Origin of the sequence: Leyella stercorea (assembly GCF_019052365.1) — a bacterium.
Taxonomy (GTDB): domain Bacteria; phylum Bacteroidota; class Bacteroidia; order Bacteroidales; family Bacteroidaceae; genus Prevotella.
On record NZ_JAHQUY010000026.1, the window covers coordinates 1 to 40,490 of the forward strand.

Below are 40,490 nucleotides of genomic sequence, written 5' to 3' on the forward strand. Positions count from 1 at the left end.
AATTTTTGTGCTTTCTTTTGTCTGTTACATTTTTTTTTGGTTACTTTGCATAAAATATAAGTAACTAAAAAACTTAATTTATGATAAACACAACCGAAATAGAAAATATCTGCGGTCTGAAAAGAAGCGATTTTCAGGCTACAGTAGGCGGTAAAGAAACCGACCTTTTTATCTTGAAAAACAATCAGGGCAATGAAGTCGCTATAACAAATTATGGTGGAGCACTCGTTGCTATCATGGTTCCAGATAAGAATGGCAATAGAGCTAACGTGATTCAGGGTCATGATAACATTCAAGACGTTATAAACTCACCAGAACCTTATTTGTCTACACTCGTAGGACGCTACGGCAACCGTATCTGCAAGGGACGTTTCCAACTTCATGGCAAGGAGTATCAGTTGCCTATCAACAACGGTCCGAATTGTCTGCATGGCGGATTGAAGGGCTTCAACGCAAAGGTTTGGGAGGCTCTCCAGATGAACGAACACACTCTCGTACTCAAGTATGTAAGTCCTTATGGCGAAGAGGGCTTCTCTGGCGAGATGAAAGTAACTGTTGAATATTCGTTCACAGATGACAACGAGCTTGTTATCGAATATATGGCTACTACAAACAAGAAGACCGTTGTGAACCTCACAAGCCATGGTTTCTTCTCACTCGCAGGCATTGCTAACCCTACTCCTTCTATCGAGAATCTTGAGTGCGAAATAAATGCTGACTACTATCTGCCGATTGACGAGACATCAATTCCTACCGGAGAAGTACGTTTCGTAAAGGGTACACCGTTCGACTTCCGCACACCGAAGACTGTAGGTCAGGATATTGATGCCGACCATGAACAGATCAAGAACGGTGCAGGCTATGACCATTGCTTTGTGCTCAACAAGAAGGAAGAGGGCGAACTCAGCTTTGCAGCACGTATCAAGGAGCCGGTAAGTGGACGTACAATGGAGGTTTACACAACAGAACCTGGTGTTCAGGTTTACAGCGACAACTGGGCTGATGGTTATAAGGGACAGAACGGCGCAACATTCCCACGTCGCAGTGCTATCTGCTTTGAGGCACAGCACTTCCCCGATTCTCCTAACCATCCTTACTTCCCATCGGTGGTTCTTAATCCCGGTGGACAGTACACACAGAAGACAGTGTATAAGTTTGGAGTAGAAAAGTAAACAGACTTTATAGCGGGGGCATGCGGCCTCCGCTATTATGCATAAAACCAATGCGGAAGCTAACCCTTCCGCTACTTTATTGAATGTACTAATCAATAAAAATAACTAAAACAACAAACAAAACAATGGGAAATTCCACAACAAAAAAAGGTAATTTCGTTGCTATTCTCGCAATGATTTTCCTCTTTGCTATGATTGCCTTTGTGACAAACCTTTGCTCACCAATGGCTGTCATTTTGAAAAACAACTTCAGCGTTTCTGATACCCTTGCACAGGTAGGTAACTACGGCAACTTTGGCGCTTACTTCCTTATGGGTATTCCTGCTGGTCTTCTTATCCAGAAGTTTGGTTATAAGAAAACAGCACTTCTCGCTTTAATCGTAGGTATTATCGGTCTTCTTATCCAGTGGCTCAGTGGTTCTATGGGCTTCGTTGTTTACCTCATCGGTGCTTTCATCTCTGGTCTTTGCATGTGTATGCTCAACACAGTTGTAAACCCGATGCTTAACCTCCTCGGTGGTGGTGGTAACACTGGCAACCAGTTGGTTCAGATTGGTGGTGTGTTCAACTCTGCTGCTGCAGTTTGTGTTTATATTCTCATGGGTGCACTTATCGGCGACGCAAGCACAGCTAAGGTTTCTGCTGCTACTCCAGCATTGATGATCGCTCTTGCTATCTTTGTTTTCGCACTTGTTGTGATTTTCTTCACCAAGATTCAGGAGCCTGAGCAGCCTAAGGTTGACGCTTTGGCTAACGACAAGTATAGCTGCTTCTCTTTCCGTCACTTCAAGCTTGGTATGCTTGCTATTGCAATCTATGGCGCAGTAGAGGTTTGTCCTCCTACTTACATTCTCGCTTACCTTACCTCTGCAAAGGATGCTGCAAATCCGGGTCTTGCTATGGACGCAGGCTATGTTGGTACTCTTAGTGCTGTATACTTCATCTTCATGCTTATCGGCCGTTTCGTAGGTGGTATGATTGGCGGTAAGGTTTCTGCAAAGGCCATGATCGCTACTGTTAGCTTTGTTGCAATGGTTCTCGTTGCATTAGGTATTATGCTTCCTGTTGAGCAGACCATTAGCTTCCCTGGCATCGACTACACAACTCTCAGCTTGAAGTGGGGAGAGATTCCTGTTGGTATCTTTGCTATCATGCTTGTAGGTTTCTGTGCATCTGTAATGTGGGGTGGTATCTTCAATCTTGCTACAGAGGGTCTTGGCAAGTATACAGCAAAGGCTTCTGGTGCTTTCATGATGATGGTTGCAGGTTTCGCTGTGATGATTGGTATTCAGGGTCTTGTTATCGACCTCACACATAACTATATGGCAAGTTTCATCGTTGTACTCCTTGCTGCAGCATACATCTTCTACTACGCTCTTTGGGGTTCAAAGAACGTCAACACAGACATTCCTGTAGAATAATTGAATATATAAAGGCTTGCTCTTGCGGGCAAGCCTTTTTTCACAAATAAAACATTTATAACTAAAACCTTATTAATTATGGATATCGAATTTGTAAGAAGCCGCTTCATTAAGCACTTCGATGGTAAGACAGGCAATATTTATCAGTCACCAGGTCGTATTAACCTCATTGGTGAGCATACCGACTATAACGGAGGTTTCGTTTTCCCAGGTGCAGTAGATAAGGGCATCATGGCTGAACTTCGTCCGAATGGCACAAATACTGTTATGTGCTACTCAATTGACCTTAAAGACCGTGTAGAGTTCAAGGTTGACGATCCGCAGGGACCACGCGCAAGCTGGGCACGCTACATCTATGGCGTTATTCAAGAGATGCGTAAGCTCGGTGTTGACGTGAAAGGTTTCAATACTGCGTTTGCAGGTGACGTGCCTCTCGGTGCTGGTATGTCTTCTTCAGCTGCTCTTGAGAGCTGCTTCGCTTTTGCTATCAACGATCTCTTCGGCGATAACAAGGTAAGTAAGTGGGATATGGCTCTCGCTGGTCAGGCTACAGAGCACAACTACTGTGGTGTAAACTGCGGTATCATGGACCAGTTCGCAAGTGTATTCGGTAAGGAGGGTTGCCTCATGCGTCTCGACTGCCGCAGCCGCGAGTTCGAATATTTCCCCTTCAAGCCTGTTGGCTACAAACTGGTGCTCCTCAACTCTTGCGTGAAGCATGAGCTTGCCGGCTCTCCTTACAACGACCGCCGCAACTCTTGCGAGAATGTTGTTAAGCATATCGCTGCTAAGCATCCGGAGGCTCACTTCGAGACTCTGCGCGACTGCACATGGGAACAGCTTGAGGAGGTTAAGGCTGAAGTAGGTGAGGAAGACTACAAGCGCGCTCACTTCGTACTCGGCGAAAAAGACCGTGTTCTTGCTGTTTGTGATGCTCTTAATGCAGGCGACTACGAGACTGTTGGCAAGAAGATGTACGAAACTCATGAAGGTCTCAGCAAGGAGTATGAGGTTTCTTGTGAAGAACTCGACTTCCTCAACGACATCGCCAAGGAGAATGGCGTTACTGGTAGCCGTATCATGGGTGGCGGTTTCGGTGGCTGCACAATCAACCTCGTAAAGGACGAGCTTTATGATCAGTTCATCGCTGACGCCAAGGCTAAATACTCTGCAAAATATGGCAAGGAGCCGAAGGTAATCGACGTTGTTATCAGCGAAGGTTCACACAAGGTTTCCTAAATTAGCTCCATAACAGTTTCCTAGATTAGCTCTATAATAATATGTGTAAGGGCAATTCAATAGCGATATTGAATTGCCCTTTTATTGTGTCTATATGTATTCTCGCCGTTCGCGTACGGAATCTGATCGGGCGGCGTACGGAATCTGATCGGGCGGCGTACGGAATCTGATCGGACAGCGTACGGAATCTGATCGGGTCGCGTACGGAATCAGCATAGACAACGAACGCGAACGATGACTAAAGCCTGCATACGGCGTGTCATTCTCTTAGAATGAAATTCTCATGAATACTATCAATATTCAGCAAAAGGCAGTTGTGGTTCCTCTTGTTTGGATTTTGTTAATAATTTATTTTTGGGTTTATCGTCGCCCAAACTTACACCAAGCCCCATTAACCTTATAGGATGAGAGGCGTTAATCTCCACTTTTTGTAGTAACTTTTTTGCTAAAGGTAGAATCGTATCTTTAGATGTTAGTGGGGTAGCGCAGGTCAGGCTTCTTGTAACTTGCGTAAAGTCGGCGTATTTCACTTTTAATGTAAGTGTGTGACCAGAAAAACCGCTCTTATCAAGGCGGTTTACCAGTTCCAATGTTATGTGGTATAGTTCGATAATAACATTCGATTTCAACGAAAGGTCTTGAGCGAATGTACTTTCGCAACTAACCGATTTTCTATCATTTCGTGCTTCTACTGGACTATCATCAATACCACGTGCATAGTCATAGAACAATTGCCCACGTTTTCCAAACAAACGTGATAGGGTAGACAGCGATTGATTTCGCAACTGCCGAACTTTAAATATACCCAACGAATGCAATTCGAGTGCAGTTTTATGCCCCACAAGCCACAAGTCCTCTACCTTTAACTTGTCTAAAAACGCGATAGCATTATCAGGATGAATGATACATAAGCCGTCGGGCTTATTATAATCGGAGGCTATCTTGGCAAGCAATTTACAATAAGATACACCGGCCGAAGCCGTTAAGCCAAGTTCATCATGAATTGCAGCCTTTATTTCTTTTGCAATATCTGCAGCTAATTCAATACCTTTTTTATTTTGTGTAACATCCAAAAACGCTTCGTCAAGTGATATCGGTTCTATTAAGTCGGTATATCTTTGAAATATATTATGAATTTTATTGGAAATTTCTTTATACCGCTCAAATCGAGGTTCTATTATCAACAAATTAGGACAAAGTCTTTTTGCCATTCTAATGGATTGCGCAGAATGTACGCCATAACGACGCGCCTCATAACTCGCAGTAGAAACAACACCGCGGTCAGAATCGTGTCCAACAACGATTGCTTTCCCTGCAAGATTATTGTTATCAAGTCGTTCCACAGCAGCATAGAAGCAATCCATGTCTATATGTATTATCTTACGATAGTGTTGCATCATTTATAGTTATGAAGTTATTCATTATTCAAGTTATGCCAATAATTTACTTTGCAAGACCTATTTATCATAAACCTGTGCAAATCACATCAAATTTACAAAATATTATTGAATAATATAGTATCTTCCATGTATAAATTTATAATCTTAAAGGATAACTCTCTATAACGGACATTATGATAAATATGCGTTTTATTTTTATAAAATCATTAATCTTATCAATCCACTTCTCTACTGATAACACATCAAGATATCGATAAATCGTCGACATCTTGATGTATGTTTATTATTCCTTCTTGTTGACGTATTGTTTAGAACGGCATTCCTACGGCGAAGTGCAAAGTCATGTCCTTTAAACGTGGATTTGTTATTGGGAAATGTTGATTGTTTGTATCGTATGCAGGATCAACAGCCTTCATGCCGAAATCCACTCGCATGATAAAGTAATCCAGATTCAAGCGTAATCCTAAACCATATCCTACAGCTATCTGTTTGTAGAATTCGTTGAACTTGAATTGTCCTCCAGGTTGGTCTTTATAGTTTTTCAAAGTCCATATATTTCCTGCATCGACAAAGAATGCACAATTGAATTTCCAAAACAAGAACGTACGCAACTCCATATTCATATCAAGCTTCATATCGCCAGTTTGGTTTATGAAGTCGATACGGCCATCCTTTCCCTTGAATTTACCAGGACCAAGTGCGCGGACGTTCCAACCTCTAACAGAGTTTGCGCCACCTGAGAAATAACGCTTTTCAAATGGAAGAATTGTACTATTTCCATAAGGATAAGCAATACCAAGTCCGAAGTGCAATGCGAGTGTATTCTTTGTATCGATTTTTACGAGACGTGTATAATCAATATCTCCCTTAACATATTGTGCATAAGCAATTTTAAAGAGCGTGTACTGATTTTGGGCGTTGCGTCTAGACTTAAACAGATTTGAGATGCCGTATAGCAAGTTTCCACCTATTTCTACGTTAGAACGCAGAGCGTTTTTGGAATCGCTGAATGAATAATTCAATCCAGTTCGCAGGATAAAGATATCCTCGTAATTATATCTAAGGATGGCATTTCTATTTGAAGCATCATCAAGATATTCCTTTTTAAAAGTTGCAGAAATCCATGGCATGTGTACATAGTTTATGTCCAAGAAATCAAATCTGTATGATGGTTTCTTTCTGCCCATGCTCCAATGATAGCGCCATGCAGCAGTAAGCACTCGACGATGGAACTCCGGTCGATTCTGCATGTTGTAACTAAAGAGCAATTCAGACTTCATACGGTTCTTCTTACGAAATCTTTCGGACAGGAAAGGAGCAATAATACGCGGAAAAGCTAACTTTGTTTCGATATTATATTCCACATAATTCTCGTTCTGATAACCCTCAAGTCCCTTGATTGCCTCGTATGCACCACGCAACTGGACACTGAATGTCTCACTTCCACGGAACAAATTATTGTTTGTATAAGTCAACGAAGCTGCAGCACCAAAATCACCAGCTGTATTTGTACCTTCAGGTTGGAAAGATATGGAATTAGGCTTTCGCGTGCTTATCTGCACGTTACAATCCAAAAGATTTGTATCGGGCAGTTCCTCAAAATGAATGTTTGTATAACGAACAGCCTGCAGACGTGCAAAGTTGTTGTAAGTATTTTGGACATCCTCTGAGCAGAATAAAGCATCAGGTGCAATTACTGTATTGTTATAGAGTACACGCTTGCGTAATGGCAGTTTCTTGCCATCACCAGAACGGAAATAAATATTGTTAATGATATATTTCTTGTGCGGAGTCTCAGGGCTATTATTTGAGCTTCTATACTTTATAAGATGGAGCTCAACGTCTACCCTATTGCTCTTGCCAATAGTGTCAACTACGTAATGAATAAAATCCTTATTGAACTTGTAATAACCATTATTCAGAAGAATCTGTGCAATACGTTTGCGCTCAGCATCAAGAGTTGATGTTGAAAAAGGAATACCTCTCTTTAACAGTTTTCCTTTGAAGGCTTTCTCCTCAAGTAAGGGCAAGAGTGTTTCGTCCTCTATTACATATTTAACTGAATCAACGTAATATAAAACGTTTGGATTTATGGTATATCGAACAGTTGCCTTCTTGTTCTTTTTAGCTACAATATAAGAGGCTTCAGCTTGCAGATATCCCATTGACTTCATTGCCGATACCATGTTGTCGCATGACTTTTTCGTCTTTAACGAATCGAAAACAACAGGGCTCTCCCCTATTCTTCTCAGTGTGCGATTTATCCATTTTGTGCTGTCTCTGCCAGACAAGCTATATATGCCCAAAGGAAGCTTTATTAAAGAGAACCACTTAGAGTTTGGACGCTGCGCATAATAAGGTTCGAGCGATTTCGCATTAAAAGACTTTTCATCGCTGCTTATCGTGCAACTTTTCAAAAGACAATCGTCATCGGCAATGAACTTCGTTGAGGAACAAGAAGAGATAAAGGCTAATATAGCTATCATCCCTAACGTTATTGAAGCAGACTTTATTTTGACCTTAGACAACATCTTTACTAATAGTACTAAATTAATATTCATTATGTTTGAAAAACCATGCAAAGATACAAAAAAAACGATAAATATTGCTACCTTTGCAGAGTCTTTTACTCGAAGTGAAGATTCATAACGTATTTTGATAGTTTTAATTAAGAAGATGATAAGTAAAAACAAAATTAAATATTTACACTCACTCAAAACCAAGAAGTTTCGTGATGCTGAAGGCGTCTTTGTAGCCGAAGGTCCAAAAGTTGTTGGCGATATTTTTTCGCGTTATAAAAGCAATTTGATGTTGCTCGTAGGTACAGCAGAATGGTTGAAAGGTGAAGGACGCGCAATAGCTTCTGTCGCAAATTGCGAAATTATAGAAGTAACGGAAGAAGAGCTTACCAAAGCAAGTTTTCTATGCCATCCGCAGCAGGTGCTTGCCGTATTCAAGAAGCTCGATTCTCATGTTGATACCAATCTGCTTACAAGCAAACTTACCATTGTGCTTGACGGCGTACAGGATCCTGGCAACCTTGGCACAATAATTCGTATAGCCGATTGGTTTGGCATCGAAAACGTAATCTGTAGCGCAGATACAGCTGATGCCTACAACCCGAAAGTTGTGCAGGCAACTATGGGAAGCATAGCTCGTGTGAATGTAACATACATGAATCTTTCTGTACTGTTTGATTCGCTACCCAAAGACTTTCCTATCTACGGTACACTTCTTGAAGGCGACAATATCTACAATCAAGAACTTACAGAGGTAGGTTTGATTGTGATGGGTAATGAGGGTAAAGGCATATCCCCTGCCATTCGCAATGTCGTAAACAGAGCTTTACGAATACCTAATTATCCGGAAGGTCGTGCAACGGCCGACAGCTTGAATGTAGCAATAGCAACAGCTATTGTATGTGCCGAATTCAGAAGACGCTTCTAATATGCATAGAATCATACTGTCAATAGGCACTAATTTCAACCGCGAGTCAAACGCCAAACTCGTAAAAGAAATAATATCCGAGGCGTTTCACAAAGTGCAGTTTTCTGAAGAACTGCTTACAAATCCGGTTGGAGACGTATTAAGCGACAAGAAGTATCTCAATTTTCTTGCTTGTGGCTTTACAGAAGATGAGCCAGAGCAAATCGTTGCAAAGACCAAGCAAATGGAAACGCAATGTGGCAACACCGAGTTTCTGCGTAATGAAGGCAAAATTGCTATAGATATAGACCTCTTGAAATATAACGATCAGCGCTTTCACGAAAGTGATTGGTCAAGAGATTATGTAAAGAAGTTGATTAAACAATTCGAAGAATAAAAAACAGATATAGATTAACATAAAATGAATATGAAGACAATGTTAAGACAATTGATACTACTGCTTTGCCTGTTTGCAATCATGCCAAGCAAAGCTCAAAATAAGGACATTGAATTTGACAAGTTTTTCTGCGACAGCACATTGCGTGTAGACTACATCTTCTCAGGTGATACGCAGTCGCAGCAGATTTCCTTGGACAAGTGTAACCTTATGCCTCATTGGTATGGCAAGAGAAACAATCTTGACATACTGCCGGTTCAAGGAAATGGTCAGATTACGGTGCGCGACCATAACACGAAGCAGGTTATATACACGAACTCGTTCTCAACATTGTTTCAAGAATGGCTGACATACGACGAGGCAAAAATTACGAACAAGTCGTTCGAGAACGTATTTCTTGTACCTATGCCAAAGAATGTTGTAGACATAACTGTCGATTTGCGTGATAACCGTCAGAAAATTGTTACAACGATGACTCATGTCGTCAATCCGAACGATATATTGATCAGACACATCGGATTCAATTACGTTACGCCATACATCACATTGCAAGCGGCAGAAGACACAACGAAGTGTATTCATATTGCATACGTCGCAGAAGGCTACAACAAAGACGAAATGACTACATTCTTGGAGGATGCCCGCATCGCAACAGAGGCACTTTTCGAGCATGAACCATTCAAGTCAAAACGCAACCGCTTTAACATAATTGCTGTGGAGTCAACATCTGAAGACTCCGGTACAAGTGTTCCTTCAAAAGGTGTATGGAAGAATACAGTTTTGGGTAGCCATTTCGATACGTTCTATTCAAATAGATACCTCACAACGCTCAATCTGAAGAACCTGCACGACGCACTTGCCGGCACTCCGTACGAACATATAATCGTATTGGTGAACACTTCCGAATACGGCGGTGGCGGCATATTGAACTCGTACAATCTTAGTATGACACACCATCCGCTTTACAAGCAAGTCGTTGTACATGAATTCGGTCATAGTTTCGCAGGATTGGCTGACGAATATGCCTACGAGCAGGAGGCGTTGCCGATGTATCCACATGATGTAGAGCCTTGGGAGAAGAACATAACAACACTCGTTGATTTCCACGATAAATGGGAGAAACTCATTGCTCCGACAACACCGATACCAACACCGGTTGACTTCTACGGCAAGAAAAACAAGAAGAACAAGAAGAATGCAAAGCTGCAGCATCCGTTAGGTGTATATGAAGGTGCAGGCTACAGTCTTAAAGGTGTCTATCGTCCATCGTTCGACTGCCGTATGCGCAGCAATGCCCACCCCGACTTCTGTCCGGCTTGCCAGAAAGCGCTCAACGAACTGATCGATTTCTATACAGAATAAGCCGCAATATATGAATATATCAAAAAGAACCAGATTGGCTTTATTGGTATGTTTCATCTCTCTTTCATCTACTGTTAATGCACATAGCCGTGCACATATACATATATACGAATCGGCAACCGAGCAGACAGATGCCGAAAAGCTGTCGAGGGCTGTCGATTACTTTCAAAGCGGCAAGTTCCATGAAGCGCTGATATGGTTCTCAAAACTTGACAGCAAGTACAAGTTGAACCCACGTTTTCAGGCTTACATGGGCGTTTGTTGCTATTACGACGGCGAATATGAGCGGGCGGTAGCGACTTTAGAGCCGATACTGACCAAACTGAATGTGTTTGCCCCACACGAATTGGCAGTATATTACTATTGTGTGGCAGAAAGCTATTTTCGGCTAAAGAAGTACATAGACGCTGTGCCGCTGTTCGAAGAGCATACATTGCTATGCTATAACAATGAAAAAGGCGATTCGCTGTTGCGTATCGGTATGTGTTACAAGCACATGCGCGACATCGAAAATGCTCAGGAATACTTCATCGAAGCGCTGGCATACTATCGCCGATACAACAATCAAGACAAGTTAAACTATATAGAAAGAGAGTTAAAACGATTGGCTGACAATTAGTGGCATGTATTTTGCATGTACTATAATGCCTACATGTGCATAGGCAGAAGTTAAATATTTACGAACATAATTCAAGGATAATATATTAAATGACAAATTCGTTTTCACAAAGAGTATCAGAAAACCTATCTTTCAGCAGAGAAGAGGCTTTAAGGCTGTCTTCAGGTGCTATACGTCCCGAACATATTGTGCTTGGAATGTTGAGAGACAAGCAAAGTCCGCTGAAGGCCCTGCTTATGGGCGCCAATATAGATGTCGACAAGGTAAAGTTGCAGCTTGAGAAGAATATTCAAGAGGACAACTCTGCCGCAGCTTCGTCTGACAACGGAAACATCTCGCTCGACGAGCATGCTAACAACATTCTCAAATTATCAATACTTGAAGCCCGACTTCAGCATTCTAAGGAAGTGGACGTTGAGCATATCATACTTGCCATACTGCATGACAAAATGGCAAGTGGTGCCAAAAGCGTACTTCTTGAGAATGGTTTAACATACGAGAAAGCTATGAATTTTCTTATGCAAACAAACTCAAATGTCAAGAACGGCGTAGGATTGTCTGACGATGACGACAATCTGGTGTCGCATGACAATTTTTCTTCACATAACAACAAGAATCAGAGCGCTACTTCTGACACAACGAACAAACCAATGGGCGGCGGAACAGACAAGACACCAGTGCTTGACAAGTTCTCTACCGACCTCACACTTGCTGCAGCCCAGGGTAAACTCGACCTCGTAATCGGACGCGACAAGGAGATACAGCGTGTCACCGAGATACTGTGCCGTCGAAAGAAGAACAACCCTATACTTATCGGCGAACCTGGCGTTGGCAAGAGTGCCATAGCCGAAGGACTTGCCCAGCTTATCGCCCGCCGACGCACCTCTCCGCTGCTGTTCAACAAGCGCATCTTCCGTCTCGATATGACATCTATCGTAGCCGGAACGAAGTATCGCGGACAGTTCGAGGAGCGCATCCAGGCATTGCTGCACGAGTTGGAACAGAATCCTGACATCATTGTATTCATCGACGAAATACATACTATAATAGGTGCAGGCAGCACGCCTGGTTCAATGGATGCTGCTAATATCATGAAGCCGGCGTTGGCTCGCGGTTTGGTACAATGTATCGGTGCCACAACGCTCGACGAGTATCGCAACTCTATCGAGAAGGATGGTGCTCTTGAGCGTCGTTTCCAGCGCGTAATGATAGAGCCCTCTACCGAAGCAGAGACGCTCGACATTCTGAAGAACATCAAGGAGCGCTATGAGGACTATCATCATGTGCGCTATACCGACGAGGCGTTGGAAGCTTGCGTGAAACTGACTGGCAGATACGTCTCAGAGCGTGCGTTCCCCGACAAGGCTATTGACGCAATGGACGAGGTCGGCTCGAAGGTTCATCTGCAACATGCAGTAATTCCACCTTCAATAATTGAGAAGGAGAAGGAATTGGCAAACATCCATCAGTTGAAGATAGCGGCAGCAGACGACCAGAACTTTGAAGTGGCAGCTACTTACCGCGACCGCGAGACACAGCTTGAGAGCGAACTTAAGGTTCTGAACGACGAGTGGGTGGCTTCTGACGATGGACGCCGTGAGACAGTCACAGAGGCAGACGTCGCTAACGTGGTTTCTATCATGTCGGGCATACCCGTACAGCGAATTTCTGAATCGGAGAGTTGCGTGCTGAAGAACCTCGGCGACAGACTCAAGTCGGTTGTGGTTGCTCAGGACGACGCCATCGGCAAGATTGTGCGCAGCATACAGCGCAATCGCCTCGGACTTAAAGACCCTAACCGTCCGATCGGCGTATTCATGTTCCTCGGCTCAACCGGTGTAGGCAAGACATATCTTGCACAGACCTTGGCAGAGCTGATGTTCGGCACGAAGGACGCTCTTATTCGTATTGACATGAGCGAATACTCGGAGAAGTTCAATACCTCGCGTCTTGTAGGTGCGCCTCCGGGATATGTAGGCTACGGCGAAGGTGGACAGCTCACGGAGAAAGTACGCCGCCATCCCTACTCTATTGTTCTTCTTGATGAAGTGGAGAAGGCGCATGGCGATGTGTTCAACCTCTTACTGCAAGTGCTCGACGAGGGTCGCATGACTGACGGTAACGGCAGAATGGTCGACTTCCGCAATACGATCATTATCATGACCTCGAACACCGGCACACGCCAGCTTGTCGATTTCGGCAACGGCATCGGTTTCAACGCCGCGTTGCTTGACAATTCGAGCGAAAAGGCTAAGGAATATGCACGATCTGTGATACAGAAAAGTTTGGCACACCAGTTCGCGCCTGAGTTCCTCAACCGCCTCGACGAGATTATCACGTTCGATCAGCTCGACAATACAGCGATACGCAAGATTGTGGACATCGAGTTGTCTCGTCTGTTCAAGCGCATCAACGATATGGGCTATGCCGTTGAAATCAGCGACGAAGCAAAGACTCTGCTTGCAAACAAGGGCTACAGTCCGCAGTACGGAGCGCGTCCTCTGAAGCGTGCCATACAGACATACATCGAGGATGTGCTTTGCGAATTGCTGCTCTCCGACGACAAGAGAACAAGCAAAACCATTGCGATTGATGTTGATGGAGACGACAAGCTGAAAGTGGAGTTCAAGGAGAGTGCGGCTGAATAAGCTGTAACAGACAGAACAATTAGAAGAAAACGATTATGAGCAATAATAACAATCACCAACTTGGCGAGGCGCCTTGGTTGCACGTCATAATATCTACCGGTTTAGGTGTCGGTTTTTGGCCTTGGGGACCGGGAACACTCGGCGGTTTCGTTGCGCTACTCATCTGGATAGCCCTCTATTTCGCCCTTTCGCCTATGTGGCTTGCCATAGCCACGGTTCTGCTTGTGGTAGGTACGCTATTTGTGGGCGTTTGGACTGACAACGTCATGGAGCGCTACTGGGGTGAAGACCCTCGAACCGTAATCATCGACGAGTATTTCGGAACATGGGTGGCTACGCTTGCGGCCTTGTTCGTTGACGGTCCGTCGTATGTAGCCGTTTCTCTCGCAACGATAGGCTTTGTCTTGTTCCGCGTAATCGACATTACGAAACCGCTTGGCTGCCGTTGGGTAGACCGCCATATACACGGAGGATGGGGCTGCATGCTCGACGATGCGTTGGCTGGCTTCTACGCCATTTGCTTGACTTTGATTATCAGGTACGCAGGTTTGGTAGAATACGTACACGACCTGCTTTCATAAATAGTTATGCTGTTTTTCATAACAATAAAACATAATATAAGTAATACGCGTCGATTGGTACGAATGTTCGTATCAGTCGACGCGTTTAGTCTCTTTTATACCAACGCTTTGCTGGTACAACAAAGTCTTTATTGATTATTATGCGCGCTTTTGGCAGTGTCTTCACACAAAAGACAAGGTTGTCATAGGCATCTTGTACGTAGGTGTGCCCGAAAAGACTATCGCAATATGCGCAACCGAAGGACATGCTGGCTCCATGATGATACTTGCTGTAGCGTGGTTTTATATCGCCGACCTTCAAATTCAATTCAGGATGAGCGTCGATGTATTGCTTTACGCCATCAACTATCTCAGCAGAAAAGCAATCAATGCCACTTTCGATCTCTATTCCTTCTGCCGAAATCAACTTATTAATAAGATATATGTGATTCTTTTCGTGACACTTCCAGCAAATCTTCTGATAGAAACACACCTCAACATACTTCACCTTCATTGTTTCGGCATAACGTATGTTGCCTAAAATCATAGAACGAATGAAATCTTCAATCGGAAGCGAATATTCTTCTTCCCTAATCTTATGAAGAAGGATACTTATTTCGCCGCGTATGTCCTGAATATAAAAGCAAGGCAGCTTGCTTAATACTATTTTCCTGAACGAAGGCATTAGCATCCAGCATCCGCACACGCGTTCCTGACGCATGGCAAGATATACCTCCTCCACATTGCGCGGCAAATTGCACACATTGAAGGCTATCTTGTATGGTCCGCAATCTACCAAGACATCGGCTTTCCATTTCTCCGTCTTCACTTTCGTTGTGAACGGGAAACCGATGTCTTTGCAAATTGATTGTATTGTATCTATAACAAATGCTTTTTCCATAGGTCTGAACTCGCCTTACTGGCACGGCTTGTATTGCGACATCATGCTACGTATCTCGTTGGCTCTCTGTGCTGACAATGCAGGCACACCTTCCAACTTATACTTCTCGCCGAGCTTTTCGTATTTATACGTGCCTAATGTGTGATAAGGCAGAATTTCTATCTTCTCAACACAATCGTAATGCGACACATGCTCACCAAGTTTGCGTAGCCACTCGTCATTGTCGGTCAGGTTTGGAACCACAACATGACGCACCCATGTCTTTATCTTACGTTCCTCAAGAATATCGAGGAAAGCAAGATTGTTGTTCTGCTTTACGCCGGTAAGCGTCGGATATAGCTCCGCGTCCATTGTCTTGATGTCCAACAATACAAGGTCTGTATTGTCCAACACCTTTAAGACCTTATCCGTAATGATAGCACCACTTGTGTCGAGCGCAGTATGCAAGCCTTCGGCGTGACAAAGTCTGAAAAACTCTGCCACAAACTCTGATTGCATCAACGGCTCTCCTCCAGAAACCGTTACGCCACCGCTTTTAATGAACGAACGATACTTAACCACTTCGTCTCTCAACTGCTCTGGAGTGAACTCGTACTGGCATTTTCCGTTAGGATCCCATGTGTCCGGGTTGTGACAGAACTGGCATCTCAACGGACATCCCTGCATAAAAGTCACGAAGCGTACGCCCGGTCCGTCTACCGTGCCAAACGATTCAAAAGAGTGTATTCGTCCTATCATTTAACCCAACAGCTTTTCCAAAAATACATTAAGGTCAGAGTCGAGTCCTTCCATAAGATCCTTGCCGATAATGACAGTATCGTCGTCGGCGATATAAAGCTCGGCAACATTCTCCTTATCCTCGTTCTCAAGCACAAAGCTGTAAGGCTTAAGAATGCCGAGGCTGTCGGCTAATGCAGACTGTGCCGAGAGCGTAGCCATAAGCGTCTGCTCCACACCGGTATAGAAGTCCTCGTCGTTATTGTTTATCCATTGCTCTACAACGCAACGTGTAACCTCGTTGTCGTCGTCGTCGAACGCCAACATCTCGCCGCTGCCTTGAGAGACACGCACATGAATATCCGTAACGACAGAAGCGTCGTCGCGCGGAGGAAATTTCTGAGCAATTTTCTTCAAGAAGCGCTCTATCTGCTGTGTTGTTTGTTCGGTTGCTTTTTCCATTTCGATTTTGTTTAGATTATTATTTATGTAGAGATATTGCAAGTTGGGTGAAATGAAGTAAGTTTCACTTTACGTTGTGCATACTATCATCTGCAAATATACGCCTTTTTATTAACAACGCAAACAAATTGTGGAAAAATATCTGCGTTTTATTTGTCATTACGAATTATAATATTAATTTTGTGGTAAACTAAAGCGATATATGTTCAATATAGACGCTTATAACTAATTTCATTAAGATTGTAATTAATAGTCTATAAAACTTATTTAGTATTATGAAACAAACAATTTTGGTAACTGGCGGTACGGGCTTTATCGGTTCGCATACAACAGTGGAGCTCATTGAAGCAGGTTACAAGGTAGTAATTGTTGACGACCTCTCAAACTCAAAGATCGAGGTTCTTGATGGTATCGAGAAGATTACTGGCGTTCGCCCAGCATTCGAGCAGGTAGACCTTCGCGACAAGGCTGCTACAGAGGCTGTGTTTGCAAAGTATCCTGACATTCAGGGTATCATCCACTTTGCTGCTTCAAAGGCGGTTGGCGAGAGCGTGCAGAAACCATTGCTCTACTATCGCAACAATATCGTGTCGCTCTTAAACTTGCTCGAGCTTATGCCAAAGTATGACGTTAAGGGCATCATCTTCTCTTCAAGCTGCACTGTATATGGTCAGCCGAAGCCAGAAAACCTCCCCGTTACAGAGGATGCTCCTCACCAGAAGGCGACATCTCCTTATGGCAATACAAAGGAAATCAACGAGCAGATTATTGCCGACTATATCCACAGCGGTGCCTCTATCAAGAGCATCGTTCTTAGATACTTCAACCCGATTGGTGCTCACCCGTCTGCAGAAATCGGCGAGTTGCCTAACGGCGTGCCTAACAACCTCATTCCTTTCGTAACACAGACAGCTATCGGCATACGCAAGGAGCTTACTATCTTCGGTAACGACTACAATACTCCTGATGGCACTTGTATCCGCGACTACATTTATGTAGTAGACCTCGCAAAGGCTCACGTTGCAGCAATGGCTCGCGTGCTCGACAAGGAGACCGAACCGATTGAATACTTCAATATCGGCACTGGCAATGGTAACTCTACACTCGAAATCGTTGAGACATTCGAGAAGGCTACTGGCGTGAAGCTCAACTGGAAGTACGGTCCGCGTCGTGAGGGCGATATCGAAAAGATCTGGGGCGACTGTTCAAAGGCAAACAAGGTATTGGGTTGGAAGGCTGAGTCTAACCTTGCAGATGTACTCGCTTCTGCTTGGAAGTGGCAGCTCAAGCTTCGCGAAGACGGCGTAATGTAATAGGCTTTAAGTGGTTGTGGCTTTTTGTCATAACCACTATGACTTATATAAATGAAATAAGGCTACAGCAGAAAAGCTGTAGCCTTTTATTTGTTATTAAAGTAATGCTTAATACTCTGATCCTTCGGACTTTATAACACTTGGCCCGTCAATCACTTCAGGGGTATTGTTTCCACGGTTCACGTCGTCATATACTTTTCGCAAGTCCTCATATCGAATGCTGATGTCGCGGTTTACGGGTCGGTCTTTATCAAGCAGACTATGTGAGAAAAGCCACTCGTAGGTCTTACGCAGATAGAACAAACGAGCCGGTGCACCGTGGTTTGCACCCTGCCACCAATCGTATAGCAAACGCGTATCATTACCGCTTTCCTTCAGTTTCTCGACAACTACCTTCGACTGCTTTATAGGCACCGCACGGTCTGCTGTGCCATGTATTATCCAGAACGGCAACTTGCCCAATCCGCTCACGTCTTTCAAGGACGAACCGCCGCAGAACGCCATTCCTGCTGCTATGCGGTCGGGATACGTTGCACAAACATCCATTGTGCCATATCCGCCCAAACTCATGCCGAGCACATACACACGGGTTGTGTCACAAGCATAGTTGCGCTTCACCCAATCGAGCACATCCATTATCTTCTTAGGGTTCCAAGCGCCGCCAGGGTTTTGCGGAACAATAGTCAGCGCTTCAATCTCGCGACCCTTTACGATAGCGTCAAGCGGTCCGTAGCGACGCACACGATTAAGATTTCTGCCACAAAGGCTCGCTCCGTGGAGGAATATGATCACCGGAGTATGCTCCTGCGAATAGAAGTAGTCGATAGGTGTATACACCCAGAAGTTGTAGCCGTTAGGAATTGAATCTTTAACCGGTCTGAGGAAGTCGTAAGCCGACATGTGCAATGCCGAGAACGCCAAGAATATAGCAAATAGTATCTTTTTCATAAATAATGTTCGTATTTGGAACGATAAATCTGTGGAAGCGAAATTACCATTTATATTTCTAACAGCGAAATTTAACCAATATCTTTACCACAGATTAATAGGCTTTCACCTTTTTTAGTAAGCAAATTATGATAATATACCACGTAATAAATAAATAATATGTACCTTTGCAAAAACAATAACACCGATATGGAAGTAATTAAAACCGATATTGAAGGAGTGGTTATTATTGAACCACGCATTTTCAAGGATGCTCGAGGATATTTCTTCGAGAGTTTTTCACAGCGAGAGTTTGACGAAAAGGTAGGCCACATAGAGTTTTGTCAGGACAATGAGAGCATGTCGTCGTATGGCGTGATGCGTGGTCTTCATTTCCAGCGCCCGCCATTCACACAGAGTAAGCTCGTAAGATGTGTGAAAGGTGCCGTTCTTGATGTTGCTGTAGACATAAGAAAAGGTTCGCCAACATACGGCAAGCATGTAGCTGTAGAGTTGACAGAGGACAACCATCGCCAGTTCTTTATCCCGAAAGGCTTCGCTCACGGTTTTGCAGTGTTGAGCGAAACAGCCGTATTCCAGTATAAATGCGACAATTTCTACCATCCGGAAGCTGATGGTGGCATATCTATTCTCGACGAATCGTTAGGCATCGACTGGCGCATACCTACCGACAAGGCTATCTTGAGCGAGAAAGACACTAAGCATGCACTGTTGAAAGACTTCGATTCTCCGTTTACTTTTTAAATATCTATAACTATGAACATATTAGTAACTGGTGCCAACGGTCAGCTCGGACACGAAATGCAGCGCGTGGCACTTGGTAGCAAACACCATTATATATTTACTGATGTAGCTGAGGGCTACGAACAACTCGACATCACCAATATTGACGCCGTACGTGCGATGGTAAAGGAGCGCAACGTGAATGTTATTGTCAACTGCGCAGCCTACACCAACGTAGACAAAGCAGAAACTGACTACGACTTTGCCAATCTGCTAAACAATACAGCTGCGGGCAATCTTGCTACAGCCATGAAGGAAGTAGACGGCACGCTTATACACGTGAGCACCGACTATGTATTCCAAGGCGATCGTAATGTGCCGTGCCGTGAGGATTGGGAGACAAATCCGCTCGGCGTTTATGGCAAGACAAAGCTCGCAGGCGAGAAGTCGATAGAGGCCACTGGATGCAACCATATCATCATACGTACAGCATGGCTCTATTCGCAGTGGGGCAAGAACTTTGTAAAGACGATGCAGATGCTCACCTCTACAAAAGACTCACTCAAGGTCGTATTCGACCAGGTAGGCACCCCGACATTTGCGGGCGATCTTGCTGACGTTATCTCACATATAATCGAAACAAAACAACTTGACAAGACCGGCATCTATCACTTCTCTAACGAAGGCGTATGCTCATGGTTCGACTTTGCGAAGGTTATATGCGAACTTTCTGGCAACACTTGCGACATCCAGCCTTGCTACAGCGAGGAGTTCCCGAGTCCGGTAAAGCGTCCGCACTTCTCTGTGCTCGACAAGTCGAAACTCAAAGCTACATTCGGTGTAAAGGTTCCCTACTGGACCGATTCACTGAAAGTGTGCATCAAGCAGCTTGCAGAAGCAAACAACAAATAAGCATATCACACACTAAATTAGTAAATAATATGAAGAATATCATCATTACTGGCGGTGCCGGTTTTATCGGCTCACATGTTGTTCGACTTTTTGTCAACAAGTACCCGGAGTATAACATCATAAACCTCGACAAACTCACATATGCTGGCAACCTCGCCAACCTGAAGGACATCGAGGACAAGGAGAACTACACATTCGTTAAAGGCGACATCTGCGACTTCGAGATGGTTCTCGAGCTCATGAAGAAGCACAAGGTTGACGGCATTATCCACCTCGCTGCAGAGAGCCACGTAGACCGCTCTATTAAGGATCCGTTCACCTTCGCACGCACTAACGTGATGGGCACATTGTCGTTGCTTCAGGCTGCGAAGATATATTGGGAGAGCCTTCCAGAGAAGTACGAGGGCAAGCGCTTCTATCACATCTCTACAGATGAAGTTTATGGCGCGCTCGAACTTACAAACCCGGAAGGTATTGAGTCGCCGTTCACAACAAAAGCATCTTCTGCTCACCACCATGCTTACGGCACAGAGTTCTTCCTTGAGACCACCAAGTATACCCCCCACTCGCCCTACTCTGCCGCAAAGGCAAGCAGCGACCACTTTGTACGCGCCTTCCACGACACATACGGAATGCCGACCATCGTGACCAACTGCTCCAACAACTATGGCCCGTACCAGTTCCCGGAGAAGCTCATCCCGCTCTTCATCAACAACATCCGTCATCGCAAGCCGCTGCCGGTATACGGCGAGGGTCTGAACGTACGCGACTGGTTGTACGTAGAAGACCACGCTCGCGCTATCGACCTTATCTTCCATAAGGGCAAGGTGGCTGACACATATAATATCGGCGGTTTCAACGAGTGGAAGAACATCGACATCATCCACGTCCTCATCAACACCGTCGACCGCCTGCTCGGTCGTAAGGAAGGTGAAGACCTCAACCTCATCACTCATGTTACCGACCGTATGGGCCACGATATGCGCTACGCTATCGACTCACGCAAATTGCAGAAGGAACTCGGTTGGGAGCCGAGCCTGCAGTTTGAAGAAGGCATTGAGAAGACTGTGCGCTGGTATCTTGACAATCAGGAGTGGATGGACAACGTGACGTCTGGCGATTATCAGAACTATTACGAGTCAATGTACAAGAATAGATAAGCAATTATGAACATCGGATTTGATAACGAGAAGTATCAGAACATTCAGTCGGAGCACATCAAGGAGAGAATTTCGCAGTTTGATGGGAAATTGTACCTCGAACTTGGTGGCAAACTTTTCGACGACCATCATGCAAGCCGCGTGCTGCCGGGTTTTCAGCCCGACAGCAAGTTGCGCATGTTTCAGAAGATAAGTGACAGCATAGAGATAGTGATTGTCATTAGTGCTGCCGACATTGAGAAGAACAAGAAACGCGCCGACCTTGGCATCACCTACGACGAGGATGTGCTACGTTTGCGCAGCGAGTTCCAGAACCGTGGCTTTATGGTCGGTTCGGTTGTCATCACTCATTACAACGGACAGCCCGCCGCAATCGCCTTCAAGCAGCGTCTTGAGCGCAGCAACATCAAGACCTACTGCCACTACCTCATTGAGGGCTACCCGCATGACGTCAAGCTCATTGCTTCAGACAACGGCTTCGGAAAGAACGACTACGTAAAGACCGAGCGTCCGCTGGTTATCGTGACCGCACCGGGCCCGGGCAGCGGCAAGATGGCTGTATGTCTTAGCCAGCTCTATAACGAGAACAAGCACGGCGTAAGAGCGGGCTATGCGAAGTTTGAGACATTCCCGGTTTGGAACCTTCCGTTGAAGCACCCGGTGAACATCGCATACGAGGCAGCAACGGCAGACCTTAACGACGTCAACATGATTGACCCATTCCATCTTGAGGCTTACAACAAGATTGCGGTGAACTATAACCGCGACATCGAGATTTTCCCCGTATTGAACGCTCTCTTCGAAGGCATCTACGGCGAGAATCCATACAAGTCGCCGACAGACATGGGCGTGAATATGGTAGGCTTCTGCATCAGCGACGACAAGGTTTGCTGCGAGGCATCGAAGAACGAGATTATCCGCCGCTACTATGAGGCTACAAATAAGCTGGCTCTCGGCGCATGCAACGAAGGAGAAATCAGCAAGATACAGATGCTGTTCAACCAGGCGAAGATAACAACCGACTTCCGTCGAACCACCGTTGCAGCACGTGAGTGTCTGGAGCGTACCGGACACACTTCTTCGGCTATCGAGCTTGAGGACGGCACAATCATCACCGGCAATTCAAGTCCGCTGTTGGGCTGTAGCGCCGCCCTTCTGCTAAACGTGACGAAGCATCTTGCCGGAATCGACCATACAACAAAGCTCATTCCGCAGTCGATGATCGAGCCGATACAGTATACCAAGACCAATTATCTTGGCGGTCACAACCCTCGTCTGCATACCGACGAGGTGCTCGTGGCGCTCTCTGTGCTCTCTGAGAACGATGAGAACTGCCGCAAGGCATTGGAACAATTGCCTAAGCTACGTGGCTGTCAGGTTCATTGCACGGTTATGCTGAGCGAAGTGGACAGAAAGATATTCAAGAAGCTGGGCATAGGTCTCACATGCGAACCGGTTTTGAAGACAAAGACACGTTAGTTTCTGCCGTAAACAAGGCAAAAATGCAAACAAAGACATTGTGCTACAAGCATATATAATAATGTGTATACAAAGAAGGGCTGAATTCTGCACAAGGAATTCAGCCCTTCTTTGTATACTCTCCCTCAGTACCTGTGTTTGGTACTTGAGTTCTCCGATACATGTAATAGCATTACCCGACACCGGTAATAAAGTTACCAGATACAGGTAATCGACTTACCAGATACGGGTAACATACTACTTGCGCGGAACAAGTTTCAGTTCGGTAGGTATCTTCACCCATTTGCGGTTTACAACAATCTTGATGCGACTACCACTCTTTTGCTTAAGCACATACGAACCATCTTCAGGGTTGTAGGTAAGAGTGGCGGTGAGATCTTCCGACCCGTAATCGTTGACAATCTCGAGAGTAGCGCTATTCTTGCCGTCAATTTTGGCAGACGTGATTAGCCATTTACGTTGGTCGCGCTTGGCTCCGAAGTAGCCGGGTATCTCTCCGAAAAGCTCTTGATCAGGAACGATTACGTTGTTTTCATACAAATTTATGTCCATATACACCTTAAATTCATCGTTGTAAATGTACGTATGGAACACTTTGTCGCTCTGCGCTGTAAGTTTAACAGACACAAGGAGCACAAACATAAGGACGAATAACTTTTTCATATTGTTAATTTGTTTGTTTTAACATTGTGTAAAAATATGAGATTGTAAGATATGTGCTTAACTCTGCGCAATATGTGCTTAACTCTGCGCAAAAGTATTAAATTTACATCAAGAATACGGCTGTTTTGCAAAACAAGAGAGCCTAAAAATCGTTTTTTTATCTTTAAAATAGTATTTTTGCAAGCGACATTAAACTTTTTTATGAAAAAAGAGAATTTATTTCCAGACTACATTTTTGAATCGAGTTGGGAAGTTTGCAATAAGGTAGGAGGCATTTATACAGTGCTTTCGACAAGAGCCAAGACGCTTGTAGAGCAGCTTGGTGACAAACTCATCTTTATTGGTCCTGACTGTTGGGGTGAAAAAACAAGTCCGTATTTCATCGAAGACGACAAACTCTTCGCTTCGTGGAGAAAGAAGGCAGAGAAAGAAGGCTTGAAAGTAAAGATAGGCAGATGGACGGTGCCGGGCAATCCGGTAGCCATACTCGTCGACTTCAATCAGTATTATGCTGAGAAGGACATGATATACGGTCAGCTTTGGGAGAAGTACCACGTTGACAGCCTTCACGCATACGGCGACTACGACGAGGCTTCGATGTTCTCGTACGCAGCGGGTCTTGTTGTGGAGAGTTTCTATAACAGCGAAATCAGCAAGCCGAAAGCTAAGAAGCAAGCTAAGGTTATTTATCATGCTAACGAGTGGATGACTGGTTTGGGCGCACTCTACATCAACGACCGCGTGCCGCAGATTGCAACCATCTTCACCACACATGCTACAAGTATCGGACGCAGTATTGCCGGCAACAACAAGCCGCTCTACGAATACCTTGAGGCATACAACGGCGACCAGATGGCTGCCGAGCTGAACATGGAGAGCAAACACTCTATTGAGAAGCAGACAGCGCTCCACGTAGACTGCTTCACAACTGTGAGCGATATAACAGCCACAGAATGCAAGGAGCTTATGGATAAGCCGGTGGACGTAGTGCTGCCGAACGGCTTCGAAGACGACTTCGTGCCGCAGGGCAAGACTTTCGACAAGAAGCGTGCCGCAGCCCGCAAGCGTCTGCTCGACATAGCACGTGCTCTCTCTGGCGACGAGATTGAAGACGACGCAATCATCATCTCTACAAGCGGACGCTACGAATGGCGCAACAAAGGTATTGATGTCTTCATCGATGCTATGAATCGTCTGCGCACCAATGCAGAGAACCTTAAGAAGGACATAGTTGCCTTCATCGAAGTGCCGGCATGGGTAAACTGCGCTCGCGAAGACTTGGCAGAGCGTTTGGCTGCTATGGAGAAAGGTGAGAAATTCGACACTCCGCTCCCTACCCCAGTCATCACCCATTGGCTGAACGAGCAACAGAACGACCGTGCATTGGGCATGATGAACTGGCTCGGCATGCACAACGCCAAGGGCGAACGCGTAAAGCTGGTGTTCATTCCGTGCTACCTCACAGGCGAGGACGGCATTGTGAACCTTTCTTATTATGACACCATCCTGGGCAACGACCTCTGCATCTACCCGTCTTACTACGAGCCGTGGGGCTACACTCCTCTGGAGGCTACGGCGTTCAAGGTGCCGTGCATCACAACCGACCTTGCAGGCTTCGGCCTTTGGGCAAACACCGTTATTGGCAAGGAAGGCACCATCGAGGATGGCGTGGAGGTAATCCACCGCACAGACTACAACTACAATGAGGTGGCTGACAGCATCAAGGCGGCTGTTGAGAAGTACGCCAATGCTACGAAGCAGAAGCAGGGACGCATACGCAACAAGGCACGCGCTCTGGCAGAGAACGCATTGTGGAGCAAGTTCATTACATATTACTATGAAGCATACGACATCGCGCTGCGCAAGGCGGAGGCAAGATGCTCAAAAGCTGGCGAGTAATTAAAAGGTAAGAAAAATACAACTAAATAAATAATAATTAATAACTTATGAAAATCAAAGCAGACTATGCTAACGCTCCTCAGTGGAAGGAGGTAAACGTCAAGTCTACACTTCCCTCAGAGTTGAAGTGTCTTGATGAGCTCGCACATAACATGTGGTGGGCGTGGAACTATGAGGCTCGCAACATGTGGAAGAGCCTTGACAGCGATCTCTATGAAGAGGTTGGTCACAACCCGGTAATGCTTCTCGACCGTCTGAGCTATGAGCGCAAGGAGGCTATCGTGAAGGATAAGGCCATCATGGAATCGGTTAAGCAGGTATACAAGAAGTTCCGCGACTACATGGATGTTAAGCCAGACGCAACACGTCCATCTGTGGCTTACTTCTGTATGGAGTACGGTATCAACCAGGTTGTGAAGATCTACTCTGGTGGTCTCGGTATGCTTGCAGGCGACTATATGAAGGAGGCTTCTGACTCTAACGTAAACATGTGCGGTGTAGGCTTCCTCTATCGTTACGGCTACTTCAAGCAGACTTTGTCTATGGACGGTCAGCAGATCGCTAAGTACGACGCTCAGAACTTCAACTCTCTGCCAGTAGAGCGCGTGCTCGACGAGAACGGCCAGCCGATGGTTGTTGACGTACCTTACATGAACTATCAGGTTCACGCATACGTATGGGCTATGAACGTTGGTCGCATCAAGCTCTACTTGCTCGATACAGACAACGATATGAACTCTGAGTTCGACCGCCCGATTACACACGCTCTCTATGGTGGCGACAACGAGAACCGTCTGAAGCAGGAGATTCTCCTCGGTATCGGCGGTATACTCACACTCAAGAAGCTCGGCATCAAGAAGGAGATCTACCACTGCAACGAGGGCCACGCAGCTCTCTGCAACCTCCAGCGTCTTATCGACTACATTAAGGAAGGTCTGTCGTTCAACGAGGCTCTCGAGCTCGTTCGCGCTTCTTCACTCTATACTGTTCACACTCCGGTACCGGCTGGTCACGACTACTTCGACGAGTCGCTCTTCGGCAAGTACATGGGCGGTTTTCCGCAGATGCTCGGCATCACATGGGACGAGTTCATTGGCATGGGTCGTACAAACCCTGAGGATCACTCAGAGCGCTTCTGTATGTCAACCTTCGCTTGCAACACTTGCCAGGAGGTTAACGGCGTAAGTAAGCTCCACGGTTGGGTGAGCCAGCGCATGTTTGCTCCGATCTGGAAGGGTTACTATCCTGAGGAGAGCCACGTAGGCTACGTAACAAACGGCGTTCACTTCCCGACATGGACTGCAACAGAGTGGCGCAAGGTATACGCTAAGTATTTCGACAAGAACTACATCTACGACCAGTGCAACGAGAGCCTGTGGCACGCTATCTACAATGTGCCAGACGCAGAGATTTGGGAGACACGTATGGCGCTGAAGAAGAAGCTCGTTAACTACATCCGCGAAAAGTTTGCTGCTACATGGTTGAAGAACCAGGGCGACCCTTCACGTGTTGTTGCTCTCCTCGACAGCATCACACCGAACGCTCTCTACATCGGCTTCTGCCGCCGCTTCGCTACATACAAGCGTGCTCACCTCCTCTTCACCGACCTGGAGCGCCTTTCTAAGATCGTGAACAACCCGGAGCGTCCGGTTAAGTTTATCTTCTCTGGTAAGGCTCACCCGGCTGACGGTGCTGGTCAGGGTCTGATCAAGAAGATCTTCGAGATAAGCCAGCGTCCTGAATTCCTCGGCAAGATCATCTTCCTCGAGGACTACGACATGCAGCTCGCTCGTCGCCTTGTTTCTGGCGTTGATATTTGGATGAACACTCCGACACGTCCGCTCGAGGCTTCTGGTACATCAGGCGAGAAGGCTGAGATGAACGGCGTTGTAAACCTCTCAGTTCTCGACGGCTGGTGGGTTGAAGGCTACCGCGAGGGTGCTGGTTGGGCTCTCAAGCAGGAGCGCACATACCAGAACCAGGGCTATCAGGATCAGCTCGACGCAGCTACTATCTACTCGCTGCTCGAGAACGAGATTCTGCCGCTCTACTACAACCGTAACGAGCAGGGTTTCAGCGAGGGTTGGATCAAGACAATCAAGAACTCTATCGCAACTATCGCTCCTCACTATACAATGAAGCGTCAGCTTGACGACTACTATGACAAGTTCTACAGCAAGGAGGCAGCTAACTTCAAGAAGCTCGCAGCCAACAACAACCGTCTCGCTAAGGAGCTCGCTGCTTGGAAGGAGACCGTTGCTGAGCGTTGGGACGCTATCCGCGTGGTTAGCAAAGACGACTCTGCACTCAGCGCAGCTGAGACTGGTAAAGAGTACACTCTCCGCTACGTTATCGACGAGCAGGGCTTGAACGACGCAGTAGGTCTTGAGCTTGTATCTATCAAGACTGACAAGAATGGTGAGGAACACATCTTCAGCAAGCGCGAGTTCAAGATGGTAGGTCGCGAGGGCAACAACTACACATTCGAGGCTACATTCGAGCCTGATGTAGCTGGTGCATTCAAGAGCTGCGTACGTATGTACCCGAAGAACGAGAACCTCGTTCATCGTGAGGACTTCTGCTACGTTAAGTGGCTTGACTAATAATATTCAAGTTGACGAGTATACAAGTATACGAGTTGACATGTAAATAAGAAGACGAGTAGCCAAATAAGTGTTTTTATGGCATTCTATAAATGCTGTCAATAACGCTTATCTGTCTGCTCGTTTTTGCATTATATGCCCCATTTTATATAAAACTCAGTTAATCAGGTGCTTAATTTGTTAAACTTTTTAAATTTTATATTACCTAATATACCTAATAATATAAATAATTTGTACCTTTGCAGCCGATTTAGTCCGTAAAGGCTCAAAGAAGTTGCGGCACGATGCTTGCACGCCTTGCGGAAAAACCCGTTTATATAAATAAATAAATGTACGCAATCGTAGAGATTAACGGTCAGCAGTTCAAGGCAGAGCAGGGCAAGAAGCTCTTCGTTCACCACATCAAGGACGCTCAGGAAGGCCAGACTGTTGAATTCAACAAGGTACTGCTTGTTGACAAGGAAGGTTCAGTACAGGTAGGTGCACCTGCCGTAGAAGGTGCTAAAGTTGTATGTGAAGTTGTAAATCCTCTTGTAAAGGGTGACAAGGTCATCGTATTCAAGATGAAGCGTCGCAAGGACTATCGCAAGAAGAATGGTCACCGCGCACAGTTCACAGAAGTTGCAATCAAAGAAGTAATCGCTTAAATTTAGGAGGAACAAGAAATGGCACATAAGAAAGGTGTAGGTAGTTCTAAGAACGGACGTGAATCAGCTTCTCAAAGATTAGGCGTTAAAATCTGGGGTGGCCAGAAGTGCATCGCAGGCAACATCATCGTTCGCCAGCGCGGTACAAAGCACAACCCGGGCCTGAACGTAGGTATTGGTAAGGATGACACACTCTATGCATTGGTTGACGGCGTCGTTAACTTCCGCAAGGGTCGCAAGGACAAGAGCACTGTGTCTGTAATACCTGAAGCAGAGGCTTAAATTTAATAAAAAAACTATTCCAAACAAACATATTAATCCCAATCCTCATACACTTGAGGATTGGGATTAATGCTTTTTATACATTACTACCCTTCCGTACACTAATAAATTCTTAGTTTTTTATTAGTTTTTATGCCGTAAGAAATATTTTTTATGTAATTTTGTATCTCGAATAAGATAACGAAGAATTTTATAATTAATATTTCAGATATGCTTACACTTAAACTCATCAGTGAGGAAACAGAACGTGTTATCCGCGGTTTGAACAAGAAGCACTTCAAGGGTGCTGAGGAAGCCATTAACGAAGTGCTCGCAATCGACAAGCGTCGTCGCGAGACACAGCAGGAACTTGACTCGAACCTTGCAGAAGCAAAGAAGATGGCAGCCCAAATCGGTACTCTTATGAAACAGGGCAACAAAGAAGAGGCTGAAGAAATAAAGAAAAAAGTATCTTCTCTTAAAGAAGTGAACAAACAGCTTGAAGAAACAAAGGCACAGGCAGAGAAAGACCTCGTGGCTAAGCTTTGCACTATTCCTAACATCCCGAACGATGATGTTCCGGAAGGCAAGGACGCAAGCGACAACGTTGTCGTTAAGGAAGGTGGTGAAATGCCGAATCTCCCGGAGGACGCTATGTGCCACTGGGATCTTTGCAAAAAGTTCAATCTTATCGACTTTGATTTGGGCGTTAAGATTACAGGTGCCGGCTTCCCTATCTATGTAGGCAAGATGGCTCGCTTGCAGCGTGCTCTTGAGGCGTTCTTCCTTGATGAAGCTCGCAAGAGTGGCTACCTTGAGGTACAGCCTCCTTACGTTGTGAACGAGGCTTCTGGTTACGGTACCGGTCAGCTTCCTGATAAGGAGGCTCAGATGTACCAGTGCCAGCTCGACAACCTCTACCTTATCCCTACAGCCGAGGTGCCAGTGACAAACATCTTCCGCGACGAGATACTCGACGAGAAAGATCTGCCTATCAAGCGTTGCGCTTACTCTGCTTGCTTCCGTCGTGAGGCTGGATCTTACGGCAAGGACGTTCGCGGTCTGAACCGTCTGCATCAATTCGACAAGGTAGAGATTGTACGCATCGACAAGCCTGAGCATTCATACCAGTCGCTCAACGAGATGCTCGACCATGTAGAGGGCCTGCTTAAGAAGCTCGAACTCCCCTACCACATCCTGCGTCTTTGCGGTGGTGACATGAGCTTCACATCTGCTATCTGCTACGACTTCGAGGTATGGAGCGCCGCACAGAAGCGTTGGCTTGAGGTTTCTTCCGTATCTAACTTCGAGAGCTATCAGGCAAATCGTCTGCATTGCCGCTATCGCAATTCGGAGACAAAGAAGACCGAGCTTTGCCACACTCTCAATGGTTCTGCACTCGCTTTGCCGCGTATAGTGGCTGCAATCATCGAGAACAACCAGACACCTGAAGGCATCCGTGTACCGAAGGTACTCGTACCATACTGCGGTTTCGAGATGCTCGACGATAAGAACTTTTAATTAATTACAACAGAGATTTGAGAGTTAAGATTTGCACGTTGCGAAAGCGTATGATATTTACACGTACAACAACAGGCAGTCGTAGCTCTCAAATTTTTGTTTTAATTCATCTACAAAGCAAACATCAACAAATCTAATCCGTTACTACCTATGAACAAAATTGTCCTTAAAAAGCAACTTTCTGAAAAGGTATTCCTTTTTGAAATCGAAGCACCATTGATTGCCAAGAGCCGTAAGGCTGGTAACTTCATTATCGTCAGAGTTGGCGAGAATGGCGAGCGTGTGCCGCTTACTATTGCTGATGCAAGCATTGAGCATGGCACTATCACTATTGTGGTGCAGAAAGTTGGATTGTCATCAACAAAGCTGTGCGATCTTAACGAGGGTGACTACATCACCGACGTTGTAGGACCGCTCGGCAACCCTACCCATATAGAAAACTTCGGAACTGTAGTATGTGCTGGTGGTGGCGTTGGCGTAGCTCCAATGCTTCCTATCATCCGTGCGTTGAAGGCTGCTGGCAACCGTGTGCTTTCGGTTATCGCAGGTCGTTCTAAAGAACTTGTTATTCTCGAAGACGAAGTTCGCCAGAGTTCTGACGAACTCATCATCATGACCGACGATGGTTCGTATGGCGAAAAGGGTGTTGTGACCGTAGGTATCGAGAAGTTCATCACTCAAGAGGAGCATGTGGACAAAGTGTTCGCAATTGGTCCTCCTATCATGATGAAGTTCTGCTGCCTCATGGCACAGAAGTATAACGTACCGGTTGAGGTATCGCTCAATACTATCATGGTTGATGGCACGGGCATGTGCGGTGCTTGCCGACTCTCTATTGGCGACAAGACCAAGTTCGTATGTATCGATGGACCGGAATTTGACGGTTCGCTTGTCGATTGGGACGAGATGTTCAAGCGTATGGGCACTTTCCGCGATGCAGAACGCGAAGAGATGGAGCATTACGAAGAGCATTTGCGTGGCTTTGCAAAGCAAGAGGAACTTCACACTTGCGAGACTTGCATGGATGTAGAGCCGACAACCGAAACCATCGAAGAACTCACCAATCGCGATTCGGAATGGCGTAAGGAGCTTCGAGCTGCAATGAAGCCTGCAGAGCGCAAGGCTATAGAGCGTGTAACAATGCCTGAGCTTGACCCAGTATATCGTGCAACCACACGTACCGAGGAAGTAAACAAGGGCTTGACAAAGCAGATGGCTGTACGCGAGGCTCATCGTTGTCTCGACTGCGGAAAGCCAGCTTGTGTAGAAGGCTGCCCGGTTAACATCAATATACCGTCGTTCATCAAGAACATCGAGCGCGGACAGTTCCTCGCTGCTGCCAAGGTTCTTAAGAGCACATCTGCTCTGCCTGCTGTCTGCGGTCGTGTATGTCCGCAGGAGAAGCAATGCGAGAGCAAGTGTATCCATCTGAAGATGAACGAACCGGCTGTAGCTATCGGCTACCTGGAGCGTTTCGCAGCCGACTTCGAGCGCGAAAGCGGCAACATCGCTCTGCCCGACCTTGCTCCGAAGAACGGCATAAAGGTGGCTGTAGTTGGTAGTGGTCCTTCAGGACTCAGCTTTGCTGGCGACATGGCGAAGAAGGGCTACGAGGTTCATGTCTTCGAGGCGTTGCACGAGATTGGCGGCGTATTGAAATATGGTATTCCAGAGTTCCGTCTGCCTAATCACATCGTGGATGTTGAGATAGAGAATCTGAAGAAGATGGGCGTTGAGTTCCATACCGACTGCATAGTTGGAAAGACGATAACTGTCGACCAGCTCGAATCTGAAGGTTTCAAGGGTATCTTCGTTGGATCGGGTGCTGGTCTACCCAACTTTATGAACATCAAGGGCGAGAATGCGCTGAACATCATGTCGTCTAACGAGTATCTCACTCGCGTCAACCTCATGGATGCAGCCAACCCGCTCGCAGATACACCTCTTAATATAGGCAAGCATGTACTCGTCGTAGGCGGCGGCAACACCGCTATGGACTCTTGCCGTACTGCTAAGCGCTTGGGTGGCGACGTAACTCTTGTATATCGTCGTTCTGAGGCAGAGATGCCGGCACGTCTTGAGGAGGTGAAGCATGCAAAGGAGGAAGGTATCAATTTCCTCACGTTGCACAACCCGATAGAATATATCGCTGACGAGAAGGGCGCCGTGAAGGCAGCCGTGCTTCAGGTTATGGAACTTGGAGAGCCTGATGCAAGCGGACGCCGCTCACCGGTGCCGGTTGAGGGCAAGACCGTAACACTCGATGTCGATCAGGTAATCGTTGCAGTTGGCGTATCTCCAAACCCACTTGTTCCGAAGTCGATCGAAGGTCTTGAGCTTGGCAGAAAAAACACTATCGCCGTTAACGACCAGATGCAGAGTTCGCGTCCGGAAATCTTCGCAGGTGGCGACATCGTTCGTGGCGGAGCTACCGTTATCCTTGCTATGGGCGACGGCAGAAGAGCTGCTGCGTCTATGGACGAGAAGCTCAGAGGATAAGACAATGAACGGATAACAAACAGATAACGAAAAATAACGAACGAAATAAAGGAGTCGGAATAAAGCAACCGGCTCCTTTATTTCTGACAAAAATGACAACTTACGAGAATAATAATTGAAAGGAAACACAATGTCAGGATTCTACACAATAATTCTTCTAATATTAAGTAACATCTTTATGACTTTAGCCTGGTACGGACATCTCAAGCTACAGCAGACTGGCACGTCGAGCCATTGGCCGCTTATAGGCGTCATCGTATTCTCGTGGATGATAGCCTTCTTTGAATATTGCTGCCAGGTGCCAGCCAATCGTATCGGCTTTCAAGGCAACGGAGGACCGTTCTCACTCGTACAGCTGAAGGTTGTGCAGGAATGCGTCAGCCTCATTGTCTTTGCCGTGATAGCCAACGTCATGTTCCAGGGCGAATCGCTGAGATGGAATCATCTGCTTGCCTTTGTATTCCTCGTAGCGGCAGTATATCTTGTTTTCAAATAAGAAGCCATGCCGAAGACTCCCGAACAAATTCTATACCATAAGCTATACAAGCGTTTTCAGAAAGCCCTAACAGACTTCTCTATGCTCTCTGACGGTGACCGCATACTTATCGGTCTCTCAGGCGGTAAAGATTCGCTTTGTCTGCTTGAGATGCTTGCACAGCGACAGCGCATTTACAAGCCGCGGATAGAGGTAGAAGCCGTACATGTGCGCATGGCGAACGTGAGCTACGAATCAGACACATCTTATTTGGAGTCTTTCGCCAAAGAGCACGGCGTGAAGCTGCATATCGTGCAGACTGCATTCGACGATACCACTCCTTCTGATAAACCTGTTTGCTTCCTTTGTTCGTGGCACAGACGCAAGGCGTTGTTCCGCTTTGCGCAGGACAACGGCTTTAACAAGATAGCACTCGGACATCATCAGGACGATATCATTCACACCACAATGCTCAATACCTTCTTTGAAGGCTCATTCTCAACAATGCCTGCCGTAAAGAAGTTGGACAAGATGCCGCTGACCATTATCCGTCCGTTGTGTCTGGAGCACGAAAAGGACATCGCAGAATATGCCATGCTACGTCGCTATGCGAAGCAGGAAAAAACATGCCCTCACGAACGTGAGACCAACCGCACACAGATGAAACGTATATTTGAAGAAATAGAGAAAAACAATCCAGAAGCACGCTATTCTGTATGGCATGCCCTGCAGAAAGACGGAAAACTTGTGGAATAACGCGGTCAAATTACATTTCAGTTACAAATAGTTGTCTATAAAATTGTCTGTTTGATAGAAAATTCATACATTTGCACTAAATTTAGAACACGGACTATGAAGTTAGCAATAATGACTAAATCCACATTCTTTGTGGAAGAAGACAAAATACTTGCAGCCCTCTTCGATGTTGGGTTAGACAATTTGCACCTTTATAAGCCAGAGACTTCGCCGATTTATTCAGAGCGACTATTGTCGCTGCTGCCAGATAAAGCCTACGAGAAGATATTCGTACACGGTCATTACTATCTTAAAGATGAGTATCGTTTAGCAGGAATACATCTCGACAACGCAGCGGAGTCGGTGCCCGAAGGCTACAAAGGTAAAGTAGGACGCACTTGTCGCGACCTTGCCCAGCTTAAAGAACTCAAAAAACAATCGGCATATGTATTTCTTGGTAACATTTTCGACAGTCAGTCGGAACCATTGGAGCCATCTACGTTCACTATGAACCAGCTGGAGGAAGCTTCTGACAAGGGCTTGATTGACAAGAAAGTGTATGCTTTGGGTGGAATGAACTTTGACAATATTCAGATTGCCCGCGACTTGGGCTTTGGCGGTGTTGTCATCCGCGGAGATTTGTGGAACAAGTTCAATATACACAATCAAATGGACTACAAAGAACTCATAACATACTTTGAGAAATTAAGAAAGCTTATATATTAAAACCTAACAAATAACAACAATTTAAGATGAGTGAACAAAACTCTTTTTTGGTATTCTCAGGTACAAGCACGAGATACCTTGCAGAGAAGATCTGCGCAAGTTTGGGTTGTCCTTTAGGCAATTTGGTAGTAACCAGATTCTCTGACGGCGAGTTCGCAGTATCGTACGAGGAGTCTATCCGCGGTCGCGACGTATTCCTCGTTCAGAGCACATTCCCGAATTCAGACAATCTTATGGAGTTGCTCCTTATGATTGACGCAGCGAAGCGCGCTTCTGCACGCCACATCATCGCCGTTATTCCTTATTTCGGCTGGGCTCGTCAGGACCGTAAGGACAAGCCACGTGTTAGCATCGGTGCTAAGCTTGTTGCCGACCTTCTGAGCGCTGCAGGTATCGATCGTCTTATCACAATGGACTTGCATGCAGATCAGATTCAGGGCTTCTTTGATGTACCGGTTGACCACCTTTACGCTTCTGGTGTTATTCTGCCTTATCTGCAGAGTCTGAACCTGAAGACTGACGAATTTGTTATCGCTTCGCCTGACGTTGGCGGTTCTAAGCGTGCTAACACTTACGCTAAGTACCTCGGTTGTCCGCTCGTGCTCTGCAACAAGACCCGCGCTCGTGCAAACGTTGTTGACACCATCCAAATTATCGGCGACGTTAAGGGCAAGCACGTGATTATCGTAGACGACATGGTAGACACAGCCGGCACTATCACTAAGGCTGCCGACGTGATGAAGGAGGCTGGTGCGCTGAGCGTACGAGCATGCGCTTCTCACTGCGTTATGTCAGGCCCTGCATCTGAGCGTGTTCAGAACTCGGCATTGGAGGAGATTGTCTTCACCGACTCTATCCCCTACTCTAACCGTTGCGCAAAGGTAAAGCAGCTTTCTGTAGCCGACATGTTCGCAGAGACTATCCGTCGCGTCATCAGCAACCAGAGCATCAGCTCACAGTACCTTGTGTAAGCAGATATGAGTAGTGTGTATCGATAAAGATATGCGTAAAATATAAGCAGGAGTAGAATTGTTGTTCTACTCCTGCTTTTTTTGTGTAATATCAATTGCTGTATGCACTCTAACCATGCTCGTAGATATCGAGACCTTCCTCCTCTACTCGCTTATCAACATGTACACCTACTGACATATCTACTATCTAGAAAAAGCTTCTTGTCATTTTCTAATGACCGATTTGGGTTAAAGAAAGGTGTGACCATCGACCGTGACAAGACCTCCATCAATCTCAATGAGAACATGGACAGCCTTGTTCCTGCCAGTAAAATCTCAGACATGCCAACTGGTTGGATATGCGGTCAGTCTGCTCGTGACTTCATTAAGACCAAGACCGGACGAGGCGACAGCATGAACATCCAGGAGTCGGCAGAGTTCCAGACCTCTAAGTTCTATTGCAAGACGGACTTCGATATGAAGAAGATTGCTGAGGAAGAAGCTGACTATGCGAACTACAAGATACCGAAGTTCTACACCTTCCCATCCAAGGATGCCAAGGAGCGAATCCTATATCAGAATTTCGTAAGTGTAAACCTCGATGTCAAGAATATGATTGACGAGATAAACAAATTCAAGATAAAATGATTTTCAGAAAGATAATATTATTCCTGCTTATATCACTGAGCCTGGTTGTGAATGTCCAGGCTCGAATGCCGACAGAGCGACCGGCATCAACACCGGCATCCATATTCGAGTTGCCACCTTTCGAGCGTGCGGTATGCTGTATCAAGTTCTATGAAGGCATGCACCGAGCTAAGGACTATCCTTATATAGGTTATGGACATAAGCTCAGACCTGGAGAACGTTACTCAGCTAATATGTCAACATATGAAGCAGAGCAACTTCTTCGTAAAGACCTCAGAGAGTTATGCGCTATGTTTCGTTCCTATGGTCAAGACTCCCTACTCCTTGCTGCATTATCATATAATATCGGACCATACAAGGTGACCGGATATAAAGACAAATACCCTAAAAGTTCTGTTTTAAAGAAACTCGAAGTAGGCAACCGGAACATCAGAGACGATTATGTGAACCATTGCCATTGGCGAGGGAAACGAATCCCTTCCATTGAGCGCAGACGTTATGCAGAATTCATGTTATTATTTACTCCATGACAGAAAACGAGCCAATCAAAACTGTTTCAGACGGTATCACATTCCTATCCACTGGTAGATATTATGATGGTATCAACCGGTGGGTAGCATATAAACTGAAAGATGGAGACCATGATGCCATAGACTATGCTGCTCGCCAGATAGCAAAGCTGTTACCTCAAAATGCGATTCTCGTTCCAATTCCAGGACATCATGGAAAAGCCGAACAGACCATGCAGTTAGCAAGAGCTATCTCGTCATATACTCACCTCCCTATCGTTAAAGCCCTCGTGGTATAGAGCGAGACTCACAATATGATGCTAAGAAAAGAGGCTAGACGCTTTCTGCCGAAGACATGGGGGTCTACAGGCATAAAGACTTGCCTACAAACCGTACTCCTTATCTCATTGATAATGTAGTAGATACAGGCAATACCGCTAAGACGGCTATCAGAGCACTTGGCTGTGGAACAGTTGCATCATTTGCTATGAGCGATACTCTTGGCAGAGTCAGCAAAACACTGAATCCGTGTGAGAAATACAACTTCACATTCTGGAGTTCAAATGTCAAATATCCAACGACTGCCAATCTCAGGCTCGATTTCTCGGACAAAACAGTTCTTGAACTGATGAAAGAGAAAACATATACAGGCAAAGAATTTGCCGAATTTATCAAGAAGAAATAAGTTCAATCAAAGACAGACAATGAAAAAGATAATCGTTTTATTCATGCTGGTGATGGCAACCATCGGTGTACATGCCCAGTTTTCTATAAGCAATTCTACTCAGCGAAGAGTAATTGTTGCTTATGAACTTGGAAGCGATGGTTATTATAAAAGAGTAACCAAGAAGTCGGTTAAGCGTGTTGACAATATTGTGGGCAGCTATGCTTATGACAAGAAAGCTCAAAATCTGTATGTCATGACCTCAAACAGCAATATTGTGATCACCCTAACCAAGGACTACGCCAAGATCATCAAGAAGAACAAGTCCATCCCCCAAGTAGCAGGGGATGAACTTGATGTGCTTGTTCAAAAATACTCCAAGCAGCTGGATGATAAATATACTGCGCTAAATGAGGCACGAACAAGACATATTCAAGACTCGATAGCTAAAGCAAAGGCTGACTCCATTAAAATAGAGAAGCTCAAAGCTGAAAGATTGGCCAAACTGAAGAAAGAATGTTCAGACTATATGGAAACTCACAACTGGAGAATGGTGCCGACAGGAAATAAGTCTCTGTATTGTGATGAATGCGAGAAATCATTTTCTGAGGATTCATTATTCACTATTGGAATCAAGAATGATACCATTTATTACTTCACAAGAACTGATGGCAGACTGGGCTACACATATATAACAGGACATAAAAGTGAACTAAGCCAAAGTCTGAAAGAATACAGTCCTTTCAGGTATCACTATGAAATATTCAAAGATAGCCTTACAGATGAGTCAGAGGATTATGACATGATTACAAGTGAGCTGTCATACCATTACCTTGACGAGTATGTCAAACGTCTCAAAAAGAGAGCACCTTACGGCTTCTTTACTGATTGGGGATGGGATTCTGAATATTCATGTATATCATTCCATTTCAACTACATGAATACCAACAGAAATACGATCAAGTACATCGATGTATATTTCAAGGTAACCAACGATGTAGGCGATTTGAGGAAGACCGGCCATTTCCAGGGCACAGGACCACTTCGAGAGTTTGAATCTGCAAGTTGGGAATGGGACACTTCTTATTATTATGTGTCTGGAGACGCTTCAAATATGAATATCACCAAGGTGATACTGACATACATGAACGGTACAAAGAAAGTATTAACAGGCAAATTGCTTGTGTTTGAATAAACTATAGGGAGTTTTCGAACAATTCACGAACATACTTCAGAAGGATGACAGGGTCAAACACCTTGCCATCTTTTTTTGTTGTGGTAGTGTAAACAGAGCCGTGACACAGTTCAGTTTACACTATAGCTTCCTCCAGTTTGAACTATCCAAATTTTTCTACAAATTGCCCATTTTGGCAATTCTCTAAAGTCATAATTTAAAGAATAACAAGCAAATACAAAATTAAGCATTTCAACCACGTGGTTGAAATGCTCGCCTACATTTATCCTTTTTTAACTAGCAACCTAACCCGTTTTATCTGCAAGGTTTATTTACATTTACATTTACATTAGTGTCCCGATTTTAACGGGACACTAATGTAAATTCATTATTTTTCCTATTATATATTCTTCTTCTTCCGATTAAACCAATTGTACTGCAGAATGGCATGAAGGATATCGAAGCATGTTTCATTTACCTTATTCCTATCGCTCTATGGCATTACCTAATTTATTGCCATCAGCATCCTTCCAATCATCCCAGCCATTACTTGGTCGGCCGAGTATTATTCCACTTGCACCACTTGGACTGTCCATAGGCACATCGTGTTGAAGGATGATCTGCCCATTTTCCGTTTTGCAATGTTCATCAATGAAACTCTGACGTGATGCAACAGATTTGAAACTTGGAACCACCTTACTTGCGATGATACAACCTTTCACGAGGACAAAATGTTTAGAGTTTCTGTCATAATAACCAATCCCCTTTGCAGGACGGTCTGTTGCGTGAATATAGAACAGATGTTCTGATTGAGGCTTTGCTACTGGTGCATCAAAGATACCGCATCCATAGAAACGAGTGAGCAACTGTATATCACGGAAGAAGACTTCCATATCATTAACACGATACGGTGCAATATTAGGCTTTCGTGGATTTGAGCTATTGAGCAAGGTAAACGATTCAACACTTTGTGCAGATTCTATGCCAAGATACTCTAAATATTTCACATCGTCTCCATATATCTTATGATTATCTGATATAAAAACGAGAGCTGTCTTCCAGAAATCCTTCTTCTGAACGTGGTCATTCTTACGATTGGAAAAATCGGTAGTTTGACCAATGTATGCTTCTGGCTTTAATGCATTGGGATCACCTAGCAAAATATAAAAAGCAGGTTGACCTGCTATGTCTGCTATATCGTTGGCTACATTAATTTTATCACGTGGAATAACGTAGAGGTGACAAGTAGAGTTTGCCCCCATATAGATATTCCTAACTCCTGATAGAGTTCCATCCATCAGTTCTGTGTGGATGGTGAAGGTATTCTTTGCTTTCATAACTTTGGCTCGACTCTTATAAGTTCTGTATAGTTTACTTCCAGTAACTCTGCAATTTTCATCAATGTTTCAAGTGATGGCTGTGAAGAGTTCGTACACCATTTACTAACTGTAGCGGCATTAACTCCTAAGGCAAAAGCAAGCCATTTATTGGTTTTCTTCTTCTCTGCCAACATAACCTTTATACGATTCAAATCTTTTTTATTTTCCATAAATATATATGTTTTTATGGCTACAAATTTAATGAATAGTCTTTAAAGATGAAGCGTTTTTGTGCAATTTTACAAAAGATTATACTTGATTTTGCCTTAGGAGTTAAT

The 40,490-nt window shown here is 45.2% G+C and carries 37 protein-coding genes and 1 pseudogene; 29 read left to right on the top strand and 9 right to left on the bottom strand.

Annotated elements, in window-relative coordinates; translation table 11 throughout:
- Positions 1-80: 80 nt before the first annotated feature.
- The 3 genes from KTQ90_RS06355 (at position 81) to galK (ending at position 3,832) form a co-directional block, all read left to right on the top strand.
- On the top strand, positions 81-1,172 hold the full coding sequence (locus KTQ90_RS06355) for an aldose epimerase family protein (RefSeq protein WP_217317650.1): 1,092 nt from the start codon (positions 81-83) through the stop codon (positions 1,170-1,172).
- A gap of 125 nt (positions 1,173-1,297) precedes the next feature.
- Positions 1,298-2,593 carry an MFS transporter gene (locus tag KTQ90_RS06360; RefSeq protein WP_022159023.1) on the top strand — a complete coding sequence of 432 codons (1,296 nt, stop codon included), beginning with the start codon at positions 1,298-1,300 and terminating at the stop codon, positions 2,591-2,593.
- Between the two features lie 78 nt (positions 2,594-2,671).
- Entirely contained in the window at positions 2,672-3,832 is a 1,161-nt protein-coding gene (gene galK / locus KTQ90_RS06365) for a galactokinase (RefSeq protein WP_217317651.1), read from the top strand.
- Between the two features lie 293 nt (positions 3,833-4,125).
- On the opposite strand, the gene dinB is transcribed toward galK, so the two are convergent.
- Both dinB and tamL read right to left on the bottom strand, forming a co-directional pair.
- A complete protein-coding gene (dinB, locus tag KTQ90_RS06370) occupies positions 4,126-5,229 on the bottom strand; it encodes a DNA polymerase IV (RefSeq protein WP_217317673.1) in 1,104 nt (367 codons plus the stop codon).
- 311 nt (positions 5,230-5,540) lie between these two features.
- Complete coding sequence (gene tamL / locus KTQ90_RS06375) at positions 5,541-7,793, bottom strand: translocation and assembly module lipoprotein TamL (RefSeq protein WP_254359321.1); 2,253 nt, start codon at positions 7,791-7,793, stop codon at positions 5,541-5,543.
- Positions 7,794-7,908: 115 nt separating this feature from the next.
- On the opposite strand from tamL, the gene KTQ90_RS06380 reads away from it, so the two are divergent.
- The 6 genes from KTQ90_RS06380 to KTQ90_RS06405 all read left to right on the top strand — a co-directional run bounded on the left by KTQ90_RS06380 (position 7,909) and on the right by KTQ90_RS06405 (position 14,265).
- A complete protein-coding gene (locus KTQ90_RS06380) occupies positions 7,909-8,679 on the top strand; it encodes an RNA methyltransferase (RefSeq protein ID WP_217317652.1) in 771 nt (256 codons plus the stop codon).
- Between the two features lies 1 nt (position 8,680).
- The gene (locus tag KTQ90_RS06385; RefSeq protein WP_217317653.1) at positions 8,681-9,055 is read left to right on the top strand and encodes a 2-amino-4-hydroxy-6-hydroxymethyldihydropteridine diphosphokinase; all 375 of its coding nucleotides are present in this window, start codon (positions 8,681-8,683) and stop codon (positions 9,053-9,055) included.
- A 30-nt stretch (positions 9,056-9,085) separates the two neighbouring features.
- Positions 9,086-10,417 carry a M64 family metallopeptidase gene (locus tag KTQ90_RS06390; protein WP_217317654.1) on the top strand — a complete coding sequence of 444 codons (1,332 nt, stop codon included), beginning with the start codon at positions 9,086-9,088 and terminating at the stop codon, positions 10,415-10,417.
- Between the two features lie 10 nt (positions 10,418-10,427).
- Positions 10,428-11,036 (top strand): tetratricopeptide repeat protein, encoded by a 609-nt coding sequence (locus tag KTQ90_RS06395; protein ID WP_217317655.1) that lies wholly within the window; start codon positions 10,428-10,430, stop codon positions 11,034-11,036.
- A gap of 89 nt (positions 11,037-11,125) precedes the next feature.
- Entirely contained in the window at positions 11,126-13,684 is a 2,559-nt protein-coding gene (locus tag KTQ90_RS06400) for an ATP-dependent Clp protease ATP-binding subunit (RefSeq protein ID WP_022159032.1), read from the top strand.
- 35 nt (positions 13,685-13,719) lie between these two features.
- Positions 13,720-14,265, top strand: coding sequence for a phosphatidylglycerophosphatase A family protein (locus KTQ90_RS06405; RefSeq protein WP_022159033.1), 546 nt, complete (start codon positions 13,720-13,722; stop codon positions 14,263-14,265).
- 85 nt (positions 14,266-14,350) lie between these two features.
- On the opposite strand, the gene KTQ90_RS06410 is transcribed toward KTQ90_RS06405, so the two are convergent.
- From KTQ90_RS06410 to KTQ90_RS06420, 3 genes are read right to left on the bottom strand one after another with little or no spacing between them, the layout of a single operon-like run.
- A complete protein-coding gene (locus tag KTQ90_RS06410; protein WP_217317656.1) occupies positions 14,351-15,145 on the bottom strand; it encodes a hypothetical protein in 795 nt (264 codons plus the stop codon).
- Between the two features lie 15 nt (positions 15,146-15,160).
- Positions 15,161-15,883, bottom strand: a complete 723-nt coding sequence (gene pflA, locus KTQ90_RS06415) for a pyruvate formate-lyase-activating protein (RefSeq protein ID WP_022159035.1) — start codon at positions 15,881-15,883, stop codon at positions 15,161-15,163.
- Positions 15,884-16,324, bottom strand: a complete 441-nt coding sequence (locus KTQ90_RS06420; protein ID WP_022159036.1) for a hypothetical protein — start codon at positions 16,322-16,324, stop codon at positions 15,884-15,886.
- Positions 16,325-16,599: 275 nt separating this feature from the next.
- Between KTQ90_RS06420 and galE the strand changes: the two genes are divergently transcribed.
- Positions 16,600-17,637: a UDP-glucose 4-epimerase GalE gene (gene galE / locus KTQ90_RS06425; protein WP_217317657.1), complete on the top strand. Its 1,038-nt coding sequence runs from the start codon at positions 16,600-16,602 to the stop codon at positions 17,635-17,637.
- Between the two features lie 108 nt (positions 17,638-17,745).
- Here the strand turns inward: galE and KTQ90_RS06430 are convergent, their stop codons facing one another.
- Positions 17,746-18,585, bottom strand: a complete 840-nt coding sequence (locus KTQ90_RS06430; protein WP_217317658.1) for a carboxylesterase family protein — start codon at positions 18,583-18,585, stop codon at positions 17,746-17,748.
- 189 nt (positions 18,586-18,774) lie between these two features.
- Here KTQ90_RS06430 and rfbC point away from each other — a divergent pair, with 189 nt between their 5' ends.
- From rfbC to KTQ90_RS06450, 4 genes are read left to right on the top strand one after another with little or no spacing between them, the layout of a single operon-like run.
- A complete protein-coding gene (rfbC, locus tag KTQ90_RS06435) occupies positions 18,775-19,329 on the top strand; it encodes a dTDP-4-dehydrorhamnose 3,5-epimerase (RefSeq protein WP_217317659.1) in 555 nt (184 codons plus the stop codon).
- A 12-nt stretch (positions 19,330-19,341) separates the two neighbouring features.
- Positions 19,342-20,220 (top strand): dTDP-4-dehydrorhamnose reductase, encoded by an 879-nt coding sequence (gene rfbD / locus KTQ90_RS06440; RefSeq protein WP_217317660.1) that lies wholly within the window; start codon positions 19,342-19,344, stop codon positions 20,218-20,220.
- Between the two features lie 29 nt (positions 20,221-20,249).
- The gene (locus KTQ90_RS06445) at positions 20,250-21,380 is read left to right on the top strand and encodes a dTDP-glucose 4,6-dehydratase (RefSeq protein WP_217317661.1); all 1,131 of its coding nucleotides are present in this window, start codon (positions 20,250-20,252) and stop codon (positions 21,378-21,380) included.
- 6 nt (positions 21,381-21,386) lie between these two features.
- Entirely contained in the window at positions 21,387-22,859 is a 1,473-nt protein-coding gene (locus KTQ90_RS06450) for a DUF1846 domain-containing protein (protein ID WP_217317662.1), read from the top strand.
- 237 nt (positions 22,860-23,096) lie between these two features.
- Here KTQ90_RS06450 and KTQ90_RS06455 read toward each other — a convergent pair whose 3' ends face one another.
- A complete protein-coding gene (locus KTQ90_RS06455) occupies positions 23,097-23,522 on the bottom strand; it encodes a hypothetical protein (RefSeq protein WP_217317663.1) in 426 nt (141 codons plus the stop codon).
- A 201-nt stretch (positions 23,523-23,723) separates the two neighbouring features.
- Between KTQ90_RS06455 and KTQ90_RS06460 the strand changes: the two genes are divergently transcribed.
- From KTQ90_RS06460 to KTQ90_RS06525, 15 genes and pseudogenes are all read left to right on the top strand, one after another.
- Positions 23,724-25,421 (top strand): glycosyltransferase, encoded by a 1,698-nt coding sequence (locus KTQ90_RS06460; RefSeq protein ID WP_217317664.1) that lies wholly within the window; start codon positions 23,724-23,726, stop codon positions 25,419-25,421.
- Positions 25,422-25,468: 47 nt separating this feature from the next.
- Positions 25,469-28,024 (top strand): alpha-glucan family phosphorylase, encoded by a 2,556-nt coding sequence (gene glgP / locus KTQ90_RS06465; RefSeq protein WP_217317665.1) that lies wholly within the window; start codon positions 25,469-25,471, stop codon positions 28,022-28,024.
- A gap of 329 nt (positions 28,025-28,353) precedes the next feature.
- On the top strand, positions 28,354-28,671 hold the full coding sequence (gene rplU, locus KTQ90_RS06470; RefSeq protein WP_007900274.1) for a 50S ribosomal protein L21: 318 nt from the start codon (positions 28,354-28,356) through the stop codon (positions 28,669-28,671).
- 18 nt (positions 28,672-28,689) lie between these two features.
- Entirely contained in the window at positions 28,690-28,953 is a 264-nt protein-coding gene (gene rpmA / locus KTQ90_RS06475) for a 50S ribosomal protein L27 (protein ID WP_007900273.1), read from the top strand.
- 210 nt (positions 28,954-29,163) lie between these two features.
- Positions 29,164-30,453: a serine--tRNA ligase gene (gene serS, locus KTQ90_RS06480; RefSeq protein ID WP_022159046.1), complete on the top strand. Its 1,290-nt coding sequence runs from the start codon at positions 29,164-29,166 to the stop codon at positions 30,451-30,453.
- A gap of 150 nt (positions 30,454-30,603) precedes the next feature.
- Positions 30,604-32,952: a bifunctional dihydroorotate dehydrogenase B NAD binding subunit/NADPH-dependent glutamate synthase gene (locus tag KTQ90_RS06485; RefSeq protein WP_217317666.1), complete on the top strand. Its 2,349-nt coding sequence runs from the start codon at positions 30,604-30,606 to the stop codon at positions 32,950-32,952.
- Between the two features lie 130 nt (positions 32,953-33,082).
- Positions 33,083-33,448 (top strand): DMT family protein, encoded by a 366-nt coding sequence (locus KTQ90_RS06490; RefSeq protein ID WP_007900267.1) that lies wholly within the window; start codon positions 33,083-33,085, stop codon positions 33,446-33,448.
- Between the two features lie 81 nt (positions 33,449-33,529).
- Entirely contained in the window at positions 33,530-34,183 is a 654-nt protein-coding gene (locus KTQ90_RS06495) for a tRNA 2-thiocytidine biosynthesis TtcA family protein (protein ID WP_369681089.1), read from the top strand.
- A 96-nt stretch (positions 34,184-34,279) separates the two neighbouring features.
- Entirely contained in the window at positions 34,280-34,888 is a 609-nt protein-coding gene (locus KTQ90_RS06500) for a thiamine phosphate synthase (RefSeq protein WP_022159049.1), read from the top strand.
- Between the two features lie 26 nt (positions 34,889-34,914).
- The gene (locus tag KTQ90_RS06505) at positions 34,915-35,859 is read left to right on the top strand and encodes a ribose-phosphate pyrophosphokinase (protein ID WP_022159050.1); all 945 of its coding nucleotides are present in this window, start codon (positions 34,915-34,917) and stop codon (positions 35,857-35,859) included.
- 210 nt (positions 35,860-36,069) lie between these two features.
- Positions 36,070-36,486: pseudogene (locus KTQ90_RS06510) on the top strand (type IV secretory system conjugative DNA transfer family protein); the annotation flags it as partial.
- Positions 36,483-37,016 carry a glycoside hydrolase family protein gene (locus KTQ90_RS13720; protein ID WP_217348246.1) on the top strand — a complete coding sequence of 178 codons (534 nt, stop codon included), beginning with the start codon at positions 36,483-36,485 and terminating at the stop codon, positions 37,014-37,016. The pseudogene KTQ90_RS06510 and the gene KTQ90_RS13720, both read left to right, overlap by 4 nt.
- A complete protein-coding gene (locus tag KTQ90_RS06515) occupies positions 37,013-37,294 on the top strand; it encodes a hypothetical protein (RefSeq protein ID WP_217317668.1) in 282 nt (93 codons plus the stop codon). The genes KTQ90_RS13720 and KTQ90_RS06515 overlap by 4 nt, the downstream gene beginning before the upstream one ends.
- Positions 37,295-37,350: 56 nt before the next feature.
- Complete coding sequence (locus KTQ90_RS06520; protein WP_217317669.1) at positions 37,351-37,680, top strand: hypothetical protein; 330 nt, start codon at positions 37,351-37,353, stop codon at positions 37,678-37,680.
- Positions 37,681-37,699: 19 nt separating this feature from the next.
- Positions 37,700-38,854: a hypothetical protein gene (locus KTQ90_RS06525; protein ID WP_217317670.1), complete on the top strand. Its 1,155-nt coding sequence runs from the start codon at positions 37,700-37,702 to the stop codon at positions 38,852-38,854.
- Positions 38,855-39,318: 464 nt separating this feature from the next.
- On the opposite strand, the gene KTQ90_RS06530 is transcribed toward KTQ90_RS06525, so the two are convergent.
- Both KTQ90_RS06530 and KTQ90_RS06535 read right to left on the bottom strand, forming a co-directional pair.
- A complete protein-coding gene (locus KTQ90_RS06530) occupies positions 39,319-40,170 on the bottom strand; it encodes a GIY-YIG nuclease family protein (RefSeq protein WP_217317671.1) in 852 nt (283 codons plus the stop codon).
- The gene (locus KTQ90_RS06535) at positions 40,167-40,382 is read right to left on the bottom strand and encodes a helix-turn-helix transcriptional regulator (protein WP_217317672.1); all 216 of its coding nucleotides are present in this window, start codon (positions 40,380-40,382) and stop codon (positions 40,167-40,169) included. Before KTQ90_RS06535 ends, KTQ90_RS06530 begins: the two co-directional genes overlap by 4 nt.
- Positions 40,383-40,490 lie beyond the last annotated feature (108 nt).

Coding starts and splice junctions, on each gene's coding strand:
- KTQ90_RS06460 (WP_217317664.1), top strand. CDS start 23,724: ATGAAAAAAGAGAATTTATTTCCAGACTACATTTTTGAATCGAGTTGG.
- KTQ90_RS06405 (WP_022159033.1), top strand. CDS start 13,720: ATGAGCAATAATAACAATCACCAACTTGGCGAGGCGCCTTGGTTGCAC.
- KTQ90_RS06485 (WP_217317666.1), top strand. CDS start 30,604: ATGAACAAAATTGTCCTTAAAAAGCAACTTTCTGAAAAGGTATTCCTT.
- pflA (WP_022159035.1), bottom strand. CDS start 15,883: ATGATAGGACGAATACACTCTTTTGAATCGTTTGGCACGGTAGACGGA.
- KTQ90_RS06390 (WP_217317654.1), top strand. CDS start 9,086: ATGAAGACAATGTTAAGACAATTGATACTACTGCTTTGCCTGTTTGCA.
- KTQ90_RS06515 (WP_217317668.1), top strand. CDS start 37,013: ATGACAGAAAACGAGCCAATCAAAACTGTTTCAGACGGTATCACATTC.
- KTQ90_RS06520 (WP_217317669.1), top strand. CDS start 37,351: ATGGGGGTCTACAGGCATAAAGACTTGCCTACAAACCGTACTCCTTAT.
- rfbC (WP_217317659.1), top strand. CDS start 18,775: ATGGAAGTAATTAAAACCGATATTGAAGGAGTGGTTATTATTGAACCA.
- rplU (WP_007900274.1), top strand. CDS start 28,354: ATGTACGCAATCGTAGAGATTAACGGTCAGCAGTTCAAGGCAGAGCAG.
- galE (WP_217317657.1), top strand. CDS start 16,600: ATGAAACAAACAATTTTGGTAACTGGCGGTACGGGCTTTATCGGTTCG.
- KTQ90_RS06530 (WP_217317671.1), bottom strand. CDS start 40,170: ATGAAAGCAAAGAATACCTTCACCATCCACACAGAACTGATGGATGGA.
- KTQ90_RS06420 (WP_022159036.1), bottom strand. CDS start 16,324: ATGGAAAAAGCAACCGAACAAACAACACAGCAGATAGAGCGCTTCTTG.
- galK (WP_217317651.1), top strand. CDS start 2,672: ATGGATATCGAATTTGTAAGAAGCCGCTTCATTAAGCACTTCGATGGT.
- KTQ90_RS06535 (WP_217317672.1), bottom strand. CDS start 40,382: ATGGAAAATAAAAAAGATTTGAATCGTATAAAGGTTATGTTGGCAGAG.
- rpmA (WP_007900273.1), top strand. CDS start 28,690: ATGGCACATAAGAAAGGTGTAGGTAGTTCTAAGAACGGACGTGAATCA.
- tamL (WP_254359321.1), bottom strand. CDS start 7,793: ATGAATATTAATTTAGTACTATTAGTAAAGATGTTGTCTAAGGTCAAA.
- glgP (WP_217317665.1), top strand. CDS start 25,469: ATGAAAATCAAAGCAGACTATGCTAACGCTCCTCAGTGGAAGGAGGTA.
- KTQ90_RS06385 (WP_217317653.1), top strand. CDS start 8,681: ATGCATAGAATCATACTGTCAATAGGCACTAATTTCAACCGCGAGTCA.
- KTQ90_RS06450 (WP_217317662.1), top strand. CDS start 21,387: ATGAACATCGGATTTGATAACGAGAAGTATCAGAACATTCAGTCGGAG.
- KTQ90_RS06360 (WP_022159023.1), top strand. CDS start 1,298: ATGGGAAATTCCACAACAAAAAAAGGTAATTTCGTTGCTATTCTCGCA.
- KTQ90_RS06445 (WP_217317661.1), top strand. CDS start 20,250: ATGAAGAATATCATCATTACTGGCGGTGCCGGTTTTATCGGCTCACAT.
- KTQ90_RS06395 (WP_217317655.1), top strand. CDS start 10,428: ATGAATATATCAAAAAGAACCAGATTGGCTTTATTGGTATGTTTCATC.
- KTQ90_RS06500 (WP_022159049.1), top strand. CDS start 34,280: ATGAAGTTAGCAATAATGACTAAATCCACATTCTTTGTGGAAGAAGAC.
- KTQ90_RS06490 (WP_007900267.1), top strand. CDS start 33,083: ATGTCAGGATTCTACACAATAATTCTTCTAATATTAAGTAACATCTTT.
- KTQ90_RS06495 (WP_369681089.1), top strand. CDS start 33,530: ATGCTCTCTGACGGTGACCGCATACTTATCGGTCTCTCAGGCGGTAAA.
- KTQ90_RS06525 (WP_217317670.1), top strand. CDS start 37,700: ATGAAAAAGATAATCGTTTTATTCATGCTGGTGATGGCAACCATCGGT.
- rfbD (WP_217317660.1), top strand. CDS start 19,342: ATGAACATATTAGTAACTGGTGCCAACGGTCAGCTCGGACACGAAATG.
- KTQ90_RS06400 (WP_022159032.1), top strand. CDS start 11,126: ATGACAAATTCGTTTTCACAAAGAGTATCAGAAAACCTATCTTTCAGC.
- dinB (WP_217317673.1), bottom strand. CDS start 5,229: ATGCAACACTATCGTAAGATAATACATATAGACATGGATTGCTTCTAT.
- KTQ90_RS06380 (WP_217317652.1), top strand. CDS start 7,909: ATGATAAGTAAAAACAAAATTAAATATTTACACTCACTCAAAACCAAG.
- KTQ90_RS13720 (WP_217348246.1), top strand. CDS start 36,483: ATGATTTTCAGAAAGATAATATTATTCCTGCTTATATCACTGAGCCTG.
- KTQ90_RS06455 (WP_217317663.1), bottom strand. CDS start 23,522: ATGAAAAAGTTATTCGTCCTTATGTTTGTGCTCCTTGTGTCTGTTAAA.
- serS (WP_022159046.1), top strand. CDS start 29,164: ATGCTTACACTTAAACTCATCAGTGAGGAAACAGAACGTGTTATCCGC.
- KTQ90_RS06355 (WP_217317650.1), top strand. CDS start 81: ATGATAAACACAACCGAAATAGAAAATATCTGCGGTCTGAAAAGAAGC.
- KTQ90_RS06505 (WP_022159050.1), top strand. CDS start 34,915: ATGAGTGAACAAAACTCTTTTTTGGTATTCTCAGGTACAAGCACGAGA.
- KTQ90_RS06430 (WP_217317658.1), bottom strand. CDS start 18,585: ATGAAAAAGATACTATTTGCTATATTCTTGGCGTTCTCGGCATTGCAC.
- KTQ90_RS06410 (WP_217317656.1), bottom strand. CDS start 15,145: ATGGAAAAAGCATTTGTTATAGATACAATACAATCAATTTGCAAAGAC.